Below are 53,726 nucleotides of genomic sequence, written 5' to 3'. Positions count from 1 at the left end.
GAGGTTCAACACCGCAGCGCAGTCGGCGCGGCAGGCGGAGCAGCTCGCCTGGCCATAGGGGCAGGAGGACTCCGTGACGGTGTTGCCGTCGTCGCACGCCTCACCGCCCTGCGTGACGCCATCGCCGCAGATGGACGGCGGCGGGCACACTGCCGCTCCTGAGAGTGAGAAAGAGGTGGAGGCAGAACCGCCGACAGCATTGGCAACGGTGGCGGTAATGGAAGGCGACGTGCCGGCAGGCACGCACGCGGGAGGCGTCCACACCACCTCGCTCGTGGTGGAGTCACCGGCGGGAACGCCCAGGGTGCCGACGTTGGTCGTCCAGGAATAGGAGAGGAGGCTGCTCTGCGGGTCGCCCGCCACGACGCCGAAGGTAACGCCCCCGCTGGCTGGCACCGTGTTGGAGGACTGGTTGGTGCTGACGACGACGGGTGCCCAGTGGGCCGAGGCGAAGCAGGCCTCGTCGATGGTGGGACAGAAGTAGACCGTGACGACCACCTCGGTGGTGTTGCCAGTCGCGTCGACGGCGCGCACCAGCAGCAGGTTGTGGCCGCGGTTGACCAGGTCGACGGTGTGGGTGCAGGTGCCGGTGCCGCTGTCCACGGTAGAGGACTGGCCCCACTGCGTCTGCACGCGAACGGGCGTGATGTCCGACACCGAGGACGTCACGTTCACCACGGTACTCGTCATCACGTCGGCGCTGGTAGGCGCGAGGACTGTGAGCATGGGAGGCGTGACGTCCACCGTGACGGGCATCTCCTCGAAGGTGAGGTTGCCCGCGGCACTCCTGGCGTAGAGGCGAATGCTGTGCGCGCCTTCCGTCAGAGTCGTGGAAGTGCCGACGAAGCCACCGTTGCCTGGCACCACGGCCAGCGGTTCCCCTCCGTCCACGGAGAACCACGCCGAGTCAATGGCGGAGCCGTCCGAGCCCGGCGTGGTGAAGCCACACAACTGCACGGTGGTTTGCGCCGTGTAGCGCGGCAGGTTGCAAAGCGTCACCGCCGAGGTCGCGGTGCTGCTGACGACGGCGGCGCCTCGGGTGGCGAGGTTACCGCCAGTCGCAGCATCTGGTGGCTCTTCGCCTACGCAGCCCGCCGCGACCAGCCCCGCGACGAGGGACAAAAGGAACAGCGACGCCTGACGGTGCATGAACCACCCGGGACTGAAAGAACTTCGCTCCAAAGTGCGAAACCTCTGCGGGTGACCACTGGGTCAGCCGCACCTTCACTGTCTTTTCCACGGAGAGCAGTCCGATAGCTCCCCGCCCAGCAGGAGCAGGTGTTCAGCTCGTCCCGAGTTTCCTTTCGTCGGGCCGAGTAGATTCCCCGCAAACTGAATGAGCCGACGAGGTGAAAATTGATGCAGAAAAATCCGCGCCTCCTCCTCCGTCCCGGAGATTCACTGGAACGCGGCCCCGCGAACGAAAATTCGAGACACGAGGCGGAGGAAGAGCCGTGGGAGAAGCGGCCCTACGGAGCGGTTGCGTTCATTGACACGACAGCCGGGCCACGCCACCAAAGCCAGCTTCGGGCTCCACCCGGTACGTTCTCACGGTTCCTGAACCGTCGTTGCACGTCCATCGGGCGACGTAGTCCTTGGCGCAATAAGGAGCGGGATCACCGAGCACGTTGTGGTCCACCACGTAGTCGCAAAGCGTCTTTCCATTGCACGCGGTTCTGAGCGCACTTGTCACGTTCCCAGAGGGAACGCCACAATTGCCGCCGTATGTGGCCGACGTCACCGTGATGATGAAGACGGGTTTCGGCTGGAAGCTCGCGGTGACGCTCGCTGCTGCCGTCATCGCCACCGTGCAACTCCCCGTCCCGCTACACCCGCCACCAGACCAACCGGTGAAGATGGAGTTTGTGGCGGGTGTCGCCGTCAACGTGACGGCGACGCCCTTCGTAAACAAGGCGGTGCATTGACTTGCCGGGCAGTTGATGCCGGCGGGAGCAGAGGAAATGGAGCCTACGCCGGTGCCGGCCAGGAGCGCTCTGAGCGAATGGATTTCCGCGGTGCAGGTGGCGTTGCAGGTGGTGCAACTCGTCTGGCCGCTGGGGCAGGCGCTCTCCGTGATGGTGTTACCGTCATCGCACACCTCGGAGCCATTCTTCACCCCATCGCCACAGAAGGCGCCCGTGAGGTTCAACACCGCAGCGCAGTCGGCGCGGCAGGCGGAGCAGCTCGCCTGGCCATAGGGGCAGGAGGACTCCGTGACGGTGTTGCCGTCGTCGCACGCCTCACCGCCCTGCGTGACGCCATCGCCGCAGATGGACGGCGGCGGGCACACTGCCGCTCCTGAGAGTGAGAAAGAGGTGGAGGCAGAACCGCCGACAGCATTGGCAACGGTGGCGGTAATGGAAGGCGACGTGCCGGCAGGCACGCACGCGGGAGGCGTCCACACCACCTCGCTCGTGGTGGAGTCACCGGCGGGAACGCCCAGGGTGCCGACGTTGGTCGTCCAGGAATAGGAGAGGAGGCTGCTCTGCGGGTCGCCCGCCACGACGCCGAAGGTAACGCCCCCGCTGGCTGGCACCGTGTTGGAGGACTGGTTGGTGCTGACGACGACGGGTGCCCAGTGGGCCGAGGCGAAGCAGGCCTCGTCGATGGTGGGACAGAAGTAGACCGTGACGACCACCTCGGTGGTGTTGCCAGTCGCGTCGACGGCGCGCACCAGCAGCAGGTTGTGGCCGCGGTTGACCAGGTCGACGGTGTGGGTGCAGGTGCCGGTGCCGCTGTCCACGGTAGAGGACTGGCCCCACTGCGTCTGCACGCGAACGGGCGTGATGTCCGACACCGAGGACGTCACGTTCACCACGGTACTCGTCATCACGTCGGCGCTGGTAGGCGCGAGGACTGTGAGCATGGGAGGCGTGACGTCCACCGTGACGGGCATCTCCTCGAAGGTGAGGTTGCCCGCGGCACTCCTGGCGTAGAGGCGAATGCTGTGCGCGCCTTCCGTCAGAGTCGTGGAAGTGCCGACGAAGCCACCGTTGCCTGGCACCACGGCCAGCGGTTCCCCTCCGTCCACGGAGAACCACGCCGAGTCAATGGCGGAGCCGTCCGAGCCCGGCGTGGTGAAGCCACACAACTGCACGGTGGTTTGCGCCGTGTAGCGCGGCAGGTTGCAGAGCGTCACATTGGATGTGCCGCTGACAATGGCTGTGCCTTGGGTGACAAGCGCTGTTTCAGCCTCAGGGGTGGGTGACTCTTCGCCGACGCAGCTTGCTGTGACCAGCCCTACAAGAAAGGACAAAAGGAACAGCGGCGCTTTGCGGTGCATGCATCCCCCTGAACGAAAAGAGCCTCGCTCCTTAGCGCAAATGATTTGCGGGCGAACACTGGGTCAGCCGCAAGTCGGTGGGTCCTCCTCTACCTGCCGAAAGCCAGGACTACGGGGGTTTGGTGATGGTCAGGGTGCATCTGCCTGCGGCAAAGCCGTATCCGCTGCACGAGCCCCGTCTTCCGTGAGCCGGACGGTGGCCTCATGCTGCCGGCGTGAAAGGGGCGCTCTCAGCGCGGCGGCGACTGTTGTTCGGCCGGAGCGGGGAGCGGCTCCGGGATGGTGAGTGCGCCCACCTCGGCGTCGAGCTCGGCGGCCACCAGGCGGGCGCGCGTAGCGGCCCAGTACTTGGGAGCCAGTTCCAGGTAGCGCTCGCGGGCCAATGGGCCAGCACGCGCAAGAGGTCGCGAAGGTAGGCCTCGGGGTCGAGACAGTGCAGCCGCGCGGTGGCGATGAGGGTGAAGAGGTGGCCGGCACTCTCGGCATGGTCATCGCCGCCGACGAAGAGCCAGGCTTTCCTTCCGACGGCAATCCTTCTCAATTCTCTCTCGGAGCGGTTGTTCTCCAGCAGCAGCCGGCCGTCCTCGAGGAAGCGCCGCAGGGCCTCATGGTGCCGCACGGCGTAGCCGAGCGACTTGCGCAACAGCCCGCGCTCCTCGCGCACCTTCTCGTGCTCCACCTCGGCCCAGGTGAAGAAAGCCTCCACGTGCGGACGCAGGTGGGCCCGCCGCAGCCGGTGAATCTCTTCCGGAGGCATGTCCCTCCATGTGGCTTCCAGTTCGAAAATGCGGCCGATGCGCGCCAGGCCCTCGCGGGCGACGGCACTCTTGGCCGCCGTCGCCTCCCAGAAGCCTCTGCGACAGTGCACCCAGCACGCCACCTCGTGCCGCAGCTCCGCTTCGCCGTCCGGCGGCTGCTCCTCGGCGGGGCGGAAGAGGGCGTCGTAGACGCGCTTGGCGTCGGCCTGCACGTAGCCACTGAAGCCCTTGAAAAGCTCCAGTACCGCGGCGCTCGTCTCGCGCGGCGTGTACTCGAAGAAGACGGCGTCCTTGTCGGCCACCTGCACGAAGTGGTGGCCTCGACGGCACACCTGACGCACGCCCTTGTCCGGCGCTGGCTGCACCGCCACACCCGTGGCGTCCGTGGCAATACAGAAGGCGGTGGCGAGCGCCTCGTCCCGCATGGCGGCCACCACGGTGGTGCCCACGTCCGCCACCCACCGCGCCATCGTCCCCCGGTCCACCGCCACCCCGTCGCGCGCGAAGCGCTGCTCCAGGCGGAACAGCGACAGCCCATCGCAGTACTTCTCGGTAATCAGGTGGGCCAGAAGCGACGGCGCGGACAGGCCGTCGACTTCAAGGGCGTCGTGCACCTTGGAGTGCTCACGCGAATGGGGCTGAACGAGGCGGTGCGCGCCCGCCAGACGCACATGGGCGAGCAGCGCCTCGTGGACGAGACCGGCCGATCCGTTCCGTCGATCCCGGCGGCGTTCATGAGCGGAGACCTTGAGATCTTGCGCGGCGACTTGAGCCGCATCCTCTACGACGCCACGTGCGATCACACCGAGTACCTGGTCGGCGACTCGGTCCAGGCGCTGGCCGAGACGCCCGACGGAGTCGAGGTGCGCATCGAACGAGCGGCGCCGCGTCGGTTCGATCGCGTCGTGGGCGCCGATGGAATGCACTCGCAGGTGCGCACCTTGCACGTTCCCTCAAACGGGGGCAGTCAGACGGAATCTGGAGTGCCTTGCACCCAAGAACACAGCCATCAAACAACCAGAACGCGGACGAAGTCACGGCTGCCTGAACAACTGCCAGCCACCCTCAGACGCGTAAAACGCCAGAATGCAATAGCTCTTTGGCGCAAAAATAATGACAACCTGAAACTCCAGCTCAAACCACAGAGGGAGCAATACATCGGGGTCATCCAGTTCGACCTCTATCCAGGGGAACCCCACATGACCCGGTCGAGAGGAGACAACCCAAAAGAAACACCCCTCAGAAAAATCGACACCACTCAATCCAGATCGAATCCATGCATCAAACTCATCAGCACGAAACGAAGCTGAGGCTTCGGTAGAACTGGTCGGAACTTCAAGAAGCCCTGGCCCCCACTGATATGCAAGCATCGGAGTAACATTCAAGCCAATGGTTTCCTCCACCCCCCGAAACCGGGCACCAGGAATGGCTTGGAGCACCTCTTGAAGCGCAGGGTACTGGGCAAACAAATCATCATTACTCATATTCATTCCCTTTCTTCATGGGGAACCACTCTTGTAGAAGCAGTGAGAATCGTCAGGGTTGGTTCAGGAGGGTGGCTACTCGGTGAGGCAGGGCGAGCGCTTCGCCGCTGCGAACTCGCTCGACCTGGCGACAGATCTCCCACCCCTTGAGCGTCACAGCGAACAGTGAGCTCCCCACAGGACGAAGCCGGCCGGCATGGTCGGGCTTGAAGGTCGTTGAATATTCTCTTCATCCATACATCGCTCCTCGGCAGCCGTCAGCGGCCCTCACCTCTCGTTCTGCTGCCGCCCGCTCCCCCCAACAGGGCTCCTGTCCTTCCCATACTTTCCGGCTCGGCCAGCGCTGCAACGGCATCCACGAAGAGCCGGACCTTTGCCGGAAGCTTCAGCCGGCTCGGGTAGACGACGTGGATGGCCCGCAGCCCCGCGGGTTTGGGGCCGAAGAGGATCTTCAGCCGGCCGTCCCGGACCGCGTCTTGGCAGAGGATGGCCGGGACACGCGCAATGCCGACCCCGGCGATCGCCGCCTGGCACGCGAACTCGTGGTCATTCACGGTCAGCACCGGATCGATTCGAGACTTCACCCCCTCGGCCTCCCACGTCTCGAACGCACTGAAGCCAATGCAGCGCGCGGAGCGGAGCTGCTGGGCGCTCGGCGTGCCGTACTTCGACAGGAAGCGAGGGCTCGCCACGAAATGGACCGGACCCTCCCCGAGCTTTCTCACCACGAGCGACGAGTCGTCGAGCGGTCCGATGTGAATCGCGACATCCAGCCCTTCTTCGATGAGGTTGACACGGCGGTCCGCCAGCACCAGCTCCACCAGCGCCTGGGGGTAGCGCGCGAGGTACTCCGCAATCACGGGCGTCAGGAAGCGCCGGCCATAGAGCATTGGTGAGGAGACCCGCAACAGGCCGACTGGCTCTGCCTGCCGCTGTTGCACCTCGCTGTTCGCCTCGTCGATCTGTGCGGCGATGGCGGCGCAGCGCTCGTAGTACGTCGCTCCAGCTCCGGTGACCCGCAGGCGCCGCGTGGTCCGCTCGAGAAGCCGCACCCCGAGCTGCTCCTCCAGCTTGCTGATGCGCTCGCTGACGGTCTGCTTGGTGATGCCGAGCTGGCGCGCAGCCCGGGTGAAGCTCTCCTCACGAACGACCGCGGCGAAGAGCATCATGTCGGCGGGTGAGATCATGACCGTCAAGCCTAGCCTGACAATGAGTTCGCCGGTAGCCGCATTGTCAGGGAGCCCTGGCCGCCGCATGGTGCCGCCTCCCGCCACCCGCAGGAGTGCACACATGAAGCTCTACTTTGCCCCCAGAACCCGAGCAGTCCGTCCCCGATGGCTGATGGAGGAGCTCGGGGTGCCCTACGAGCTGGTCAGGCTCGATCTCACCCGACAGGAGAACAACACCCCCGAATACCTGGCGTTGCATCCTCTGGGCGAAGTCCCCGCCTTGGTGGATGGGGAAGTCACGCTGCTCGAGTCCCTGGCCATCTGCCTCCACCTGGCCGACCGGTTCCCGGAGAAGCAACTGGCGCCGCCGATGGGTTCCGCGGAGCGCGGTTCCTATTACCAATGGATGGCCTTCGCCGAGGTGAGCCTCGACCCCGTGGTGATGGCCTTCTACTGGCACGCGCAGCTGCCCGAGGAGAAGAAGGCCAGCGCGCACGCGAATGAAGAACTCGCGAAGCACAAGGTCCGCCTCCAGGCCCTGCTCGACCTCATCGACATGGGCCTCGGCGGCCGTGAATGCCTGGTGGGTGGGGCGTTCACCGCCGCCGATGTAGTGATGGCCTCCATCCTCCACCTGGCAAACACGCTGAAGCTGCTCGACGGGCATCCGCGGGTGGTGGAGTACGTCAAGCGACACTCTCAACGTCCGGCGGTACGGAGGGCCGTCTTGGGATGAGGCGAGGTGGGATTGGACCACGCTCCAACAAAGAGCAGGCTCCCTCAAGCGAGGCGGAGCCGAGGCGGGAGGAAGCGGCGAGAATCGAACCCTGGGCTCCCCTGCTTGAACCGCACTGCTCGCCAAGACGTTAATGTTCCCAACGAGCAGTTTTGTAGGGAACGGCGGTGGCGGATCGTCCTTTGAGCAAACAAGGAGAGTGACCCATGCGGAAGATTATCGTCGGCGCCATGGTTTCGATGGATGGCGTGATGCAGGCGCCGGGCGGACCGACCGAGGATCCGACCCAGGGGTTCAAGTTCGGCGGCTGGGTGATGCCCTATTTCAATCAAGAGTTCGGCGAGGAAGTGGACCGACTCTTCAGTGAAAAATTCGATCTCCTGCTCGGCCGCAAGACCTACGAGATTTTCGCCGCGTATTGGCCGTACTACGACGAAGACGCTCGCGATGGCGGCATCGCGAAGCGCTTCAAGGAGATCAAGAAGTACGCGGTTTCGCGCTCGGGCGAGGTTGATACGAGCTGGCAGGGCTCGGTGCTCCTGCGCGACATCGCCGACGTGAAGCGTCTGAGGCAGGAAGACGGGCCCAACCTCGTCACGCAGGGCAGCACCGAGCTCGTCCATGCGCTCCTGGCTAACGACCTCGTCGACGCGATGACCCTCTTCACCGTCCCGGTCGTTCTCGGCAGCGGCAAGAAGCTGTTCGCCGACGGCTCCGCGCCGCACAGCTACAAGCTGACCAGATCGCGCATCTCGAGCAACGGCCTCATGATCGCCCACTACGAGCGCGGCGGAGAGATCAAGACCAGCGACACCGCGCTGGATAGCCCCAGCGAACGTGAGATTTCCCGCCAACAGCGGATGAAGCGCGAGGGCTAAAAAGAACTCCTCTCAGTGTCCCGGCCTCCAATGCATCGCAGTGTCGATTTTCCTAGTTCGACGTCGCCCAAGGCTGGGGCGGAAATCACGCTTGGGGAAGAGAAGTCAGACATCGAGCGTCGCCCTCCAAGGAATGCGCCTTTCGTGCTCGCATCATGATGACTCCGTGAAGATGCCCCCGCGCCTCGCTGGATAGCTTGGCGCCATGCTCCTCCTCGGACTCGCGAGCCTTCTCCACGCCACCACCGAAGCGCCCATCAGCGCCGTCACCGTGTACAGCGACCGGGCCCGCGTGGTGCGGACCGCCAGCATCACCGTCTCCGGCACCCAGCGGGTGGAGCTGCCCCGGCTGCCGGACTTCGTGGACCCGGACTCCATCCGCGTCGAGGCCCAGGGCGCCGAGGTCTCCTCGGTGGACGTGCGCCCCGCCAGCGCCCCACCCTTCCCCCAGCAGGAGGCGCGCAAGCTGCTCGCCACGCTGGACGGACTGGATGACGACCTCGCCCGCGCCGAGGCCGAGCGCGCCGCCGTGGGGCTCCAGCTCGAAGCGCTCCGCCAGGTGCAGCCAGAGGTCAACCCGTACGCCATGAACCCCTCCACCGGCGAGCGGCCGCCCTCCGCGGCCTCGACGTGGAGTGCCTCCGCCGGCTTCCTCGTCGACACCGCCGCGAAGCTGGAGGCGCGCATGCGCGAGTTGGAGGACCGGGCCCTCGCGCTGAAGGACCAGCGCACGAAGCGCCTCGAGGAGGCGGGCCAGCTGGGCACGTGGCCAAGGAAGCCGGGCATCGAGGTGGCCGTCACCCTCTCCGGCACGGGGCTCACGAAGGTGCAGCTCTCGTATCTCGTCCCCCAGCGTGTCCGCTGGTACCCGCGCTACGAGCTTCAACTCCAGCCGGAGAAGCAGCGCGTGCAGGTGGCCTTCTCCGGCCGCGTCAGCCAGGACACGGGGGAGAACTGGGAGGGCGCGAAGCTCACTCTCAGCACCGCCCTGCCCTCCACCGCCACGTCGCTGCCCCGGTTCGCCACGTGGAAGCTCGGCACCCTGGAGCGCTTCATCCCCGAGCCGCGAAGGCTGGGAGTGTACGCCAGTGCGCCCCCGCCCCTGCCCCCGAGCACGCCGGAGCCGGACCTGGTGTACTCGCTGCGCCAGCAGCTGCTGACGCGCGCGAGCAGGCCCGTCCCCTCCGAGGCCGCGCAGACGGTGTCCTCCCCGGCACAGGCCTCCCGCTCATCCCAAAGCGGAGACGCCAGCAGCACCTTGCTGGGTACCGTCGTCGACACCCAGAGCCGGAAGCCCGTGCCCGATACCGTCGTCACCGCGACCTCGCCCAATCTCCAGGGCGAGCAGACCGTGGTGACGGACGCGCAGGGCAACTACCGCATTCCGTCCCTGCCTCCCGGCGTCTACACCCTGAGACTCGAGAAGGAGGAGTTCCGTCCCTACGCCCGGGCCGACATCCAGCTGCGCCCCAACCGCACCATCCGCGTCAACGTGGACCTGCTCCCCGAGTCGCTCGGTGAGACCGTGGAAGTCACGGGCGCCCCCCCGAGCCTCGACGTGGGCTCCACGACCACGGGCGTCAATGTGGATCAAGAGTTCGTCAAGCGCATCGCGGTGGCGCGTCCGGGCGGCAGGGGCGGCGCGTCCCGCTCCTTCGAGTCACTGGCCGAGTCGACGGATGGCCTCGCGAGCGGCGGTGCGGTCTCGCCCGAGCCCGTCGTGGACGCCTACGTGGGCCTCGCGCCGCCGCCCGGCTGGCAGCCTCCGCGGCTGTCGGACGACCTGCCCGCGTCGCTGGCGGGCGGCTACGACCTGGCCTTCACCGCGCCGCGTCCGGAGACGGTGCGCAGCGGCCAGGGCGAGCGCATCGTTCCCCTGCTCATCGAGTCCTGGCCCGTGCAGGTGGAGCGCCACGTCTTCCCCGCCCTCGCGGCGGACGCCTTCCTCGTCGCCCAGCTCAAGAGCCCGTCGCGCACCGTGCTGCCGGGCGGTGATGCCTCCCTCTTCGTCGGAGCCGACCCGGCCGGCACCGCGGCGCTGAAGCTCGTCGTCCCCGGCGAGGCCTTCACCCTGCCGCTCGGCGTGGACCCCGCCGTGCGCACCGCGCGCAACGTGCGCCTGGTGCAGGCCAAGGAGGGCTTCATCTCCAAGGACGACCTCAACACCTACGAAGTCACGCTGGAGGTGCCCAATCCCTATCCGTTCCCCATGCAGGTGCGCGTGGTGGACCAGTGGCCCCTCAGCCAGGACGGCAAGGTGGAGGTGAAGCTGGTGCGCACCTCGCCCGCCGCCCGCCAGGACGAGCAGAAGGGCGAGCTGCAGTGGGACCTGGTGGTGCCGCCCTCCAGCAAGAGCACCGTTTCCTTCGAATACACCCTGCGCCGCCCGCAGCACTGGCGCCTCAACCAGAGCCCGTGAGGAACCTTCCATGACCCTGCTGCCCCTGGAGCCGGAGTCCACGGCCTGCTGCACGCTCGCGGCGGCGGGCTCCTCGGCATGCGTTCCTCCAGGACCTGGGGAACGGCTCCGATTCCCGCGCGTCGTCATGCCCGAACAAGATAGAACCCTTCCGCCATTCGCCTCGCGACCTCCCTCGCGGCGCAGACTGGACGGAGCCTTTTCAGAATGATCCTCCGCAACGTCACGGATGAGGACCTTCCCATCTTCTTCGAACACCAGCGCGACCCAGAAGCGCTGCGCATGGCCGCATTTTCATCGCGGGAGCGCGATGCGTTCATGACCCACTGGCGCACAAACGTTCTCCGCCCTGAAAACATCACCCGCACCATCGTCATGGGCGGCGTGGTCGTTGGGAACATCAGCAGTTGGGAACAGGATGCCAAACGCCTCATCGGCTATTGGATTGGTCGCGAGCACTGGGGCAAAGGCATCGCCACTCGGGCCCTCTCTGAGTTTCTCGTGCTCGAGCCCACCCGGCCGCTTCATGCGTGGGTCGCTCTCCACAACCTCGCGTCGATCCGCGTCCTCGAGAAGTGTGGCTTCCACACCATGATCGACGAGAACCCGCATCACCCGGATGAAGTTGCCGAAGTCCTCATGAGGCTGGGTTCGACGTAGTGAGTGTGGCTCGCGCTACGACGACCTCCGGTCCAGATTCCGGCGCTTCGTCATGCCCGCCAACAATCACGCCTGGGCACGTGCCACACGGCTGACAGCTCGTGTACAGGGTGCTCGCTGCCGCCACGTTCGCTGTTCTCCTCCTCTCCCCCGCCGACCTGGGCACGCTGCGGTTCGCAGTCGGAATCAGGGATTCACAGGCATCGGTCGGTCAAACGGTAGAAGCATCTCGTCGGGCCTACTTCCGGCGCAGCACTTCCTGGGTCGTCTCGATGAACAACCGCAGCGCCGGCGAGCGCTGGGCGCGGCTCGGATAGCAGAGGAAGAGGCCCGGCTCGGACGGCGAATACGCTTGGAGCACCGCCACCAGCCGCCCGTCCGAGAGTCGGTCCTTCATCGACAGGTCCGCGATGTACGCGAGGCCGAGGCCCGCCTCGGCCATGGAGATGCAGAACTGAAGGTTATTGGTAACCAGGCCACCACGCACCGGGATGCGCCACTTGCGCCGGCCCCGCTCGAGCTCCCAGGCGTAGAGCGCGTCGCCCGTGGGCCAGCGAAAGGTGATGCATTCGTGCTGGAGCAGATCCTCCGGCTTCCGCGGCGTACCGTGCTTCGCGAGGTATGAGGGAGAGCCGACCACGAAATACTTGAACGGGTCGGTCAGCCGCACCTGCACCATGTCGCGCGCGATGACCTCGGTCACCTGAAAGGCGGCATCGTAACCTTCGGCCACGAAATCGACGACGAAGCGCTCTTCGACCACGACCTCCAGCGAGACCCGCGGGTAGCGCTGGCGAAACACCGGCACCACCGGCTCCAGCACATGCGGCACGGCCCCTTGCGAGATGCTCAGCTTCACGCGGCCGGTAACGTCCCCCGCCTGCGCGTTCGCGGAGGCGAGCGCCTCGAGCGCGAGCTTCACCGGGGCGCCGGCGCTCTCGATGAGCCGCGCGCCGGCATCGGTCGGCGTCACCGCGCGCGTCGTCCGGTGCAGCAACACCACGCGCAGCAGTTCCTCGAGCTGTCGCACCGCGTGGCTCACCGCCGATGTCGAGACGCCGAGCTCGCGCGCGGCCGCGCTGAAGCTGCGGTGGCGGGCAACGGCGAGGAACATCGAGAGCTGCGGCAGCGCGGCCTGATGCCGGTGTGAGCTTTCCATTGTGAAGCATTGTTTCACAGCCCTTGCGCAACCGCGCCGTAGCGGCCGGGCGGCGCGCGCCATACTTCTCCGCGTATCCCCTCAACCGGAGCGCACCCATGCCCTTGAACCACTATGTCACCCTCGGCCGCTCAGGCCTCCGCGTGAGCCCATTCTGCCTGGGCGCAATGACCTTCGGCGAAGACCTCGGCCCCGGTCTTGGGTCGAGCGTGAAGGACTCGGAGCGAATCATCGACCGGTACCTCGAGCTCGGTGGCAACTTCATCGACACCGCCAACTTCTACACGCGCGGGCACTCCGAGAAGATCATCGGGGACCACCTGGCGCACGACCGGGAGAAGCGCGACCGGGTGGTCATCGCCACCAAGTTCAGCGGAAACCTCTACCCGGGCGACCCCAATGGCGGCGGCTCGAACCGGAAGGCCATCGTCGCAGCCTGCGAGCAGTCCCTGCGCCGGCTGCGCACCGACTACATCGATCTCTACTACCTGCACATCTGGGACAAGCACACGCCCATCGAAGAGACGGTCGCCGCGATGCACGACCTCGTGCAGTCGGGGAAGGTCCGCTACCTCGGCATCTCGGATGCTCCGGCATGGAAGGTCACGCAGGCACAGTTGCTCGCGCAGTTCCGCGGGTGGGCGCCGTTCATCGCGCTGCAGATCGAGTACTCGCTCGCCGAGCGTACCGTCGAGGGTGAGCTCATTCCCATGGCGCGGGAGCTGGGGCTGGGCGTGGTGCCGTGGTCGCCGCTCGCCTCCGGCCGGCTCAGCGGGAAGTACACGCGCGAGAACGCGGGCAAGGTGACGGGCGGCCGGGCGGCGATGGTCGTGGGACGGGTGAGTGAGAAGGACTACGAAATCGTCGAGGTGCTCGCCCGCATCGCCAAGGAGCTGGGCACCACCGTGCCGCGCGTGGCCCTGGCCTGGGTGCGTTCGCAGCCTGGCGTGGCGTCCACCATCATCGGCGGACGGACCATCGAGCACTTCGAGGACAACGTGCATGCGCTCGAGGTGACCCTGACGGCCGAGCAGGTCGGAGCGCTCGATGCGGTCTCCGCGCCGCAGTTGCCGTTCCCCATCCCGTTTCTGCGGCACGCGCCGGGGGTCTACGGCGGTGGGACCACGATCAATGGGGAGGCGTCACAGCCTACGCCGGTGATGCCGCAACGGCGCGGCGACCACTATTGACTTGCTCCCGGCGGGGCTCGAACCCGCACCGCACAGCGCAAAGTCGAACCCCGACAGGTGCATCCTCAACCGTCGTCTCCAGAGCCACACCCGCTCGTCATGACGCGGTAGCAGCCCGCTGCACGCCCTTTCGGGGCCGGTTTCACCGTTTTCCGGTGTGCTGCCATTTGCACCACGGGAGCAAGGTGCCGACGCCGCTGCCCAGGCGGCCTGCCGCAGAGGGGACCACCGCTCTGACCGAGAGCCGCAACTTTCGCTCCGGGTGATTCACCCTCTACGTTCGTCTGCTTCGCGTCACGGGGTTGAATCCGCCGCTTGCCCTGGGCCCTGTGGGCGCACAGCATGCGCGGCCGTGTCCGCCACCCCCGAGAGCCCCTCCCCGCACCGCACGTACACCGAGCGCCGCGCCGCCGCGCAGGCGGAACTGACCGCGCTGGACCGCGTGAGCGCGCGCTATGCCAACCTGCGAACCCTCGCCTTCCTCGCCGCCGTCGGCATCGCGGGCTTCATCCTCGCGGGGCGACTTCCGAAGGTCTGGTGGTGGGGAGCGGCGGGCGCCGTCATCGTCTACGGCCTGCTCGCAGTGCTGCACCACCAGGTCTTCCGCCGCGAGGCGCGGGCGAAGCTGTACGTGCTGCTCAACGAGCGCGGCCTCGCGCGGCTCAGCCGGGGCTGGCACGAGTTCACCGAGCGCGGTGAGCGCTTCCTCGCCGCCAGTCACCTCTACACGCCGGACCTGGACGTGTTCGGCCAGGGCAGCCTCTTCCAGCTGATGAACGAGACGGCGACACGCGCGGGCGAGGAGCGGCTGGCGGCGTGGCTGTCCGGCCCCGCCTCCGCGGCCGAGGTGGAGGCACGGCAGGGCGCGGCGCGGGAGCTGGCCCCACGCGTGGACTTCCGACAGGACCTCTGCGTGGACTCGCGGGTGGCGGCGAGAGAGAAGGCGGAGCCGAATCTGTTCATCCGCTGGGCCGAAGCGGGGCCGTCGCTGGACGCCATCCGCTGGGCACGGCCGGTGGCGGTGGTGCTGCCGCTGGTGACGCTGACGCTCTACGTGCTGGGCAAGTTCGGCGTGCTGCCGGAGGCCACGGTGTGGCTGGGACTGGCCGCGCAGCTCGCGGTGGCGCTCATCACCCGCCGCACGTTGCAGGCCATGGACCAGAGCGTGGAGGCGGGAGAGCGCGGCTTCGTGCGCTACGCCCCCCTCTTCGAGCGCGTGGAGAGCCAGCCCTTCGAGCACCCGAAGCTGCGTCAGCTCCAGTCCGGCCTGCAGCGGCCGGGCGAGAAGCCCGTGTCCGTGCACTTCGCGCGCTTCAGCCGGCTGTTCTCCTTCATCGAATTCAAGCGGCACCAGTTCCACCCGCTGGTGCACTGGCTCACGCTGTGGGACATCCACGCGCTGTTCGCCCTGGAGCGCTGGCGCGCGAAGCACGGGGCGCAGGTGCGGCACTGGTTCGAGGCGCTCGCGGAGCTGGAGGCCCTGTCGTGCGTGGCGGGGCTCGCGTTTGACAGGCCGGAGTTCACCTGGCCGGTGATGGAGGCACAGGGCCCGCGCGTGGAGGCGACGCTGCTGGGGCATCCCCTGCTGGACGCGCCGGTGCCCAACGACGTGTCCCTGCCGGGCCCCCGGCACGCGCTGCTCATCACCGGCTCCAACATGAGCGGCAAGACGACGCTGATGCGCGCGCTGGGCGCCAACGTGGTGCTCGCGCTCGCGGGCGCGCCGGTGTGTGCGAAGACGTTCCGCCTGTCACCGCTCCAGGTGCTCACCAGCATGCGGGTGAAGGACTCGCTGGAGCGCGGCGTGTCGTACTTCCACGCGGAGGTGCTGCGCATCAAGGCGGTGCTGGACGCGGCCCAGGAGGCACGGGGGCAGGCGCTGTTCCTGCTCGACGAAATCCTGCTGGGGACGAACACGCGCGAGCGGCAGATTGCCTCGCGCGAGGTGCTGCGGCTGTTGCTTGCCACGGGGGCCTGCGGCGCGGTGACGACGCATGACCTGTCCCTGGCCGTGCTCGCGGACGAGCCCGGTGCCCACGTCGTCAACGTCCACTTCCGGGACCACCTCGAGAACGGGAAGATGGTGTTCGACTACAAGCTGCGTCAGGGCGTGGTGGACACGACCAATGCGCTGCGGGTGCTGCGACTGGCCGGCGTGCCCGTGGATGACCCCGAGGCTCCGTCGCACTGAGTCGTGGAGTCTCGCAGGGTCTGCCGCCGCTCCGGCTGCTTCTCGCCCAGCAGGGCGGGCAGCAGTGGATGGAGGAAGGGCCGCAACCACGGAGACCGGAGCCGCGCGACCATGTTCAGACCTTCCAGCGTAGCCCCCAGGGTTTGCTTGACGAAGTAGCTCGTGACGCCGAGGTCCACCTGCGCGCACCCGCGCTCGGCCGCGTACGCGAGCTCCGCGCCCAGCAGGTTGTAATAGATGGGCAGCTCGCGGGAGCGTGCGTATTCCATCCCCAGGACGAAGGGGTTGTGGATGCCACCAGACGTGCCCGAGAGCACGAAGCCGACAAGGCGCCCCTCCGAGGTCCTCAGCGTCAGCAGGCTGCTCTCCTCCGGCAGTCGCTCCGCCACCCGCTCGAAGAATGCCAGCGGGATGGGGAGCCGCTTGAACTCGGAGGCGTGGTGGTGGACCTGCAGGTAGAGCGGGTAGCACTCGGGAAGCAGGTGCCGGAAGTCCTGGACGCGCTCCAGCTTCAGCCCGAGTCGGGTGGCGGCCGCGAGCTGCTTGCTCACGCTGACCCTGGGCTTCCGCTTGAGCCGCTGGAGGTGCGCTTCGAGGCTACTGTCTTCGAGCTCGACGACGGCGAGCGGAAGGTTGCGCGCCGGCCGGAAGCCCCTCGCCAGGAACCGCGCTTCCAGCCTCGCGTCCCCCTCCATGAAGTCGCGGATGACGAGCAGGTCCGCGTGGGGGTACGCCTCCTGGCAGGCCACGAGGAGCGCATCCGCGAACTCCTCCTCGGACAGCAGCTCTGCGTCCCACCACCAGTGGCGCTGCGCCGTCTCGAAGGTCCCCACCATGGCCAGGCGCACCGTGAGGAAGCCCGGCAGGAGCCGGCGTACGCGCGCGGCCATCCGTCCCACCCTCTCCGGAAGACGCATGCCCAGGTCGAACCGCTCCTCCGTCACCAGGGCCAGTCCCGCCACGTCCCCTCCCCGAGACAGGAGCACATACGCGAAGCGCCGGTCCGGGAAGGCGTCCTCCAGGCAGGACAGGAACGTGCTGCTCTTGAAGGGATGGCCTCGCGCCACGGTGTCGTCCCAGAGCGTTCCCGGCACGTCCCGGATGGAGGTGACCCCCCGGATGTCCAGCGGCTCCTTGCACCGGCTCATGACAGGACCTCCTCGAAGTGGACGCCGTGCCGAAGGAGCGCCTCATCGTTGGCGCGCATGTCCCTGAACACCCGCTGCCGCCTGGGCACTGGCGTCGGAGGGAACAGCACCCGGCGAAGGACTCGCAGCACGAGTTGGACGCAGGGGTTCAGGTGGCGGACGGCCAGGTAGAGCCGGTCGACCACGGCGCCGACGCTTGCCTTGGCGGAGTAGCTCGTCTGGCCCAACTCCACGACGGCCTTTCCTCGCGCCTCCGACATCTCGACAATCTTGTAGATGCAATTGAAGTACAGCGCGCCCTCGTCCCGGTGCTGGTAGTCCAGGCCCAGGTAGAGGGGATGCACCTCGCCCGCGTCCTCCAGGAACAGCTCGAAGGCGACCAGCGCCTCTCCCTGGAAGCACAACAGCGCGAAGGCGCGCTCTCCGAGCCGACGCGACAGCTCCACGAAGAAGTCGCGGTTGAGCGTCTCGAAGCGGACCTTCGAGCGGCCGAGCACCTGGAGGTACAGGGCCTCCATCCGCTCCGCGAACGGAGCGAAGTCGTGGCGCAGCTCCCAGCGCATTCCGCCCTCCACGAGCTGGCGCTGGCGGTGTGTCATCAGGGAGCGGTACTTCTTGCGCAGCCGCTCCCGGTAGTCGCCGGCTCCCGGCTCTCCCAGGTAGAGCCAGGTGGTGGCGGGGCTCTCCACGAGGGTGAAGGACTCCGAGAGCACGTCGCGCACCTGGGGCAGGAGCCGGCTCGTCAGCTCCTTGATGACGACCAATCCCATGCGCAGCCGCCGGGCCCGGGCGAGGACTTCGCGGGTGACGGCCCTCAGCACGTCGGCGGGCAGCTGGCCCTCCGACCCCGGCCTGACTCCGAGGAGGTCCCGGCAGATGGCCACGGGCGTCCCCACGATGAACGCGCGGGTGCGGAGGAAGCGGGGGAAGAGCCTGCGCACCGCGGCCACCGCCTTCTTGATGGGCTCGGGCGCAACGGTGGTGAGCGAGAGAGGGATGTGGAAGCAGGGAATGACGGCCAGCGCCCTGCCCTCGCGCCGGGCCAGCAGGTGGTGGAACTCGATGCCCGGCAGCCGCGCCGCTTCGACGGCCCGATGTAGCGCGAAGGACTTCAGCACGTCCTCCCGGGGGAAGCAGGCGTCCCACGTCTCCTGTCCCAGCGCGTCCAGCGACGGGAGCCATTGGAGCTCGAGGGGCTCTTCTCCGGGAGGACCCGACAGGAAGTCGTTCCGGAACCCGGCCAGCCACGCCGCACTCAGCGCCGCATAGGAAACGAGCGTCAGGGCCTCCGTCCTCGCTGAAGTCCCGGCCACGAGGAACGCCGCCAGCACGACACCCGCGAGCCGGAGCAGCTCCACACGCCAGAAGCCACGCCGGCCCTCCAGCAGGCCACCCAGGGTGAAGGCATTCGCGGCGACGAGGACGCCTGCCGCCGCGAGCACGACGCCGCTCAGCGCCCCCAGGTTCCACAGCACCCATGCGGACAAGGTGACGAGCGCGGCGCACTGGACGGCGCAGTACACCGCCACGCGCGGGGAGAGCGGCGGGTCGTACTTGCGGAAGGTGGCCGAGGGCCCGTCATCCGCCTCCGTGAACCGCTCCTGGCGGAGCGAGGCGGGCTGCCAGGCAGGGCCCTTCACCAGGCAGAGGAGCCCGTCCACGGGACTGCGGCAGGCGCGCGCCTTGCGGAACAGCTCCGCGAACGGGAGGAAGTTGACGGTGAGCGGGCTCCAGCTCCGGATGCCGTGCCGCACGCCGTAGACGGGCGGGTGCTCGGCCAGCTCGGGCTGATAGCTCCCGAAGAGTCGGTCCCAGAGCACCAGGATGTTGCCGTAGTTCTTGTCGATGTATGGCCGGTTGCGGCTGTGGTGCACCCGGTGCTGCGAGGGCGTCACCAGCAGTCGCTCCACCCTTCCGAGCGCGGGCACGTAGGTGTTGTGCAGGGTGTACTGGTACGCGAGCTGGAGGCCCGCCACGCCCAGGTACACCTCCGGAGCGATTCCCAGCAGCGCCATGGGGATGAAGAAGGGCCACGACGTGGCCTCGCCGAGGATGCTCTGCCGCAGCGCGAGCCCGAAGTTCATGTCCTCTCCGGAGTGGTGCACGGAGTGGAAGGCCCACAGCAGGGCCACCTCGTGGTGCGCGCGGTGGCCCCAGTAGTAGAGGCAGTCGTAGACGACGAAGGCGACCAGCCACGTCGTCACGTCTCCCGGCGCGAGCTGGAGCGGGGCGTACCGCTGGACCGCGGTGTAGACCCACAGCGTGGCGCCGGTGAGGACCAGCCCGACGAGGATGCCGAGGATGGCCAGCATCAGGTTGGTGAGCAGGTCGTTCAGCCGGTAGCGCGACACGCCCTTGAGCCGGGCGGAGGCCAGGTCGATGGCCACCGGCGCGAAGAAGATGGGCAGGGCATAGAGGACATACGTTTTCGTATCCACGACAGACTCCAGGCTCGAGGTGTCTCCCAGTTGCGCCAGGGCTCACGCGTCCCGCGCGAGGACTCCCAGCCGGCGGCCGCAACGCTCCAGGGCCTCGAGGCAGCGCTCCAGGTCCTCCTGTTCCAGGTTGGCGCTGACGTTGAGCCGCAGCCGTGGCTTGTTCCTGCTCACGGCCGGGTAGCCGATGGGGTTGATGTAGATGCCCTCCTCCTGGAGCAGCCGGGCCATCTCCACCGTCGTCTGGAGCGACGACATGCGGATGGGGATGACGGGCGACACGCTGTCCATGCAGTCCAGGCCGAGCCCCCGGAGGCCGTCGCGCAGGAAGCGCTCATTGCGGTGCAGCCACACCTGCCGCTCCGGCTCCTCCCGCAGGATGCGGAGGGCCTCGATGAGGCCGGCGACCACGGGTGGAGGCAGGGAGGCGGAGAAGATGTAGCCGCAGGAGCCGAAGCGCAGCAGGTCGATGGTGGCCTTCGGGCCCGCGGCGAAGCCGCCGATGCCGGGCAGTCCCTTGCTGAGGCTGCCCGTCAGGATGTCCACCTCGTCCTCCATCGCGAAGTACGCCGGGGTGCCGCGCCCCAGCGGCCCCAGCGCGGCCGTCGCGTGCGCGTCGTCCACGATGATGAAGGCGTTGTACGCGCGGGCCAGCCGCACGAGCTCCGGCAGGTCCGCGATGTCTCCGTCCATGCTGAAGATGCCGTCGGTGACGATGAACTTGCGCTGGCTCGCGGGCAGCTCCGCGAGGACGGCCTCCAGGCTCCGCGAGTCCCGGTGCTGGAAGGCATGCAGCCGCGCACCTGACAGCTTCAGTCCGTCCGCGAGCGAGCGGTGGTTGAGCACGTCGGACAGGACGGCGTCTCCCTCGCAGCAGACCGCGGAGAGCACCGACACGTTGGCCATGTACCCGCTGCTGTAGGTGATGCAGTCCTCGACGCCGAGGAAGTCAGCGAGGCTCCGCTCCAGCTCCACGTGCAGCTCGCACGTGCCATTGAGCAGCCGGACACCGCTGGTGGTGGTGCCGTAGCGCTTCAGCGCGGCCTCCGCGGCGGCCACCACGCGGGGGTGACCATTCAGGCCCGAGTAGTTGTACGAGCCGAAGTGGAGGACCTCGCGCAGGCGGGCTGGCGAGGGGCCGCCCGAGGCGCCCGTCAGCCCTGAGCTGACCTGCGCCCTCCTCCCTGGCGTGCCGTGGAAGACGCGGCTGACCATGTCGAGGCACTGGCCGTGGGCGAGCGCCTGGAACTGCCGCCGGACCTCCAGCAGCCTGGGTGAGTCGGCGCAGATGTCCCGGTTCCTCTCCGGGATGAGAGGAATGCCTGCGAGCTGCGAGTCCATGTCGTGTACCCCCTGGGTTTCAAAGGAGGTACGCGGTGATTTTCGAAACGGATTGCGGCGCGCCCGAGGGGCCGGACGAGCGGGGGCGGGCGTGGCTCCACGGAGAGGGCGGCCGCGCATGCACCGCAAACGACACAGGCCCCGGGGTTGCCCCCGAGGCCCGCGGTCACTTCACGGTGCGGCGCGGACTACTTCGCCGACTCGAGGAGCATGGCGAAGCCCATGCCGCCGCCGATGCACATGCTGACGACGCCGTAGCGGCCGTTGCGGCGCTTCAGCTCGCGAAGAATCGTGGCCACCATGCGCGCGCCGGACACGCCCAGCGGGTGGCCCAGGGCGGTGGCGCCGCCGTTCGGGTTCACCTTGTCCAGGGGAATCCCCAGCTCGCGGATGCAGTGCAGCGCCTGCGCCGCGAAGGCCTCGTTCAGCTCGAAGACGTCGATGTCCTTCACCTCGAGCTTGTTGCGCGCCAGCAGCTTGCGCACCGCCGGCACCGGGCCCACGCCCATGATTTCCGGGGGCACGCCCGCCACCACCGAGTCCACGTAGTAGCCCAGCGGCTTCACGCCGAGCTCCTTCGCCTTCGCCTCGCTCATCACCACCGCCGCCGCCGCGCCGTCCGTCAGCGGCGACGCGTTGCCCGCCGTCACCACGCCCTTGGCGTTGAAGGCAGGACGCAGCTTCGCCAGGCCCTCCAGCGTGGTGTCCGGACGGAGGATGGTGTCCACCGACACCGTCACCGTCTTCGCCGTGCCGTCCTCGTCGAAGTACGTCGTCGTCACAGGGACGATTTCGTCCTTGAACTTGCCCTGCTCGCGCGCGGTGGCGGCACGGCGCTGGCTCTCGTAGGCGAACTTGTCCGCGTCCTCGCGCGTGACGTTGTAGCGCGTGGCGATGTTCTCCGCCGTGGCGCCCATGGAGGTGTAGACCTCCGGCAGCTTCGCCATGACGTCCGGGTTGGCGCTCGTCTTGTTGCCACCCATCGGAACCATCGTCATCGACTCGGTGCCGCCGCCGATGCCGACCTCAATCGACCCCGCCAGGATGGCCTGCGCCACCTGGGCAATGGCCTGCGAGCCCGACGAACAGAAGCGGTTGATGGTCATCCCCGGCACCGTGTCCGGCAGGCCGGCGAGCAGGGTGGCGATGCGCGCCACGTTCATCCCCTGCTCCGCCTCCGGCATGGCACAGCCCAGGATGACGTCCTCCACGTCCGCCGGCTTCAGGCCGGGGACCTGGGCAACGGCCTCCTTGATGGCGATGGCGGCCAGGGTGTCCGGCCGCGTGTCCTTGAACTCTCCCTTGTGCGCGCGGGTGAAGGGCGTGCGCACCGCGCTGGCAATCACGACTCGACCAGGCATCTTGAGTGTCTCCTTGCCCGGGGGGCACCCGGGCAGTCAGAAAAATTGGATTCAGTGGTCAATGGATACCGGCCGGCCGTCAGTTCCGCAGCGGCTTGCCCTTCTCAATCATGTGCTGCAGGCGGTCCTGGGTCTTCTCCTCGCCGCACAGGCTCAGGAAGGCCTCCGCCTCCAGCTCCAGCAGCCGCTCCTCGGTGACGAGGACGGACGGGCTGGTGTCGCCGCCCGTCAGCACGCGCGCCAGCTTCTGGGCAATCTTGCGGTCATGGGCGCTCACCTGGCCGTTGAGCTCCATGTCGTAGAGCATCATGTCGATGGTGGCCGCGCCGCTGGCGCCCGGCAGGCGGAAGCGGGTGGGCCGCGGCGCCTTGAAGCCCCCGTTGGCCAGGCCCAGCACGCGCGCCTTCGCATCCGACAGGAGGAAGTCGCGGTTGGACGTGATGCCATCCTGCTGCGACAGGAAGCCAATCTCCCGGGCCTCCTCAGCGCTGGTGGCGACCTTGGCCATGCCGATGGCCAGGAACACCTTCTTCAGGAAGGGCAGCGCGTCGAAGTCCTTCTCCGCCGCGTACGGGCCGAACACGTTGCGCAGCAGCTGCATGTTGCCGCCGCCGCCGGGGATGAGGCCCACGCCCACTTCCACCAGGCCCATGTACAGCTCGGCGCTGGCCTGGATGGCGTTGCCGCCCATCGTCACCTCGGAGCCGCCGCCCAGGGTGAGGTTGAAGGGCGCCGTCACAACCGGCACCGGGCTGTAGCGCATGCGCTGGTTGGCGCTCTGGAAGTCCTTCACCATCTTCCGGATGGAGTCGAACTCGCCGCTCTTCGCCGCCCACAGCAGCGCGACGATGTTGGCGCCCGCGGAGAAGTTCGCCCCGTCATTGCCGATGACCAGGCCCTTGAAGTTCTTCTCCGTCTCGTCCAGCGCCGTGTTCATCATCTCGATGATCTGGTCATCGATGGAGTTCATCTTGCTGTGGAACTCCAGCAGCGTGGCGCCGTCGCCCATGTCCCACAGGGTGGCGGAGTCGTTGCCGGCGACCTTCTTGTTGCCGCGCTTGAGGTACTCCACGCGCTGCGTGCGCGCGTTCTCCGGCACCACCTTCACGGACTTCGTGGGGATGTCCCAGTACGTGTCCTTGCCGCCCTCCACGCCGTAGAAGGACGTGCGGCCCGCGGCGAGCATGTCCTCCACCCACTTCGCCGGCTTGAGGCCCAGCTCCTTCATCCGCTCCACGCCCTTCTTCACGCCGTAGGCGTCCCACGCCTCGAAGGGCCCCAGGTCCCACGCGTAGCCCCAGCGCATGGCGCGGTCCACGTTGACCACGTCATCGGCAATCTCGGGGATGCGGCGGCTGGTGTAGGCCATCACGTCCAGCGTGATGCGCTCGGCGAACTTCGCGGCCTTGTCCTGGCCGTTGAGCACCACGGCGACGCGCTCGCGCACGTCCTCCACGTCCTTCGCGGCGCCCAGGGACTCGAAGCGCACCTTGTTCTGGGCGCGGTACTCCATCGTCTTCAGGTCGAGGACGAGGATGTCCTTGCCCTGCTTCTTGTAGAAGCCGCCGCCGCTCTTGTCGCCCAGGATGCCCTTCTTCACCATGTCGAGGATGAAGTCGGGCATGCGGAACGCCTCGCGCTCCTCGTCCTGGGTGAGGGTGTCGTAGCAGTTCTTCGCCACGTGGACGAAGGTGTCCAGGCCGACGATGTCCGTGGTGCGGAAGACGGCGGACTTGGGACGGCCCATGGGCGGACCGAAGAGCTTGTCCACCTCTTCAATCGTCATCTCCGCGGGGCCCATGCCGGCGATGGTCTTCATCATCCCGTACGTGCCGATGCGGTTGGCGATGAAGTTGGTGGTGTCCTTGCCGTAGACGATGCCCTTGCCGAGCACCTCTTCACCGAAGCGGTGCAGCGTCTTGAGCACCTCCGGGTCCGTGTCCTTGCCAGCCACGAGCTCCAGCAGCTTCATGTAGCGCACGGGGTTGAAGAAGTGCGTGACGAGGAAGTTCTTCTTGAAGTCCGCGCCGCGGCCCTCGGTCATCCCGACAATCGACATGCCGGAGGTGTTGGAGGAGATGATGGTGCCCTTGCGCGCGTGCTTCTCCACGCGCTCGAAGAGGGACTGCTTGACGGCGAGGTCCTCCTTCACCACCTCCACCACCCAGTCGCACTCGGAGATGCGGGCCAGGTCGTCATCGAAGTTGCCCACCTCGATGTTGGAGAAGACCTGCTCGGAGACGATGGGGCTGGGCTTCTGCTTGCGCATGTTGGCCAGCGCGCCCGCCGCGAACTTGTTGCGGAAGGCCTTGGACGAGGTGTCCTCGCCCGGGTTGGCCTTGGGGGGGACGATGTCCAGGAGGAGCGCGCGAACGCCCGAGTTCGCCAGGTGCGCGGCAATGCCGCTGCCCATGACTCCGGCGCCCAGCACAGCCACTTTGCGGATCCGCGTCGTCATCTTGAAAGGCTCCCTATGTGGGAAGGATGGGAAGGAGAGGACTGCACAAATGTAGGCGATTGACTCGAAAGTCAACCGATTCAGATGGCCGGATGGCTCGCCATGGGGTCGTGACACCGACTACAAACCGGACCTCCATGGCGCGCCTCGACCCACACTCCTACAACGACAGCACGCAGCCTGAGACGGAAACCCTGGACTGGAAGGCGCGCGTCGATTTCCGAACGCGCCGCCTGCACGCGGAGGCCACGCTGACGCTGAAGGAGGCCTCCGCCGGTCCCCTGGATCTCGATACCCGAGACCTTGAGATTCGCGGGGTGGTGGACCCGAGCGGTCGCCCCTTGCCCTACATGCTGTCTCCACCGGAGCCGATTCTGGGGAGCCGGCTGCGGGTGGAGCTTCCGCCCGGACTGCGGCAGCTCACCGTGCGGTACCGGACGGCTCCGGGCGCCAGCGCGCTCCAGTGGCTGACGCCCTCGCAGACGGCCGGGGGCCAGCACCCCTTCCTGTACAGCCAGTGTCAGGCCATCCACGCGCGCAGCGTGGTGCCGCTGCAGGACACACCGCGCATCCGCATCCGCTACCGCGCGTCGCTGCGCGTGCCCAAGGCGCTCAAGGCCGTCATGGCCGCCAGCTTCGTGCGCCGCGAGGAGCACGGCGTGGAGGCCGAGGAGCACTACGAGATGCCGCAGCCGGTGCCTCCGTACCTGCTGGCCTTCGCGGTGGGCAGCCTCGCGCCGAAGGAATTGGGCCCGCGCTCGCGGGTGTGGGCGGAGCCGGAGCTGCTGGAGGAGGCCGCGGACGAGTTCGCCGGCGTGGACGACATGCTCCGCGCCGCGGAGTCCCTCTTCGGGCCGTATGACTGGGAGCGGTTCGACTTGCTCACCATGCCCCCGTCCTTCCCGTACGGCGGCATGGAGAACCCGCGCCTCACCTTCCTGACGCCCACGCTCATCGCGGGGGACAAGAGCCTCGTCAACGTCGTGGCGCACGAGCTGGCGCACTCGTGGACGGGAAATCTCGTGACGAACGCGTCCGCGGAGCACTTCTGGCTCAACGAGGGCTTCACCGTCTTCGCCGAGCGCCGAATCCTGGAGGCGCTGGCCGGGCCGGAAGTGGCGACGCTGCACGCGGCGCTGGGGCGGCGGGCGCTGGAGGAGGCGCTGCACCACTTCCGCGCGCACCCCGGCCTCACCGCGCTGCGCACGCACCTGGCGGGCGTGGACCCGGACGAGGCCTTCTCCCAGATTCCGTACGAGAAGGGCTACCTGCTCCTGCGCGCCATGGAGGACGCGGCGGGGCGGCCGGCGTTCGACGAGTTCCTGCGGCGCTACCTCGCCACGTACCGCTTCCGCGCGCTCACCACCGAGGAGTTCGTCGCCTTCGCGGACCGCGAGCTGCCCGGGGTGCTGGTGAAGGTGGACGCGGACGCGTACCTCAACAAGCCTGGAGTCCCGCCGGGAGCGCCCTCCCCGCGCTCGGGCCGGCTGGAGGCGCTGGTGCGCACGCGCGGCACGGTGCCCTCCGCGGACGCGGTGAAGGACTGGACGCCCACCGAGTGGCAGCTCTACCTGGAGTGGCTGCCGTCGGACACGCCGCGCGACACCTTCCGCCAGCTCGACGAGCGCTTCAGCCTCACGAAGAGCCGCAACTCGGAGGTGCTGGTGTCCTGGCTGGTGGCGGCGCTGCGCGCGGGCTGGGAGCCGGCCGTCGCGCGCACGGAGGCCTTCCTCGGCGAGGTGGGCCGCATGAAGTACCTCAAGCCGCTGTATGGCGTGCTCGCGTCGTCGCGCGAGCACCGCGGGCTGGCGCGCTCACTCTTCAAGAAGCACGGGGAGCGCTACCACCCGATTGCAAGACAGGGCGTGGAGCTCATCCTGTCCCGCGCCTGAGGCGGCGACCGGAGCGCCACCGCCCTCGGCGGTGGACTACTTCGACGACACGGCCTGCAGGCGCTTCTGCGACAGGGAGAGGTACTGCTCGTCCATGTCGATGCCCACGTAGCGGTGGCCCAGCTTGAGGGCCGCCACGCCGGAGGTGCCGCTGCCGTTGAAGGGGTCCAGCACGAGCGCGTCCGGGGGGCAGCTGGCCTCGAGGATGCGCTCCAGCAGCGCCACCGGCTTCTGCGTGGGGTGGCTGCCGTGGGCCTTCTCCTCGCCGCCGCGCGGGACGGTGAGCGTCCACAGCCGGCCCTCGCCGTCCGCGGTCAGCTCCGCGTCGCCGGAGGGCGGCAGCGCCCACGCGTCGCGCATCTGCTTGCCGCCGTTCTCCGCCTTCATGCGCGAGTAGTTGAACGTGTGCTGCAGCTTGCCGCCCGACTTCGGGGAGGCCCAGATGAGCAGCTCCGTGGAGTGCGTGAAGTAGCGGCACGCCAGGTTGGGGCTGGCGTTGGGCTTGAACCAGGTGACGGTGTTGAGGAGCTTGTAGCCGAGCTTCTGCATCGCGAAGCCGACGTTGAAGATGACGTGCTGGGTGCCGCTCACCCAGAGGGTGCCGGTGGGCTTGAGCAGCCGCTGGCAGGCCGCCAGCCACGCGGTGGTGAACTGGTGGTCCTCCTCCACGCCGCGCGACTCGTCCCACTTGCCCTTCGCCACGGACACGCGCTTGCCACCCTTGCAGGTGGTGCCGCCGTTGGAGAGGAAGTACGGCGGGTCCGCGAAAATCATGTCGAAGGTCTGGGGCTCGAACTGCTCCATCAGCTCCAGGCTGTCGCCGTGCAGCAGCGTGTAGTCCTCCCCTTTCGCGTAGACGCTCTCGCTCAGGGAGCGGCGGACAACCTTCAGGGAAGGGGCTGCAGCGTGCGCGGACATCTCGCCTCCGTCGGACTCTTCGTCGTGGACGCGGCGGAATGTGCGGTGACTTCAGTGCTACGTCTAATTTCTGGTCTGTAGCACCCTGAAACTTGACGGGTGTAGCAGGCCGTAGAAGCACCGCGAGCAGGGCGGGAGGGCCTCTCGTGGAGGCGCTCCGACACCCTGCTCGACGGGTTCAACTCAGGCTGTGAAGAAAGCCGTGTGGCCGTGAATCAGGCCTCGGCCTTCTTGCCCTTCTTGGCGGCGGCGGGCTTCTCGGCGGCGGGGGCAGCCTCGGCGCCCTCGGCGGCGGCAGCGCCCTCGACCTTGACCGGGTTGTTCGCGTACTTCTTGCGGAAGCGGTCGATACGGCCGGCCGTGTCCACGAGCTTGTACTTGCCCGTGAAGAAGGGGTGGCAGTTCGAGCAGATTTCCACCGAGAACGACCCACGGGTGGACTTCGTCTCCACCGAGTTGCCGCAGGCACAGGTCACTCGGGCAGCGGGATAAACCGGATGAATCTCGGGCTTCATGACGCGCTCTCCAGTGTGCCTTTCCCCCACCCGCCAACGGGTAGGAGGTTCGGCACTGAGGGTGGCCGGCGCTTATAACGGCGCGCCGGCCGGTTCACAAGCCGGCTCGGGTCAGTGGGCCGCCGAGCCAGGGGGCTCGACGCGTTCCACCAACTTCTGGACGGCCGGATCCCCCGGCACGTCGCTCCCGAGCTGGATGTACGACAGTAGATGCGTCCGGGCGGAGTGCGTTGCGCCCCCGTCGACGCCTTTCTTCAAGGCCGTCCGCCGGGCCTCCAGGCTGGAGACCGCCTGCTCGAGCGACTGCTTCGTGGTGGGGTCCGTCGCGGCCGCGAGCCGCTCCTTCGCCTTGGCGAGGTTGCTCTCGACGATGCCCAGGCTCTGGCGCATCCGCTCCTGCTCGGAGACGTCCACGAAGCGGCCGGGCCCGTCCAGGCGCAGCTCCAGCTTCGCCAGCTGCCGGCCCCGGTCTCCGGGCGGAATCACGGTGGCCATGGCCCCGCGCTGGGCCATGCCCTGGCCGCGCCCCTCGTGGGATTGCACCACGAAGTCCACGCCCTCCACCCGCTCGGCGACGCGCAGGGCGTCGTCGTAGGGCACCGCCGCCAGCACGACGACGACGTCCACCTTCTCCTGGGCGCGCAGGCGCTTCACCTCGGCCGCCACCGCCGGCTCCACCGGCAGGCCCTTGAGCATGGGCGTGGGCTTGCCCTTCACGGAGGGCGCCGCGGGCTCCGGCCCGGTGGTGGCGGGAGACACCCCCACCACGCCGACCTTCACCCCGCCCACGTCCGCCACCATGGAGCCGGGGAAGTACGGCTTGCCCTGGGCGTCCACGAGGTTGACGGACAGGAGCTTCAGCTTCGCCTTCTTCGTCCCCTTCTTGAGAAGGTCCACGCCGAGCACGAGGTCGCGGGTGCCCACGGCCATGGCCGCGGTGCCCTGCGCGTCCATCTGCGACAGCAGCAGCTCCGCGCGCGCCTTGGCATCCGGCGCCTCGCCACTGTCGCGGCTCTTGAAGAGCGCATTGCCCGCATCCAGCACGAGCACCGGCACGCCCTTCGCGCGCTCCTTCTCAATCGTCACTTTTCGTCTGGCCAGACCGCCAGAAGGGTTGTGCCTTCAACCACAGGGGGCGATTTCGCCCCCGTTGTCTCCGGTGAAGAGCAGCGTGAGCTGCTTCGGCGCCGCCCCCGCCACCAGGGGCAGCAGGAGCAGCAGCGCGAGCGCGGCCAGCCGCGGCGGACGCAGGTTCATTTCTTCCCCTTCTTCGCGGGCGTCTTCGCCGCCTTGTCCAGCTCGGCGATGCGCTCCTTCGCCGTCTTGGCCGCGGCGGACTTCGGGTAGCCCTTCACCAGCTCCTCGAGCGCCAGCCGCGACTCGTCCTTCATCTTCAGCTTGGAGAAGCACTCCGACGAGCGCAGGTACGCGTCCGGCGCGGCCGCCGACTTCGGATACTCCTGCACCACCTTGCCGTACTCGAAGAGGGCCTCGCGGCAGCGCTGCTCGGAGTAGTACGTCTCGCCGAGGCCGTAGTGCGCGTCCGCCACCAGCGGGTCCTTGGTCCACTTCTTCAGGAACTCGCTGTAGAGCTGGCGCGCCACGAGCACGTCGCCGGCCTTGGCCTTCTCCTGGGCGAGGGTGAGGAACTCCTTCTTGTCCGTGGGGCGCTGGAGCTCCTCGGCCTTCTTCTTCGCCTCGGCCTCCTTCACCGCCTCGGTGCCCTGGAGGGCGAGCAGCTTCTTGTCCTGCTCGCCCAGGGCCGTCTCCAGCTCGGTGATTTTGTGGAGGTACGTCTCCACCTGGCCGCGCAGCTGGGCGAGGTCCTCCACCGTCTTCTGGAACTGGATGCCGATGTCCGCGTCCTTGCGGCGCGAGGCGGTGTCCAGTCCCTCGAGGGCCTTCGTTACCTCGGCGACCTTCTCGTCGATTTTCGGCAGCGTGGAGGCGAGCTGCGCGCGCGCCTCCTTCAGTTCCGCCTGCATCTGGGCGGACTCGGCGCCGAGCCGGTCCACCTTCGCCTCGAGGGCGCGGCCACGGTCAGCAGGGTAGAAACAGCCAGGGAGTGCCAGCAGGGCGAGCAGGACGAGCCTTCGCATGGGGCCGGCATCTTACGGCCAAATCCCCCGCCCGTCCGGACTTCTCGCACGCCCCCGGACGGGGAGCCCGCCCGGCCGCTTCCTTCAGCGCGCGCGGGTGGCCGCCTCCAGGCGCTCCACGGCGTGCGCGCAGGCCACCTGGAGCCGCGCGGGGTTGAGGAAGAAGGGCACGGGGCGCGCGCGGCCGGCCTCCAGCGACTGGAGCGCACGGAGATACTCGATGCCGGCATCGAGGGGCCGCCCCCCCTGCTCCAGGAGCAGCGCCAGCAGGTAGCGCGCGGCGGCGTGGTCCGGATCCAACGCGAGGCAGCGGCGCAAGTCCCGCTCCGCCATGTCCTCCGTGCCGCCCGAGGAGGTGCCGTCGAGGACGCCCGCGAAGAGGTGGTCCGCCTCGGTGATGCCGGGCGCCACCTGGCTGGAGGCGGCGTCCCCCGCTTCACGAGGACGCTCGGCGGAGGGCGGTGAGAAGCCGGGGCCTTTTCTCGGGGTGACATCCAGCGCGGCGGTGGTCGCGGTCCGCCTTCGCGACTCGTCTCCGGAGGCGGGAGTCCCCACCACGGCGACGCTTCCGGACGGCCGCTTCGGCGGCACCGGGAAGCCGGTGAGCCCCTCCCCTCCGGCGGACTCCTCCGCGCGCACGTAGAAGAACGCCTGCTCACCACGCAGCACCCGCAGCGACGGGGGAAGCTGGAGCAGCGGCTCCGAGGAGGACAGCACCAGCGTGCCCCCCGGCAGGAGGCTCGAGGCGAGCACCTCCACCGTCCGCTGGAAGGCCTCTCCTGTGAAGTAGATGAGCACGTTGCGGCAGAAGATGACATCGAAGCCGCCGCCGCCCGCCGGAGCCGGGTACGGCGTGTCCATCAGGTTGTGGAGCTGGAAGCTCGCGCGCTCGCGCAGGGCCGGCACCAGCCCCATCCGCGGCCCCGCCGGGACGAAGTAGCGCTCGCGGGAGCCGGGCGGCACCCGGCGCAGCTGCTCCTCGGTGAAGCCCAGCCCCTGGGCCCGCCGCAGCGCGTGCGCGGAGATGTCCGTGCCCAGCACCGTGCTGCCCGGGTCCGCGCCCGCCTCCGCGAGCAGCACCAGCAGCGTGGCCACCTCCTCGCCCGTGGCGCAGCCCGCGCTCCAGACGCGCAGCGGCCGCCGCGCCCGCTCCACCAGCGGCATCAGCACCTGGTGGCGGAACGCCGCCAGCTGCACCTCGTCCCGGAAGAGGTCCGTCTTGTGGACCACCACCGCGTTGATGAGCTCCTCCAGCTCCAGGGCGCCGGAGGGGGACTTGATGAAGTTGAGGTACTGCTGCGGGGTGAGGTCCCGGCTGCGCGACGCCAGCCGCTCATCCAGCCGGCGCACCTGCGGGCCGCTCAGCGACATGCCGGTGCGCGCCGTGAGGAAGGCGCGTACGCCCGCCCATTGCGCCCCGGCGGCCTCCACCCTGACTCAGCGTCCCACGGCGAGGGACTCGCCCCGAGCCAGCCGCGCCAGCGTGCTCGCGACGTCGTCCCCGTGGATGAGGTGGTCCACCGCCTTGCGCTCCACCGCCGCGCCCGGCATGCCGAACACCACACAGGACTCCTCGTTCTGCGCCAGCGTCAGCCCTCCGGCCTGCTTGATGGACAGGAGCCCGTCCGCGCCGTCCGCGCCCATGCCCGTCAGCACCAGCCCCACCGCGCGCCGGCCGTACGTGCGCGCCGCGCTCTCCAGCAGCACCGTGCCGGACGGCATGTGCCCGTCGCGCTCCACGCCCGGCTTGAGGCCCACCCGTCCCCGGAAGGGGATGACGAGGTGCTGCCCCGGCGGAGCGATGAGCACGTGCCCCGGCATCAGCGGCTCGCCATCCTGGGCGAGGCGCACCTTCAGCCGGCTGGTGTTGGCGAGCCACCCGGCCAGCGACTCCGCGAAGGCCGCGTTGATGTGCTGGACGATGACGATGGGCGCCGGGAAGTCCGCCGGCAGCTCCGACAGCATCCGGAAGAGCACCTGCGGCCCACCCGTGCTGGCGGCCACGGCCACCACGCCCATGGACACCGCCGGCAGCACCGACGTGGCCACCCGGGGCGGGGTGATGTTGCCGCGCTGGGGCCGGCGCAGGTGGCGGATGACGCGCACCGAGGACAGCAGCTTGATTTCGCGGACGAGGTTCCACGCGTCCGGCCCCGCGTCGATGGCGGGCTTGATTTGGAGGGCGAGCGCGCCCAGCTCCAGCGCGCGGTAGGTCAGCTCCGGGGCCTGCGAGCGAGGGTCCGCGGTGAGCACCAGGATGGGCGTGGGGCACTCGGCCATGATGTGCTCGGTGGCCGTCAGCCCGTCCATGACGGGCATGTCCACGTCCATCGTGATGACGTGGGGACGCAGCTCCTTCGTCATCTCGACGGCCTGCTTGCCGTCCGCGCAGGACCCGACGACCTCGATGTCCGGGTCCTTCGTCAGCGCGTCGCAGATGAGCTGTCGGCAGATGAGTGAGTCATCGACCACCAGCACCGACACTTTCTTGCCCATGCCCTGTCCATACCCCGTGCGCGAAGCGGGGAGTATAGCCAATGCGCGGGACTGTCCTCAGGACGTTGAGGGTGGAGGCTGTCAGCCCAACAGGCGCCCCACCACATCCACCAGGTCCTGTCGCACCAGGTCGCCCTTGGTGATGTAGCCGTCCGCCCCGGCCGCCAGCCCACGCCGCCGGTCCTCCTCGCCACCACGCGTGGTGAGGATGACGACGGGCAGGCGGGAGTGGGCGGGGTGTCCCTTGAGGCGGCGGGTGAGCTCCAGGCCGTCCACGCCCGGCATCTCCAGGTCGGTGACGACCAGGTCCAGGGCATGGACGTCCACCTGCTCCAGGGCCTCGGCGCCGTCGCCGGCCATGACGGTGTCGTACCCCACCGCCTCCAGGAGGTTGGAGATGAGCTCCCGGGTGAGGGGCGAGTCGTCCACCACGAGGATGCGCCGCTTGCGCGACTGGACGCCCGGAGGCGCCGAGCGGGGCAGCCGCAGGGGGGCCGTGCCGTGGGCGCTGGAGGTGAGGTAGGCGGCCGACAGCACCATGGCCAGCCGCCCGTCCGCCAGGGACGTGGCGCCGGTGAGGTGGGCGAAGCGCGCGAGCACGCCCCGCACGGGGAGGATGGCCTGGACGCGCTCCTCCAGCACCCGGTCCACCACCAGCGCGGCGGCCCCACCCTGGCTGCGCACCACCAGTGCCAGTTCGCCCTCACGGACGGGGCGCTCGGGAGCCAGGCCCAGCAGCGAGGCCAGCGAAGCGAGCGGCAGCACCCGGCCCTCCACCAGCAGGGAGGCGCGTCCGGCCACCTCGCACAGGTTGGACGACTCCACCTTGAGGGCGCGCGAGACGTGGGTGGCGCTGAGGGCCAGCGTCTCCTCCCCCACCTGGATGAAGAGCAGCGGCGCCACGGTGAGGGAGACGGGCACCCGCACCTCGAAGATGGTGCCCCAGCCGGGCGCGGACTCCACGCCCACGTCGCCGCCCAGGCCCTGGATGGAGGTGCGCACGGCGTCCAGCCCCACGCCCCGACCCGACAGGTCGGTCACCACCTCGCGCGACGTGAAGCCGGGGAGGAAGATGAGCTCGCGGGCCGCGGCGTCCGACAGGGCGTTGGCGGCGCTCTCGTCCAGGAAGCCCTTGCGCACGGCCACCCGGCGGAGCTGGACCGGGTCCACCCCCATGCCGTCATCCTCCACGCGCAGGACGATGCGGCTGCCCTCCCGCGCGGCGCGCAGCGTGAGGCAGCCCCGGGGCTTCTTGTCCGAGGCCACCCGCTCCACCCGCGTCTCCAGCCCGTGGTCCAGCGCGTTGCGCACCAGGTGCATGAGGGGCTCGCGCAGGGCCTCCACCACCGCCCGGTCCGCGCGGGTGTCCTCGCCGTCGACGACGAGCTCCACCTCCTTGCCCAGCGCGCGAGAGAGGTCTCTCACCATGCGTGGGTAGGGCTCGAAGAGGACGGACAGCGGGAGCATCCGCAGCGTCTGCACCTCCTCCACCACCATGCCCAGGTCGCGCAGCTCCGCGTTGGACAGCAGCTTGGACTCGCGGTGGAGCGCGGCGGCCAGCTCCTTGGCCGTGCTCAGCCGCGCGGCCAGCGCCGCGCCCGCGGGCCCCAGGTCCTCCGCCTCGCGGGCCAGCTGGCTCAGCTCGCGCGCCAGGGCCAGGCGGCGGGCGTTGGCCAGCTCGCGCCGCCGCGCCACCTGCGCCAGGTTGGTGACGGCGCTGGTGAGCACGTCCAGGCTCGCCACGCCGATGCGCACCGCCGTGTCCGAGCGCGCCTCGGGCTGGCGGGCCGCCGTCGAGCCACCGCCGGGCGCGCGCGCCGGTCCGGAGGCCGGTGCCGGCAGCTGGGACAGCGTCGAGGCGGCGGTGGACGTGGCGGTGGGTGGAGCGGCCACGGCGGCGAGCGGGCCAGCCACGCTCTTGTGCGGGGGCACCACCCCCGGCGTGACGCCGATGCGAGCGGGAGTCCTGGCCGTGGGGCTCCGGGCCTCGGGCTCGCCCCGGGGCTGGGGTGCGGCTGTCGCGGCGCCCGGCCCGGACGAGGACTCCAGCGGGGGGACGACGAGGAGGGCCACGCGGTCCGCCTCGGAGCGGATGCAGGCCTGGAGCGACACCACGAGCGAGTCCACGCGCGGCGGCGGGTCCGCGGAGGGCAGCGCGCCGGACAGCACGAGCACGGCGTCGGCGGCCAGGAGGAGCGCGTCGGCGGACGGAGGCGAGAGGCTGTAGCGCTGCGCCTCGGTGCAGCGGACCAGCTCCTCCATCTCGTGGACGAGCGCGTTGATGTCGTCGAAGCCCATCATCCGGGCCTCGCCCTTGAGCCCGTGCAGCTCGCGCAGCACGCCCCGCCCGGCCTCGGCATTCGCCCCGGCCTCCAGCTCCATCAGGGCCCGGTTGATGCGCTCCAGCCGCACCGTCACCAGGTCCCGGAACTGCTTGAGCAGGCGGTCGCTCGGGTTCACCCGCCATCCTCCCGGAGCGTGTCCCGGCCAATCTGGAAGCGCTCCACCACGCCGCGCAAGTCACGCGCCAGCACCAGCAGGTCCGTGTTGGCGGTGCTCACCTGCTTGGTGGCGTTGAGGCTCTGCTGGGTGATGCGGAGGATGTCCGCCATCGTGTCCGCGAGCTGGTCGGTGCCCGTCTGCTGCTGCTGCGTGGCCAGGGAGATGCTGCGCACCGCGTCCGACGTCTGGCCCGCCAGGTCCACAATCTGGCGCAGCGACTCGGACACCTGCTGCGCCAGATTGGTGCCCGTCTCCACCGCGCGCACGCCGCCCTGCGTCGCGGACACGGCCGCGGCGGACGCCTCGCGCACCTCCTCGATGAGGCCTTCAATCTCCTTGGTGGACTCCAGCACGTTCTCTGCCAGGCGCCGCATCTCCGCGGCCACCAGCGAGAAGCCCCGCCCTACTTCACCCGCCTTGGTGCCCTCCAGCTCCGCGTTGAGCGCGAGCAGGTCCGACTTGTCGGCCACGCCGTTGATGAACTCGACAATCTTGCCAATCTGCTGCACGCGCTTGTTGAGCCGCACCACCGCGGAGGCAATCGCGCCGTTGTCCTGGCGCATGCGCGCCATGGAGCCGAGGAAGGCCTCCGCGCTGCCCTGCCCCTGCTCCGCCGCACCCAGCGTGCGGTGGGCGATTTCCGCCACCGAGCCCGCGTTCTCCGCAATCTGCCGCGCCGAGCGCGCCAGTTCCTCCGTGGTGGCGCTCGTCTCGTCCAGCGAGCTGGCCTGCTCCGCGGCGCCCGCCTCGTAGCGCCCGGAGGTGGAGAGGATTTCCTCCGTCGTCGCGGAAATCTGCGCACCGGCGCGCTGGAGCTGGGACATGACGTCCGCCAGGTGCGCGCGCATGGTGGTGAAGGCGGCGGACACGTCCCAGACCTCGTCCTCCGCGGGCACCACGCGCGGGCTGGCCAGGTCGCCCTCGGCGATGCGCCTCGCCTCGCCGGACAGCTCGCGCAGGGGGCGGCCCAGCAGCGTGCCACCCAGCCAGGCGGTGGTCAGCGCCAGCCCGAAGACGAGCGTCACCAGCAGGCCGCCCGAGGTGAGCGCCTCCATGCGCAGCGTCTCCGCCAGCGCGAGGGACGCGTCGGCGCCGGACTCGTGCGTCAGCTGCGTCAGGAGCCGCTCCCCCAGCGCCGTGGCGAGCCGGGCGGAGAGCACCGCGGGCGTCACCACGCAGATGAACGTGAAGGCCACCAGCCGCGCGCGAATCTCGCCCCGGCGGGGCATGGCGGCGATGAGCTGCGGGTGCGTCATCCCCAGGTCCGCCAGCCACAGCACCACCCTGCGCGAGCGGAGGATGACGAGGCAGTGGACCAGCAGCGCGGTGAGCGGCCCGAAGAGCAGCCCCAGCCCGGCGATGCGCCCCGCCACCCAGGGCGCCACCCCACCCACGCCCCACATCACTCCGCCCAGCGAGACGGTGGTGAGCAGCCACAGGCCCAGCGAGCCGAGGAAGGCGTCGTCCGGGGCTCGCGTCACCTCGGCCACCGCCGCCGCCAGCTTCTCTGGCGTGGCGGGCTCGTCCCCGCGCTCCAGCCCGCGCAGGGTGCGCAGCCGGCCCAGGGAAATCGCCGCGCCCGTCAGCAGCGTCACGGCCGTCAGCCCCGCCCCCATCCACCCGAAGAGGTCCATCCGCGGCGCCAGCTCGTCGGCCAGGGTGAGGGAGGCGAAGTGCAGGCTGAGCACCGCCCCCACCAGGTTGGCCAGGGGGATGGGAATCATCAGGTGCCGGCTGAACGAGGCCCGCCGGGGGCCGGTGCGTGTCGTCATGGCCCCCTCACACCCTCTCCCCGGCGCCCACGTGGAAGCGCTCCACCACCCGCTTCAAGTCGCGGGCGAGTGAGGCCAGGTCCGCGTTGGCCGCCGCCATCTGCTTGGTGGCCGCCGAGTTCTGCTCCGTGACGCGCAGGATGTCGCCCATGGCCGCGGCGAGCTGGTCCGTGCCCGTCTGCTGCTGCTGCGTGGCCAGGTGGATGCTGCGCACCGCGTGTGAGGTCTGCCGCGCCAGTTCGAGGATGAGGCTCAGGCTCTCGTCCACCTGGGCCGCCAGCACGGTGCCCGCGTCCGTCGTCTTCAGCCCCGCCTCGGTGGCCATCACCGCCGCGTGCGTCGCGTCGCGAATCTCCTCGATGAGCTGCTCAATCGCCTTGGTGGAGCGGATGACGTTCTCCGCGAGCCTGCGCATCTCCGCGGCCACCAGCGAGAAGCCCCGCCCCACCTCGCCCGCCTTGGTGCCCTCCAGCTCCGCGTTGAGCGCCAGCAGGTCCGACTTGTCGGCAATCTCGTTGATGAACTCCACCACCTTGCCAATCTGCTGCACGCGCTTGTTGAGGCGCACCACCGCGTCGGCGATGGCCTGGTTGTCCTCCTTCATGCGCTGCATGGAGCCGAGGAAGGCGGCCGCGCCGCGCTGGCCCGTCTGCGCGGCGGCGAAGGTCGTCTCGGCGATGGTGGACACGGACTCGGCGTTGCCCGCTATCTGCGTCGCCGAGCGCGCCAGCTCCTCCGTGGTGGCGCTCGTCACGTTGAGCGAGCTGGCCTGCTCGTCCGCGCCGGACTCCTGCTCTCCGGAGGTGGCCACCAGCTGCTCGGTGGTGGTCGAAATCTGCAGGCCCGCGCGCCGCAGCTGGGTGAGCGCCTGCCCCAGTTGCGCCTGCATCTGCGCGAAGGCGGCCGACGTGGCCCACACCTCGTCCTCCGCGGCGATGACGCGCGGCGGGCGCAAGTCGCCCTGGGCGATGCGCGTGGCGTCCTCGGTGATGGAGCGCAGCGGCTCGGCGATGACGGTGCCGCCCAGGTACGCGGTGAGCATCACCAGCAGGGCCACGAGTCCCGCCACCGCCATCCCGGTGCCGTCGCGGTCCCGCTCCTGCTTCACGGCCGCCTTCGCGTCAGGCGAGTCCACCGCCACCATCTGGTCCATCGTGCGCAGGGTGTGGGAGACGGAGGCGTCGAGGATGAAGAGGGACGGGCTGAGCACGGCGATGGCGGTGAAGAGCACCATGCGCCGGCGGATGTGCATGCGCCGGGGCGGCACCGCGGCCACCACCTCCAGCGGCGACAGCCCCTGCGCGGCGACCCACTCCACGGCCTTGCGCCCGCGGCGCGCCACCAGCAGGTAGATGAAGAGCGCGCTCAGCGGGCCCAGGGACACGCCGCCCAGGACGATGCGCAGCCCCAGCGTCCACTCCGCGCCCGACAGCGGGACGAAGAGCACCGCCAAGAGCAGCGAGCCGACCACCCAGTTCTGGAGGACGAAGGCAAAGCACCGCTCGGGGAAGACGCGGGCCTCCAGCAGCGCGTCACGCAGGTGCTCCGGCGTCGGCGGCAGCCGCGCCTCGCCCAGCGCGTACAACACGCGCAGCGAGCGCCGGCTGTACACGCCGATGAGCCAGAGCGACAGCGCCAGCATCAGCCCCATCTGCCCGAGCAGGACGCCCCACCCGCCTGCCGGAACCGAGTCCGTGAAGAGCGCGTGCAACAGCCCCAACCCCGTACCCACGGAGGTGCCCAGCAGCGCCGGACGCGCCGTCCACCGGGCCAGCCCCCTCAAGCCTTCCGGCGCCTTCATTCCCCCTCCACGAGTCCGCGCAGGAAGCGCTCGAAGTCCACCAGCCCCACCAGCGGCCACAGCCGCCCCTGCACCAGGACGAAGCCTCGCAGACTCCCACCCGACGCGGCCACCGCCACCGGCGGCGCGGGCAGCAGCGGGTGCGGCTCGGCTTCAATCTCCAGCGTGTCCACGCCCACCGCCCCGCCCGACGCGGACACCAGCACGCGGGCGGCGCCGTCCGGGGCGTGGAAGGCCCTGCGGGCGGAGGCCGCGTCCCGGCCTTCCGGCATGGCGATGGCGGCCACCTCGTGCGCGTGGAAGGCGAGCCGGTGCGGCCCCGCGTGACACAGGAGCATGCCGCGCACGTCAGGGGGGCCCATGACTCAGGCGCCCTGGCTGAGGTGGTCGAAGAGGCCTTCGGGGTCGATGACGGCCACGTCCCGGGGGCCGCTCTTGGCGGGGCCGCGCAGGTGGACGTGGACGCCCGTGGGGCCGAGCGGGTCCAGCGTACCCGTCACCGGGGAGACGCCGGCCACCGTGCTGGCCGTGAGGGCGAGGGTGCCGCGGGGCAGGCGCACCAGCACCGCCCGCCGCGACGACTGACTGGCGCCGCCCACCAGCAGGCCCATGTCCACCACCGGGATGACTTCTCCCCGGTGGGCGAACACGCCGAGCAGGTGGGCCGGAGCGCCCGGTACCCGCGTGAGCTCGGGGAAGGTGACAACCTCCGCCGCTGTCTCCGCGGGGACCGCGTACCAGCTGCTACCGCAGGCAAAGACGAGATACGACTGACGCGCTTCCGGCTCGTGGACGGCCATGACGCGCGCCAGCCTACCCCAGAACTAGCGCTGGAACTCGACGCGCCGGTTCTCCGACCACGACTCCTCGCTGGAGGCGTTGCTGACGGGGCGGGTCTCACCATAACCCACCGTCTTCAGCTGGTTGCCCTTCACGCCCAGGTCCGTCAGGTACCGCTTCACGGACGCCGCGCGGCGGTTGGACAGCTGGAGGTTGTACTCCTCGGTGCCGCGCTCGTCCGCATGCCCGGCGAGCGTGAGGGCGCCCTGCTGACCCGTCTTCATGCAGGTGGCCAGGCCCGACAGGCGCTGCTGGGCCTCGGAGGACAGCGAGGACTCGTTGAAGCCGAAGCGGATGGGGCTCCAGTCGCACTTGTCCGCGGAGGCCGTCACGCACTTGCCGGCCTGGCACTCCTGGCCCTCACCGCAGTCGGTGTTCGCGGAGCAGGTGTCCGTCGGCGCCTGGCAACGGCCGGCCTGGCACTTGCCACCACCGCACGCCGAGTCATCCTTGCACTGCGCCTCGGCGCACTTGCCGGCCTCGCAGATCTTGCCGCTGCCGCAGGCCGCGTCCGTGGTGCACTCCGGCGGCTTGGGGGCGCACTTGTTGGCCTGGCAGGCGAAGCCCTCCTTGCAGTTCGCGTCGGTGGCGCACTCCTGGCACGTCCCCTGGACACAGACCTCGCCCTTCTCGGTGCAGGTCGAGTCATCCTTGCAGTTGGGGTACGAAGGGGGGCAGCCGGTGAGCACGGCCATGGCGAGGGAGAGCCCCGCCCAAAGGGTAATCCGACGCATCATTCCTCCCGAATTCGTGAAAAACGAATACACGCCCGCTCGCGCGGGCAGGATGCGACGCGTCTAGTCGCAGTAGGGCAGGCGAGTCAAAGCATTTGTCCCATCCGTGACACCCGGTGCGGTCTCGGAAACCCTTGAATCTCCAAATATTTTCCGTGAAATTGTGTCATCCGCCCGCGAGGGGCCGCGCCCCGTGGCCCGTCGCCGGGAATGCCCGCCATGCCCGCCTCCGTCCTCATCGTCGATGACGAAAAGAACATCCTTCTCACCCTGAGCCAGTCGCTGCAGCTGGCGGGGTACCAGACGCACCTGGCCAGCAGCGGGCAGGTGGCGCTGGACGTGGTGAGCGCGCGCCCGGTGGACGCGGTGCTGATGGACGTGAAGATGCCGGACATGGACGGCCTGACGGCGCTGGCGCGGCTGACCGAGCTGCGGCCGGAGCTGCCCGTCATCATGATGTCCGGGCACGGCACGATTGATACGGCGGTGAAGGCCACGCAGCTGGGGGCGCGGGACTTCCTGGAGAAGCCCATCGCCCGCGAGCGGATGCTGGTGGCGCTGCGCAACGTGCTCAAGCACCAGGCGGCGATGGAGGAGTTGCAGGAGCTGCGCGCGCAGCTCGGGCGCTACGACATGGTGGGCAGCGGCCCGGCCATGCAGCGCATCTTCTCCCTCATCCAGCGCACGGCGCCCTCCGAGGGGCGGGTGCTGATTACGGGGGAGAACGGCACGGGCAAGGAGCTCATCGCCCGGGCGCTGCACCAGCACTCGCGGCGCAAGGGCCAGCCCTTCGTGAAGCTCAACTGCGCGGCGGTGCCGCACGAGCTCATCGAGAGCGAGCTGTTCGGCCACGAGAAGGGCGCCTTCACCGGCGCGGTGAGCGTGCGCCGGGGCAAGTTCGAGCTGGCGCACGAGGGCACCCTCTTCCTGGACGAGATTGGCGACATGCCGCCGGCGATGCAGGCCAAGCTGCTGCGCGTGCTGCAAGAGGGCGAGCTGGAGCGCGTGGGCGGCGCGGAGACGCTCAAGGTGGACGTGCGCGTCATCGCGGCGACGAACAAGAACCTCGAGAAGGAGATTGCCGCCGGGCGCTTCCGCGAGGACCTCTACTACCGCATCAACGTCGTCCAGATTCACTCGCCGCCCCTGCGCGAGCGGCGTGAGGATTTGCCGGACCTCATCAACACCTTCCTGAGCGAGGCCTGCGCGAAGAACGGGCGCCGGCCACTGACGCTGTCGCCCGACGCGCTCGCGGTGATGAGCGCACACGACTACCCCGGCAACGTGCGCGAGCTGCGCAACCTGGTGGAGCGGCTGGCGATTCTGTGTGAAGGCCCGCTCGTCACGCGGACGGAAGCGCTGGAGTTGCTGCCCCGGGGCCGGGCCCTGATGCCGCCCGCCACTTCGGCTTCGTCCGAGAGCGCACCCGCGCCCGTGAGCGCCCTGCCCTCCCCTGGCTCGGAGGCCGCGCTCGCGGCGGCGTCCATCCAGCCGGCTCCGGCGCTCGGAATGCCCACGCCTCCGCCCGCGGCCATGCCTCCGGTGCAGGCGGGCTTCCGTCCCCGCGTGGACCGCACCTTCCGCGAGCAGGTGGAGGATGCGGAGCGGGACATCATCCAGCACGTGCTCGCGCACACGCACGACAACGTCACCGAGGCCGCGCGCATCCTCGACCTCGAGCGCGGGCACTTCTACAAGAAGATGAAGGCGCTGGGACTGCGGCGCGAGCGCTCCGAGTAGGTAACCCCCTGCATTTGCTCCTCCTTTTCGTTGTTTCCTAAAGCATCGGCGGTGCCAGTTGCCGCCCGTGTGTCCGTGGTGTGCTCAGCCGCCGCCACGCCCACCAGGCGCAGCGCGGCGACACGGCTGGCCATGTGCTCGACGTCTCGCCCGACATAGTACGTGGCGGTGACGGCCGGCGTGGAGTGCCCGGCCAGCTGCTGCGCGGTGGCGATGTCCCCGCCTGTGTCCCGAATCAGGTGCGTCAGGAACGTCTTGCGGAGGGTGTGGAAGGTCGTGCCCCTGGGCAACTCCACGCCCGCGCGCCGGGCGATGCTGCGCACCAGCTTCGCGGTGTGCCACGCCTCGTGCCGCATGCCGCCCTTGCGCGGCGCCGGGAAAACGAACTCCGACGTAGCCGCCCGCCGTGCGCGCTCAATCTCCGGGAGTAGCACCGGGTGCAGCGGCACCACCCGCGCCTTGCTGCCCTTGGTGGTGCTTCGCGCCCAGCTGCGCCGGTAGTGGACGGTGCCCGTCGGGCCCTCGTCCAGGTGGAAGTCATCCCAGCGCAGCCCCCCGAATTCGCCACGCCGCCCGCCGGTTAGTACCGCCAGGAGGAGGAGGAAGCGAAACGGGCCCGCCGCGTCAAGGATGCCGTTCACCTGCTCTCGTGAGAGGAAGACGACGGGCACCTTCGGCACCGTGGGGCGCACTACGCTGTTCCACGGATTCTCCTTCGCCGCGCGGAGCCGGTTGACGGCGTACTTCCAAATGAGGCGCCCGCGGATGTGGAGCTGCCGCACCGTGGCGGGCTTCTGCCCCGCCTTCCGCGCCTTGGTGAGCAGCGCCTCGCAGTCGGCCGGGGTGACGTCCGCCGTGGGGGTGCTGCCGAAGTGCGGGTCGAACCAGTTCTTCACTTGGCTGCGCATCGGCGCCTGGCTGCTCAGGTGCGCGTGCGCCTCCAAGTAGAGCTCGTGCATCCTCCGGCAGGGGATGATGTTGAGGGCGTCTACCTCGAGCCCCTTCCGACGGCGTTCGGCGAGGAGGTGCAGTTCCATGGCGCGCTTATGCGCTGCCTCCTGCATCACCTCGCTGCACCGCTCACGGCGCACCACCCCGGCCGAGTCGGTGTAGCGCACCCACCAGGTGCCGTACTCCGGCGCGCGCCGCTGCAGGCGCTTGCTCGCGGCAAGCACCGCCTTGCCCTCCTTGTTGGGCCTGAAGTACGCCCCGGGCTTCACTGCTTGCCTCCCTGCGGCTGAGCTGCCAGCCATGCCTTCACCTTGTCCGGGTCGAAGCGCACGTTGCGGCCGAGGCGGATGAAGGGCAGGCCCGAATTGCACCGCACCTGCTTCCACACCCAGTCGACGGAGAGGCTGAGGTAGGCGGCCACGTCAGCCGCTGTCCACAGTCCTCCCTCGGGCACGACGACGAGCGAAGGGCGCGCGTTGCCAGAGGCACCGGAGTTGTTGGAACCACCATCGCAGTTGCCCATATCCTCACCCCCGCTCCTCATTGCCACCCCACTGAACAACCTATCAGGTTCAACGTCGTAAGACAACCCTACGGGGCGGGCGCGGTTCCGCCATGCGCGTGCGCGCCTACATCAGCAACCACCGCGCCAATTCACGGCGGGCATGGGCGTTGAGCATGCCCAACGACGTCGAGTGCGGAAGTGAGGTGACAGGCGCCCGCAGGCACGCGCACGAGCGCGTGCTGCGAGGGCGCGGACAGTGCAGACGCTGGACGCACCGTCCAGCTTCGGAGAGCGGGAGGCACCGGGGTGGCGCTCAATGCCGCATGCGCGGGCGGGCTGCATAGTCGGACGGCGACGCGCGACGTAGCCATAGCCCCTCCAGAGGCGGACTGCGGGCTGGGGGCGCCATGCTCGGCGACTCGGCTCTGTGCTGGTTCTAGCTGGGCGAGCACTGCGTAACCCCGGAAAGACGGCTCCGCGCTGACAGAGGTAAGACTGGCAGCGGGAGCCGGAACGCGAGTGGTCCACCGCAGTGGTGCCACCGGCGCTCAGAAGTCTGGGTTGGTGTCTCGCTGCTTACCTGAGCCGAAGCCCCAGCGAGGTACTACGTGCTTCACCATGCAAGGTGCACCCGCTGTGCGGGCGCTGTCAAGCCCGACTGCTACACGTAAGCAGCCCGAGCGAATGGAGCACCTTGGTGCCCGCGTCCTCATGCTGACCGTGATGCTCGCCGTGGTCGTCGCAGCCCCATGCGCTGCCGCAACTGCACGCCAGGCGCACAGCGGCGGAACAGCACGTGCCTGCGTCACGGCGGGCGCGGACAGGCCGGGCTTGGCGCGCATGGACACGCAGGTGGCGCGGCGGACTGGGGCATCATGGCTTCGAGTTCCTCTCCGCAGCTGCAGCGCACTCACGATGGCGTACATCCTGAACAGCACCGTCAGGGAGCGCTGGTCTTGGTCGGAGAACTCGCTCGGAGTCTTGCCGCGTAAGCACCGCTCCAGGGGAGTGCCTTTCTCGGCGAATACCCGCTAGCCGACGATGTACATGACGCCTGCGATGGGGATCCAGACGATGAGTCCCAGCAGTTTGCCGAGGACCATCCGCCTACGGCTCACGGCGTGGGTTCCTTGGCGGCGCTGGCAATGCAGTCCGCAATCCGCTTCCGGAGCGTGGGCTTGTTCTGGGGGACGTAGGTGACAGCCGTACTCAGCAGGGCAATCGCCTCTATCTGCCACGCGCGCAGGCGCTGCACCTCTGTCTCCAGCGCCTCCGCTGTCGGCTCCCGTTCAAGGATGGCCCGCCTCGTCACGACCACGACCGGGAACCGTGAGGCAATGGTAGCGGCCGATTGGCGCTTTACGGCACCGCTCGGGTAGATGACCCGGAACCGTCCGTCAGCCTCCCTCTTTCCGATGGTGACGGTAACGGTGTAGCGCCCGATTGCATTCGGGTCCTGCCGCGTTTGCCCCTCCTGGACTCCCCTGGCATTGACGCCCATCACTTGCCTCCTGTTTTCCCGGTGCGCTGCTGCTTCGTCTTGGCCGATGGGTCGAGTTCGTATCGCACAGCGGGCGCCTTCGCCGTGGCGCCACCTTTGACGACGACGGGCCAGCGGCGGGCGATGGTTCCGGGCTTGAGCCACGCGGGGGCATGACCAGGGCGCAGCACTCGGAAGGTACCGTTACCTTCGCCGGCGATGCTGACGCGCTCGACTCGAGGCGGGAACGGCTTCGCGGTCTTCCCTTCGCGCACCTGTCCGAGAGTCACAGCCGGAACGGTCACGGCCGGCTCCGGTCGATGCTCACGGATCCCGGCTTCTCCCCCTTCACAGGCAGGTAGCAGCCTCCCTTGTATTCGGCACTCCCCTCAGGACAGTTCGGCGCGTCATCCTTCAGGCGCACCCAGCACCCGCCGTTGATGGCTACGTGCCCGCGCAGGCACGGCGGCGTGTCCTGCCCCTTGAGCGGTTTGTCCGGAATGACATACCGCTTCCGGATGGTGAGTGGCTCGCGATCGCTACTGCTACCGAGAACGTTGGCCCAGCTCGCAACCTCCGTCGGCAGAGGCACGTCCTCTACGGCCTCCTTGGGCACCGAGGCCTGGGCTATCGGCTCGTGGGATTCGCCGGGCGGCTGCGCGTCACGAGACAGCAGACACAGCGCCAAGCCCGCTGCGAGGGAGAGGCTCACACCGGCGCTGGCCCACCCAAGCCAGGCCGTCCGGTGCGTGCGTCCACGCGCGCGCCGCCTGCGCTGCAGGTGCGTCATCGTCTCAGGACGCGACAGGGCCGCGTCCAGGAGGTTGCTGGCGTCCTCGAGTGCGTCCACCAGCGGGCCGCCAGTGCCGCGGACCTCCACAGTCAGGTTGCGCGGCTCATCACCCGTGCTCACGAGCAGCTCCAGCCCGGCGGGGAGAGGCTGCTGGCGGCCGGTGTACGCCTGCACGATGGCCGGTGCTTCAGTGTCGCGAGCAAACGCGAGGTACACCCGGCCGAAGCCCGGTAGATCGCGCAGCTTCGAGACGTAGTGGTGCTGCTCGGTCCCGTCCGATCGTTGCCCTACCCCTGACGTTCTGCGGGTGCCCTTATTCATGAGGCCCTCTCGCGCTCGGCCGCTCGGCTGCCCATCTACTTGCCGCCCTTCTTCGCCGACTTCTCCGGCACGGGCGACTCAGCGGACTCCAGCAGGCGACGGAGCGCTTCCGCCAGAAGGGCGCGCTCGTCACCTGCGTAGGCGCGAGCGGCCAAGGCTCGGACCCGCTCCGGGCCGGCGACCTGTCGCGCAGCGTACAGGTCGAGCCCGTCCGTCCAGATGAGCTGGCCCAGCTCAGTCCGCGTCATCTCCTTGTTGGCCGAGTCCTTCTTCTCCTCGGCCAGGGCGTTCAACAACTCCTCGTTCTCCGTCTTCGTCAGACGAAGGCCCAGCGGCTCCTCACGCTTCTCCGGCCTCTTGTACTGCGCCACGGCGGCACCTCGCGTCACGGGAATCCCTCCATGTAGGCGTCCGGCAGCGTGCCGGTCAACGCTCGCATACGGTAAACCAATCGCTTGCAAACTGCTATCATTGCGCTTATAAGTTGTTTCCGAAGTGACGGCGGACGGACGGGGCTCCCGGGAGGGAGAGGGACGACGGGCGGGCGCGAGCGGCACGGGCCGCGAGGACGTCGAGGCGCAGCACCAGCAACCAGGGGGCAGCACATGGCTGGAGAGATGACGGAACAGGAGAAGCAGGACGCGGTGAACTCCCTCTTCGAGGGTCCGCAGCGGAAGCAGCGTCCGGCGAAGTGGCCCCGGGCCCTGGCGAAGGATCTGTTGGCGTCGGTGGAGTGCTACGGCGAGCCGAAGGACTGGCCTGAGGGGCTCTACGAGCTGCTCCAGCTCGCGGTGAAGAACGACCCGACGGACGCGTAGGCTGCCCTGCCTCTTGCGCGAGGCCGCCCGCCGGGAGCGCATCCCGGCCCCTTCCCTCTCACCGGTTGCAGGAGGCGTCCATGACGCTGCTGGCGGAGCTTTGCCAAGTAGTCGAAGAGCGCGCGGAGCCGAGCCCCTGGCTGCGCCGGGCGTTGCTGGCCCTGGGGGCCCGCGTCGACGCTGCCGGGCTGCGCACGTGGCACGTGGAGCGCGCCGTCTACGGGGCGCTGCTGTTGGGTGCCGTGGTGGCCCAGTACGGCGCGACGCTGGGTGCCACACCCGCGTGGGAGTCGCTGCGCAGCGCGGTGGCCCTGGCCGCCTCCCTCGCGCTGCTGCTGTACGGCGCCGAGCTGGACTCGGTGTCCGCGCGGGAGCGTGAGCAGGCGCAGGCGGAAGGGCGCGAGCCGGTGCGCGTGGAGTGCTCCCCGCGCGCTGCGCAGCTCCGCGCGCTACTGCCCTGGCTGGGGCTCGTGGCACTGGCAGCGGCATTCGGGTGGGTGGGGGCCGTCGCGCTCGGCTGGCGCACCGCCTACCCCCACTGGCGCCGCTGGTACCGGGCCCGCCGTCCGCTGGGCCGGCTCCGGTGGCATCCACAGAAGCCAGCGCAGTGCGGCCAAACCTGCGTCGCCATGCTCACGGGGCAGTCGGTGGAGACGGTGTGCGAGCTGATGGGGAGGACGGGCGAGTGCGGAGCGTACGGGCTTCGGATTGCAGTCCAGGCCGCGGGGCTCGACCTCGACCCATCATGCGAGCCGGACGTTCCGCGCATCGGTCGCGCCTTCATCCTGCTCCGTCACGAGGCCGGGAGCGGCCACTGGGTGCTGTGGGACGGCCAGCAGGTGCTGTGCCCGGTCGACGGAGTCCTTTCGCGCGAGGCCGCTCTTGCGGCGTGGGACGCCGACGGCTGGCGAGTCGAGGGGCACCACCAGGTCTGGGACGCGGTGCGCTTCCCGCTTCGGCCGGCCGACGTTGAGTACTACCGCGAGCAGGGACGGGCGGTGTCGCCGTGAACGGTCAGCCCCTGAAGCGGAGCTCGGAGGACGCGTCGTGACATGCGCGACTCCTGAGCCCGTGGGCGAGTTGGGCGACGTGTGCCGCCGTCTTCGCGGCCTGACGGCGTGGTGGAGGCCGGAGCAGGTGGAGGCCATCCGAAAGGCCATGGCCGAGGCAGCGGCCCTGCCGGCGCGCCAGGCGCAGGCCATGGAGGCACTCCGCGCCGCCCAGGACGCGCGCGCCCGCCTGACGCCCGACGGCACTCGGGCGACACAGCACCTGTGGCACGAGGAGCAGAGCGCGGTGACGCGCTACCGCAGTGAGGCGGTGGCGCTCCGCGCGAGCGAGGTGGCCCTGCTGTCCTTCCTCGACGTGGAGTCGTGGTGGGCCCTCAAGGCGAAGTGGGCGGCGGGCGTCGCGGCGCTCAACGCGCAAGAGCGCGAGACACAATGAATGTCAGACGTAGGGTGTACCCAATGGAACTTGCGAGGTTCCATTGCCTTCGACCTTCTTCTACCTCTGTCACGCATTCACGGAGCACCCGGAGAAGTCATGGGTGCTGTGCGAGCGCGAGGACCGGCACGAGGGACGGCACAGGGCCGGGGACCTGGAGTGGGACGACGCGGCGGACGAGTGGACCGCCGAGCTACGCGAACTGCTGCGCCGCGCTGAGCAGGAAGCCGGCGAGCGCTACGAGGACTGAGGGGAGTATGACCATGGCTGACGGGAACGTGCCGGGCAACAACAGCAGTGGCTGGACGTCGGAGCGCCGGGAGTTGATTCGGCGCACCATCTGCCCCAAGGGCATCAGCGAGGACGAGTTCGCCCTCTTCCTGGAGCAGTGCAAGCGCAGCGGCCTGGACCCGCTGCTCAAGGAAGCCTTCTGCGTCGCGCGTCGGCTCAACATCGGCAACCGCGAGCGCCCCAACTGGGTGACGAAGCACGAGTTCCAGCCCTCCGAGGCCGGCATGCTCGCCCGCGCGGAGCGCTTCCCGGACTTCCGCGGCCTCCAGGCGAGCGCGGTGTTCGCCGAGGACGAAATCATCGTGGACCAGGGCAAGGGCGAGGTGGTGCACCGCTTCAATCCGGCGAAGCGGAAGGGCTCCCTGGTGGGGGCCTGGTCCCGCGTGGTGCGCGACGGGAAGCTGCCCGTCGTCGTGTGGCTGGACTTCAGCGGCTACGTCCAGCAGACGCCGCTGTGGGCCAAGATTCCCACGACGATGATTGAGAAGTGCGCGCGCGTGGCGGCCCTGCGCAAGGCGTACCCGGAGGCCTTCGGCGGCCTGTACGTCCGCGAGGAACTGCCCGCCGACGAGGCTGGGGAGGTGCCCGAGCAGGAGGCGCAGTCCACCACCCCGCCCGCGCAGGCGGCGCCGGCACAGGCCACGCGGGCCGCCCCTGCCACTGCGCTCCCCGCGAAGACGTCCACCCGCGAGGCGCTGGAGCTGGCGCAGCCGGTGAGTGCGAAGGCGCCCGAGGCGGCGCCCATGCTGAAGCGCGTGGAGGAGAAGGCTCCGGCCGCCCAGGCATCCGCCGCGCCCCGTCCCTCCACCGTGGTGGCCTTCGGTCCCTACAAGGGGAAGGCGGCCTCGGAGCTGTCCGACGCGGAGCTGAGCGAGACCATCGACATGGCGAACGAGAAGCTCCAGGAGCAGCCGAGGGCACGCTGGGCCAAGGCCATGCGGGAGAACCTCGCCCTCCTGGAGGCCGAATCGGAGTTGCGCTGCCGCGTGCCCCTGCAGCAGGACGCCGCGCCGGAGCCGGGCTCGGACGGCTGAGCCTCACGCGCGGAGTAGGTGGAGCTGCGGCCCCAGCTCCACGCTCGCGCACTCGCCGCCTTCTGGCGGCACCCCGCGCCCGGCTGGGCGGGGCCTTCTCGTGGTGGTGGGCGGGCCAGCAGCAGTTGCTCCGGCTGGGCCGATCAACCCTGCTCACCTCCACACCCGCCGGGCATTGGGCCCGGCGGGGCAGTCCTTCACGGCGCGCTCGTCGTGCGCCACCGCGGGCCCGGCTCGGTTTCCCCCCTGACTGGGCCGGGCCCGCTCTTTCTCTCGCAACATGCCCGGAGGATGCATGGACACGAAGTGGCCGCACCTGGTGAAGCACACGCAGCGCATGGCGGAGAGGTTGGACGCGAAGGTACCGGAGCGCGGGCCCGGGGAAGCGTTCCTCGATGCGCAGCCGGCCGACCTCTGGCTGGAGCTGAAGCGGCACCTCGCCCAGGCGGAGCACGCGCAGGCCCGCGGTGACTCCGTCGCCGCGCTGATTGCGCTGACCGACGGTGGCAACTACGTGGCCATGCTGGCCCGCGTCGCCGAGCACGACGGCGAGCCGTTCCGCCCGGCGTAGCCCGCCCCCTCGCCGGAACGCATCCGGCACCACCGCGGAGCAGCAGCGCACGTCACCCCGTGCGCGCCGGTGCAACTCCGGCACGCGGTCTCGGCCCAGCCCGCAGTCCCCAGTAGGAGTCACCGTATGTTGATGCCGTTGTTGTTGTCGTTGTTGAGCGCCGTGCCCAGCAGTTCCCCTGCGGACACGCTGACGTCCTGCGGCACTCGCGACACCGTCGTGTACGGCCGCATCTGGACGGGCGAGGTGGACGCCCCGGTGTTCGCGGAAGCGCTGCTCCTGCGCTCTGGCCGTGTCGTCGCTGTCGGGCCCGCTCGCGGCGTGGAGCGCCTAGCGAGCCACGGGTATTGCCGCGTCAGTCTCGGTGAGCGCGTGGTGCTTCCCGGCCTCATCGACGGGCACAGCCACGTGGCGCAGCTCGTCCGGCCCGAATGGGTGGTGGGCGCGGACCCCAACACCTGGGCGCCCGGCCCCGGGCCCTCGGCCACCGAGGTGCAGCAGCTCGTGGCGGAGCGGGCCGCGCATGTGCCGCCCGGCACGCCCATCGTCGTCTTCTATGGCGCCGGCCTCTATGCGAGCCTCAACGCGCAGGGCGTCACGGCGCGTGCGCTGCTCGACGCGGCCACCACCGCGCATCCGGTGTATGGACTGGAGTGGAGCGGGCACGCCCAGGCGATCAATTCGGCGGCGCTCGACGAGGCGGGGCTCCGCGACTACCAGCCCAACCCCTACGGCGGATGGCTGGGGCGTGACGAGCTCGGACGGCTGACGGGCGTCCTCCAGGAGTTCGCCGTGCTGCCCGCAGTGGAGCAGCTCTCCCGGCGCATCTCCGACGCTGAGTACGTCGCGCAGTACGACTACTACGACCAGGGCGGCTTGGCCTACGGCACCACGCTCACGTCGGACGTGCGCTTCGTCTTCGGCGAGGAGCGAGCCGAGCGCATCCGCCGCGCGCTCCCCAGGCCCAACGCGTTCCAGCCGGTATGCATCATCACCTCGGCGGGCCAGCAGTGCGCGCCGGGGCCGGACGGGGAGGTGCGCCGCAAGGTGTTCTCGGACGGCACCCACGTAGCGTGCAGCGCGCACGTGTCCGTGCCGTACCTCGCCCCGGAGACGTGCCCGGCAGGCTTCGGCGGGGATGTCGGGCTGCGCAACCTGACGGACGTGCAGCTCGACTGGGCGCTCGAGGACACGCTGGCGCGGGGCGGGCAGCTGCTGGTGCACGCCATCGGCGACGCCGGCATTGAGCAGACGCTCTCCCGGTTGGAGGCTCGCCCGGATGTGGACTGGAGGGGGAAGGTGTCCATCGAGCACTTCGACATGGCTCAGCCGGGCCAGGTGAAGCGGACGAAGGCGCTCGGGGTGACGGTGGTGCAGAACCCGACGCACCTGGTGCTCATCGGGGCGATGATGCGGGAGCGGAATGCGTCCGAGCTGTACGAGCACGCGCAGCCCCTGCGTATCCTCGTGGAGCAGGGCATCCCCCTGGCCCTCGCCTCGGACGCCTTCGGCCCGGCCGCCCCCAACCCATGGCTCGGGCTCTACCTCGCGACGCTGAGCCCGTACCGGCCCAGCGAGGCGCTCACCCGCGCGCAGGTGCTGGGCGCCTACACGCGTGAGGCCGCCAAGGCGCGCCTGCTGCCGTACCTGGGCACCCTGACGCGAGGGAAGAGCGCGACGTTCTTCGTCGCCAACGCGGACCCCTTCGCGGTGCCCGCCGAGGCACTCCCCTCGCTCAAGTCCTGTCTCACCGTGGTGGAGGGCCGGCCGCTCTGGTCCGACTCCACCTGCTTCGAGTGACGGCGGCCGTAGCCCCCTGACGTGCGCGCGGGCGGTACGGCATGGGCCGCCCGCGCTTCTTTCCGCAATCCGTGAGGTGCCCATGAGCCATCGCGTCCGTCGGGTCCTGTTCCTCATCACTGCCGCACTGCTGGGCGCGGGCGTCGCCATCGTCGGACGGGCCCGCGCCGACTCCGAGCGCCCGGTCTGTCCGGAGGACTTCCGGCCATGACCTGCGCGCGCCTCGGAGGCCCCTACCGCTACACACGCGAGGGACGCGGCGTCTTCCACCTTCCCCTCGCCCGGCCGTGGACGTGGGCCCTTACCCATCACGGCATGTGGAGCGTCTTCGTCCAGGACGTGGAGCCGGCACGCGCTGGCGTCCCGGAGCGGAGGCACTCCGTCCTCCCGCCAGACGCGGTGCTGGGGTGCTGGCTCGCCATCTACGCGACGCGCGAGTACGACGCGGCTGCCGTGGAGTGGCTGCGCAAGGCGCACGGCCTGGAGGCGCCCGCGGGCGACGTCCTCCCGGCTGGCTGCTACGTGGCCGTGGCCCGGCTCGCCGAGGTGTCCACCGTCGGCAACGACTCCCGGGCCTTCGGCCGGGACGCGTGGTGGTGGCCCTGCGGCGTCGAAAGCCGAGGCACCGTGGCGTGGTGGCTGGAGGAGGTGCAGGTGTTCGAGCCGCTGCCGGCCGCACCCGCGCAGCGCCTAGCGCCCGTGGACGTGGGGCTGCTGCCGGAGCTACGCGAGCGGGCGCGGCTGGCCCGCAACGGCATCTGGCGGCCCGAGGTGTACCCGGTGCCCGCTGAGCTCCCCGTGGTCGCGCCGGGCCGCGAGGAGCCGCCAGCCCCGCCCGTGCCCCCTGCCCGTTCGCCGCCCGTGGTGGATGACCGGCCGGTACCGCCCATGCTCCACGTTGAGCAACTCGGCCTCTTCGGCATGGCGGCCACTGTGGATCGGCCAGCACCTGCAGCGCCGCCGGGGCCAGCCCCCGAGGCGCTCCCTCCCGTGCTCCAGGACGAGCCCGTCGAGGACCTGCGCGCGGTGGCCGAGCACCTCCGGGCGCTCCTCGCGGACGGGGACTGGCACCCGTTGGCGGAGGTGCACGCCGCCGTGGGACTCGAGCGCGTGTACCGCGTCACCTGCTGGGGTGGCAGTCCGCGCCCGCCGGACGCCCACCAGGTGCCCGTCGCGCTCCGCGGTGATGGCCAGGGCAGCTGCTGGTACGCCGCGTGGCCGGGGGGATGAGCCCGAGAAATGCCTCTTCTCAGACCGGCGGCCCCTGAGCGGACTTCCGCCCCCTGGGCGCTGTGTGACCCGCCCCTCCAAGCCTCACTGGGCCTGCGTCCGTCGAACAGTGGACTTGGTACGCTTCTCACTCTTCGGCGCTGGCGTCTCCTGCTCGAACTTTATCTGGTCAACCTCGAATGCCGTGGCGAACACGCCAGAGCAAACCTTTGCAACGACGCCACTGCCCCCCAGAAGTACCCGAGTAAGAAGGGTCGCAGTGTGCTGCACAGTATCGACAGCTACAAAATCTCCCGCATGCTCGCCCTGAACTAGCGTCAAGAGCGGCGGAATGTCAGCATCTACAGTGAATATGATTTCCTTTTGCTCCTCGCCGCTCGTCATGATGCAGGGGACTTTTTCAGAGCGTCGCCAGCATGCAAGGGAGCTCTCTGGAGCATCCATGGTCTTCACGCTGCCGCCGCTTGGCCCCACACCAATAGACTGGCAGTCGCGGAACACGATGTA

47 protein-coding genes and 1 pseudogene (1 of these 48 only partly in view) are annotated in these 53,726 nt (G+C 69.4%); 17 read left to right on the top strand and 31 right to left on the bottom strand.

What is annotated here, in order from left to right; translation table 11 throughout:
* From G4D86_RS36550 to G4D86_RS36530, 5 genes and pseudogenes are all read right to left on the bottom strand, one after another.
* A pseudogene (locus G4D86_RS36550) lies at positions 1–1,149 on the bottom strand (hypothetical protein); the annotation flags it as partial.
* Between the two features lie 337 nt (positions 1,150–1,486).
* Positions 1,487–3,283 carry an InlB B-repeat-containing protein gene (locus G4D86_RS36545; protein WP_205520016.1) on the bottom strand — a complete coding sequence of 599 codons (1,797 nt, stop codon included), beginning with the start codon at positions 3,281–3,283 and terminating at the stop codon, positions 1,487–1,489.
* 202 nt (positions 3,284–3,485) lie between these two features.
* The gene (tnpC, locus tag G4D86_RS36540) at positions 3,486–4,967 is read right to left on the bottom strand and encodes an IS66 family transposase (protein WP_240360660.1); all 1,482 of its coding nucleotides are present in this window, start codon (positions 4,965–4,967) and stop codon (positions 3,486–3,488) included.
* Between the two features lie 108 nt (positions 4,968–5,075).
* Positions 5,076–5,531: a hypothetical protein gene (locus G4D86_RS53245; protein ID WP_240360659.1), complete on the bottom strand. Its 456-nt coding sequence runs from the start codon at positions 5,529–5,531 to the stop codon at positions 5,076–5,078.
* 251 nt (positions 5,532–5,782) lie between these two features.
* Positions 5,783–6,712: a LysR family transcriptional regulator gene (locus G4D86_RS36530; RefSeq protein ID WP_163998752.1), complete on the bottom strand. Its 930-nt coding sequence runs from the start codon at positions 6,710–6,712 to the stop codon at positions 5,783–5,785.
* 103 nt (positions 6,713–6,815) lie between these two features.
* On the opposite strand from G4D86_RS36530, the gene G4D86_RS36525 reads away from it, so the two are divergent.
* The 4 genes from G4D86_RS36525 (at position 6,816) to G4D86_RS36510 (ending at position 11,387) form a co-directional block, all read left to right on the top strand.
* On the top strand, positions 6,816–7,430 hold the full coding sequence (locus G4D86_RS36525) for a glutathione S-transferase family protein (protein WP_163998751.1): 615 nt from the start codon (positions 6,816–6,818) through the stop codon (positions 7,428–7,430).
* 206 nt (positions 7,431–7,636) lie between these two features.
* Entirely contained in the window at positions 7,637–8,308 is a 672-nt protein-coding gene (locus tag G4D86_RS36520) for a dihydrofolate reductase family protein (protein ID WP_163998750.1), read from the top strand.
* 205 nt (positions 8,309–8,513) lie between these two features.
* Positions 8,514–10,727 (top strand): mucoidy inhibitor MuiA family protein, encoded by a 2,214-nt coding sequence (locus tag G4D86_RS36515; protein ID WP_163998749.1) that lies wholly within the window; start codon positions 8,514–8,516, stop codon positions 10,725–10,727.
* 207 nt (positions 10,728–10,934) lie between these two features.
* Entirely contained in the window at positions 10,935–11,387 is a 453-nt protein-coding gene (locus G4D86_RS36510) for a GNAT family N-acetyltransferase (protein WP_163998748.1), read from the top strand.
* Between the two features lie 238 nt (positions 11,388–11,625).
* Here G4D86_RS36510 and G4D86_RS36505 read toward each other — a convergent pair whose 3' ends face one another.
* Positions 11,626–12,546 carry a LysR family transcriptional regulator gene (locus tag G4D86_RS36505; RefSeq protein ID WP_240360658.1) on the bottom strand — a complete coding sequence of 307 codons (921 nt, stop codon included), beginning with the start codon at positions 12,544–12,546 and terminating at the stop codon, positions 11,626–11,628.
* A 98-nt stretch (positions 12,547–12,644) separates the two neighbouring features.
* Between G4D86_RS36505 and G4D86_RS36500 the strand changes: the two genes are divergently transcribed.
* Together G4D86_RS36500 and G4D86_RS36495 are read left to right on the top strand one after the other, a co-directional pair.
* Positions 12,645–13,736 (top strand): aldo/keto reductase, encoded by a 1,092-nt coding sequence (locus G4D86_RS36500; RefSeq protein ID WP_163998747.1) that lies wholly within the window; start codon positions 12,645–12,647, stop codon positions 13,734–13,736.
* A 352-nt stretch (positions 13,737–14,088) separates the two neighbouring features.
* A complete protein-coding gene (locus G4D86_RS36495) occupies positions 14,089–15,927 on the top strand; it encodes a MutS-related protein (RefSeq protein ID WP_205520013.1) in 1,839 nt (612 codons plus the stop codon).
* Here G4D86_RS36495 and G4D86_RS36490 read toward each other — a convergent pair.
* The 5 genes from G4D86_RS36490 to G4D86_RS36470 all read right to left on the bottom strand — a co-directional run bounded on the left by G4D86_RS36490 (position 15,840) and on the right by G4D86_RS36470 (position 24,670).
* Positions 15,840–17,075, bottom strand: a complete 1,236-nt coding sequence (locus tag G4D86_RS36490) for a GNAT family N-acetyltransferase (RefSeq protein WP_163998745.1) — start codon at positions 17,073–17,075, stop codon at positions 15,840–15,842. The genes G4D86_RS36495 and G4D86_RS36490 overlap by 88 nt on opposite strands.
* On the bottom strand, positions 17,072–19,513 hold the full coding sequence (locus G4D86_RS53240; RefSeq protein ID WP_240360657.1) for a sterol desaturase family protein: 2,442 nt from the start codon (positions 19,511–19,513) through the stop codon (positions 17,072–17,074). The genes G4D86_RS36490 and G4D86_RS53240 overlap by 4 nt, the downstream gene beginning before the upstream one ends.
* A gap of 42 nt (positions 19,514–19,555) precedes the next feature.
* Entirely contained in the window at positions 19,556–20,851 is a 1,296-nt protein-coding gene (locus G4D86_RS36480) for an aminotransferase class I/II-fold pyridoxal phosphate-dependent enzyme (RefSeq protein ID WP_163998744.1), read from the bottom strand.
* Positions 20,852–21,039: 188 nt separating this feature from the next.
* Positions 21,040–22,212 carry a thiolase family protein gene (locus tag G4D86_RS36475; RefSeq protein WP_163998743.1) on the bottom strand — a complete coding sequence of 391 codons (1,173 nt, stop codon included), beginning with the start codon at positions 22,210–22,212 and terminating at the stop codon, positions 21,040–21,042.
* 79 nt (positions 22,213–22,291) lie between these two features.
* Complete coding sequence (locus G4D86_RS36470; protein ID WP_163998742.1) at positions 22,292–24,670, bottom strand: 3-hydroxyacyl-CoA dehydrogenase/enoyl-CoA hydratase family protein; 2,379 nt, start codon at positions 24,668–24,670, stop codon at positions 22,292–22,294.
* A gap of 137 nt (positions 24,671–24,807) precedes the next feature.
* On the opposite strand from G4D86_RS36470, the gene G4D86_RS36465 reads away from it, so the two are divergent.
* Complete coding sequence (locus G4D86_RS36465) at positions 24,808–26,562, top strand: M1 family metallopeptidase (protein WP_163998741.1); 1,755 nt, start codon at positions 24,808–24,810, stop codon at positions 26,560–26,562.
* Positions 26,563–26,598: 36 nt separating this feature from the next.
* Here the strand turns inward: G4D86_RS36465 and G4D86_RS36460 are convergent, their stop codons facing one another.
* From G4D86_RS36460 to G4D86_RS36405, 13 genes are all read right to left on the bottom strand, one after another.
* Entirely contained in the window at positions 26,599–27,480 is an 882-nt protein-coding gene (locus tag G4D86_RS36460; RefSeq protein ID WP_163998740.1) for a DNA-methyltransferase, read from the bottom strand.
* A 215-nt stretch (positions 27,481–27,695) separates the two neighbouring features.
* On the bottom strand, positions 27,696–27,995 hold the full coding sequence (rpmE, locus tag G4D86_RS36455) for a 50S ribosomal protein L31 (protein ID WP_163998739.1): 300 nt from the start codon (positions 27,993–27,995) through the stop codon (positions 27,696–27,698).
* Between the two features lie 111 nt (positions 27,996–28,106).
* Positions 28,107–29,045 carry a 5'-nucleotidase gene (locus tag G4D86_RS36450; RefSeq protein ID WP_163998764.1) on the bottom strand — a complete coding sequence of 313 codons (939 nt, stop codon included), beginning with the start codon at positions 29,043–29,045 and terminating at the stop codon, positions 28,107–28,109.
* A 72-nt stretch (positions 29,046–29,117) separates the two neighbouring features.
* Positions 29,118–29,252, bottom strand: a complete 135-nt coding sequence (locus G4D86_RS53965; protein WP_275899187.1) for a hypothetical protein — start codon at positions 29,250–29,252, stop codon at positions 29,118–29,120.
* The gene (locus tag G4D86_RS36445; protein WP_163998738.1) at positions 29,249–30,094 is read right to left on the bottom strand and encodes a tetratricopeptide repeat protein; all 846 of its coding nucleotides are present in this window, start codon (positions 30,092–30,094) and stop codon (positions 29,249–29,251) included. Before G4D86_RS36445 ends, G4D86_RS53965 begins: the two co-directional genes overlap by 4 nt.
* 84 nt (positions 30,095–30,178) lie before the next feature.
* Positions 30,179–31,465: a CheR family methyltransferase gene (locus G4D86_RS36440; protein ID WP_163998763.1), complete on the bottom strand. Its 1,287-nt coding sequence runs from the start codon at positions 31,463–31,465 to the stop codon at positions 30,179–30,181.
* 66 nt (positions 31,466–31,531) lie between these two features.
* Entirely contained in the window at positions 31,532–32,590 is a 1,059-nt protein-coding gene (gene cheB / locus G4D86_RS36435; protein WP_163998737.1) for a chemotaxis-specific protein-glutamate methyltransferase CheB, read from the bottom strand.
* A gap of 81 nt (positions 32,591–32,671) precedes the next feature.
* Complete coding sequence (locus G4D86_RS36430) at positions 32,672–35,050, bottom strand: hybrid sensor histidine kinase/response regulator (RefSeq protein ID WP_163998736.1); 2,379 nt, start codon at positions 35,048–35,050, stop codon at positions 32,672–32,674.
* Positions 35,047–36,864 carry a methyl-accepting chemotaxis protein gene (locus tag G4D86_RS36425; protein ID WP_163998735.1) on the bottom strand — a complete coding sequence of 606 codons (1,818 nt, stop codon included), beginning with the start codon at positions 36,862–36,864 and terminating at the stop codon, positions 35,047–35,049. The genes G4D86_RS36430 and G4D86_RS36425 overlap by 4 nt, the downstream gene beginning before the upstream one ends.
* 7 nt (positions 36,865–36,871) lie before the next feature.
* The gene (locus G4D86_RS36420) at positions 36,872–38,665 is read right to left on the bottom strand and encodes a methyl-accepting chemotaxis protein (RefSeq protein ID WP_163998734.1); all 1,794 of its coding nucleotides are present in this window, start codon (positions 38,663–38,665) and stop codon (positions 36,872–36,874) included.
* A complete protein-coding gene (locus G4D86_RS36415; RefSeq protein ID WP_163998733.1) occupies positions 38,662–39,027 on the bottom strand; it encodes a protein CrdC in 366 nt (121 codons plus the stop codon). The genes G4D86_RS36420 and G4D86_RS36415 overlap by 4 nt, the downstream gene beginning before the upstream one ends.
* Positions 39,028–39,030: 3 nt before the next feature.
* A complete protein-coding gene (locus tag G4D86_RS36410; RefSeq protein WP_163998732.1) occupies positions 39,031–39,465 on the bottom strand; it encodes a chemotaxis protein CheW in 435 nt (144 codons plus the stop codon).
* A 24-nt stretch (positions 39,466–39,489) separates the two neighbouring features.
* Positions 39,490–40,239: an OmpA family protein gene (locus tag G4D86_RS36405; protein WP_163998762.1), complete on the bottom strand. Its 750-nt coding sequence runs from the start codon at positions 40,237–40,239 to the stop codon at positions 39,490–39,492.
* Between the two features lie 219 nt (positions 40,240–40,458).
* Here G4D86_RS36405 and G4D86_RS36400 point away from each other — a divergent pair, with 219 nt between their 5' ends.
* Positions 40,459–41,979, top strand: a complete 1,521-nt coding sequence (locus G4D86_RS36400; RefSeq protein ID WP_163998731.1) for a sigma-54-dependent transcriptional regulator — start codon at positions 40,459–40,461, stop codon at positions 41,977–41,979.
* On the opposite strand, the gene G4D86_RS36395 is transcribed toward G4D86_RS36400, so the two are convergent.
* From G4D86_RS36395 to G4D86_RS36370, 6 genes are all read right to left on the bottom strand, one after another.
* The gene (locus tag G4D86_RS36395; protein ID WP_240360654.1) at positions 41,931–43,199 is read right to left on the bottom strand and encodes a tyrosine-type recombinase/integrase; all 1,269 of its coding nucleotides are present in this window, start codon (positions 43,197–43,199) and stop codon (positions 41,931–41,933) included. The genes G4D86_RS36400 and G4D86_RS36395 overlap by 49 nt on opposite strands.
* Complete coding sequence (locus G4D86_RS36390; RefSeq protein ID WP_163998729.1) at positions 43,196–43,453, bottom strand: helix-turn-helix transcriptional regulator; 258 nt, start codon at positions 43,451–43,453, stop codon at positions 43,196–43,198. Before G4D86_RS36390 ends, G4D86_RS36395 begins: the two co-directional genes overlap by 4 nt.
* Positions 43,454–44,549: 1,096 nt before the next feature.
* Positions 44,550–44,936, bottom strand: coding sequence for a hypothetical protein (locus G4D86_RS36385; RefSeq protein ID WP_163998728.1), 387 nt, complete (start codon positions 44,934–44,936; stop codon positions 44,550–44,552).
* Positions 44,936–45,220 carry a hypothetical protein gene (locus G4D86_RS36380; RefSeq protein WP_163998727.1) on the bottom strand — a complete coding sequence of 95 codons (285 nt, stop codon included), beginning with the start codon at positions 45,218–45,220 and terminating at the stop codon, positions 44,936–44,938. Before G4D86_RS36380 ends, G4D86_RS36385 begins: the two co-directional genes overlap by 1 nt.
* Entirely contained in the window at positions 45,217–46,029 is an 813-nt protein-coding gene (locus G4D86_RS36375; protein WP_163998726.1) for a hypothetical protein, read from the bottom strand. The genes G4D86_RS36380 and G4D86_RS36375 overlap by 4 nt, the downstream gene beginning before the upstream one ends.
* Before the next feature lie 35 nt (positions 46,030–46,064).
* The gene (locus G4D86_RS36370) at positions 46,065–46,418 is read right to left on the bottom strand and encodes a hypothetical protein (RefSeq protein WP_163998725.1); all 354 of its coding nucleotides are present in this window, start codon (positions 46,416–46,418) and stop codon (positions 46,065–46,067) included.
* 216 nt (positions 46,419–46,634) lie between these two features.
* On the opposite strand from G4D86_RS36370, the gene G4D86_RS36365 reads away from it, so the two are divergent.
* From G4D86_RS36365 to G4D86_RS36330, 9 genes are all read left to right on the top strand, one after another.
* Positions 46,635–46,847: a hypothetical protein gene (locus G4D86_RS36365; RefSeq protein ID WP_163998724.1), complete on the top strand. Its 213-nt coding sequence runs from the start codon at positions 46,635–46,637 to the stop codon at positions 46,845–46,847.
* A gap of 80 nt (positions 46,848–46,927) precedes the next feature.
* A complete protein-coding gene (locus G4D86_RS36360) occupies positions 46,928–47,857 on the top strand; it encodes a hypothetical protein (protein ID WP_163998723.1) in 930 nt (309 codons plus the stop codon).
* Between the two features lie 37 nt (positions 47,858–47,894).
* On the top strand, positions 47,895–48,293 hold the full coding sequence (locus G4D86_RS36355; RefSeq protein WP_163998722.1) for a hypothetical protein: 399 nt from the start codon (positions 47,895–47,897) through the stop codon (positions 48,291–48,293).
* A 43-nt stretch (positions 48,294–48,336) separates the two neighbouring features.
* Positions 48,337–48,543, top strand: coding sequence for a hypothetical protein (locus G4D86_RS36350; RefSeq protein WP_163998721.1), 207 nt, complete (start codon positions 48,337–48,339; stop codon positions 48,541–48,543).
* A 13-nt stretch (positions 48,544–48,556) separates the two neighbouring features.
* Entirely contained in the window at positions 48,557–49,618 is a 1,062-nt protein-coding gene (gene bet, locus G4D86_RS36345) for a phage recombination protein Bet (protein ID WP_205520009.1), read from the top strand.
* A gap of 295 nt (positions 49,619–49,913) precedes the next feature.
* Positions 49,914–50,189 carry a hypothetical protein gene (locus tag G4D86_RS36340; RefSeq protein ID WP_163998719.1) on the top strand — a complete coding sequence of 92 codons (276 nt, stop codon included), beginning with the start codon at positions 49,914–49,916 and terminating at the stop codon, positions 50,187–50,189.
* Between the two features lie 126 nt (positions 50,190–50,315).
* Entirely contained in the window at positions 50,316–51,989 is a 1,674-nt protein-coding gene (locus G4D86_RS36335; protein WP_163998718.1) for an amidohydrolase, read from the top strand.
* A gap of 82 nt (positions 51,990–52,071) precedes the next feature.
* Positions 52,072–52,200, top strand: a complete 129-nt coding sequence (locus G4D86_RS53960) for a hypothetical protein (protein ID WP_275899185.1) — start codon at positions 52,072–52,074, stop codon at positions 52,198–52,200.
* Positions 52,197–53,219: a hypothetical protein gene (locus tag G4D86_RS36330; protein WP_240360653.1), complete on the top strand. Its 1,023-nt coding sequence runs from the start codon at positions 52,197–52,199 to the stop codon at positions 53,217–53,219. Before G4D86_RS53960 ends, G4D86_RS36330 begins: the two co-directional genes overlap by 4 nt.
* Positions 53,220–53,303: 84 nt before the next feature.
* Here G4D86_RS36330 and G4D86_RS36325 read toward each other — a convergent pair whose 3' ends face one another.
* Positions 53,304–53,726, bottom strand: partial view of a hypothetical protein gene (locus G4D86_RS36325; protein WP_163998717.1) — the 3' portion only. It continues 108 nt past the right edge of the window; 423 of the gene's 531 nt are visible here — the last part of the coding sequence; its start codon lies off the right edge, out of view; its stop codon occupies positions 53,304–53,306.

The sequence above is a fragment of the Pyxidicoccus caerfyrddinensis genome, from assembly GCF_010894405.1.
In the GTDB taxonomy this organism is placed as follows: domain Bacteria; phylum Myxococcota; class Myxococcia; order Myxococcales; family Myxococcaceae; genus Myxococcus; species Myxococcus caerfyrddinensis.
The sequence above is the reverse complement of the archived record's forward strand: the minus strand, read 5'-3'. Positions and strand labels throughout refer to the sequence as shown.

Excerpts from the sequence above, each read along its gene's own strand:
- G4D86_RS36545 (WP_205520016.1), bottom strand. The coding sequence starts at position 3,283 with ATGCACCGCAAAGCGCCGCTGTTCCTTTTGTCCTTTCTTGTAGGGCTG.
- G4D86_RS53245 (WP_240360659.1), bottom strand. The coding sequence starts at position 5,531 with ATGAATATGAGTAATGATGATTTGTTTGCCCAGTACCCTGCGCTTCAA.
- G4D86_RS36530 (WP_163998752.1), bottom strand. The coding sequence starts at position 6,712 with ATGATCTCACCCGCCGACATGATGCTCTTCGCCGCGGTCGTTCGTGAG.
- G4D86_RS36525 (WP_163998751.1), top strand. The coding sequence starts at position 6,816 with ATGAAGCTCTACTTTGCCCCCAGAACCCGAGCAGTCCGTCCCCGATGG.
- G4D86_RS36520 (WP_163998750.1), top strand. The coding sequence starts at position 7,637 with ATGCGGAAGATTATCGTCGGCGCCATGGTTTCGATGGATGGCGTGATG.
- G4D86_RS36515 (WP_163998749.1), top strand. The coding sequence starts at position 8,514 with ATGCTCCTCCTCGGACTCGCGAGCCTTCTCCACGCCACCACCGAAGCG.
- G4D86_RS36510 (WP_163998748.1), top strand. The coding sequence starts at position 10,935 with ATGATCCTCCGCAACGTCACGGATGAGGACCTTCCCATCTTCTTCGAA.
- G4D86_RS36505 (WP_240360658.1), bottom strand. The coding sequence starts at position 12,546 with ATGGAAAGCTCACACCGGCATCAGGCCGCGCTGCCGCAGCTCTCGATG.
- G4D86_RS36500 (WP_163998747.1), top strand. The coding sequence starts at position 12,645 with ATGCCCTTGAACCACTATGTCACCCTCGGCCGCTCAGGCCTCCGCGTG.
- G4D86_RS36490 (WP_163998745.1), bottom strand. The coding sequence starts at position 17,075 with ATGAGCCGGTGCAAGGAGCCGCTGGACATCCGGGGGGTCACCTCCATC.
- G4D86_RS36480 (WP_163998744.1), bottom strand. The coding sequence starts at position 20,851 with ATGGACTCGCAGCTCGCAGGCATTCCTCTCATCCCGGAGAGGAACCGG.
- G4D86_RS36475 (WP_163998743.1), bottom strand. The coding sequence starts at position 22,212 with ATGCCTGGTCGAGTCGTGATTGCCAGCGCGGTGCGCACGCCCTTCACC.
- G4D86_RS36470 (WP_163998742.1), bottom strand. The coding sequence starts at position 24,670 with ATGACGACGCGGATCCGCAAAGTGGCTGTGCTGGGCGCCGGAGTCATG.
- G4D86_RS36465 (WP_163998741.1), top strand. The coding sequence starts at position 24,808 with ATGGCGCGCCTCGACCCACACTCCTACAACGACAGCACGCAGCCTGAG.
- G4D86_RS36460 (WP_163998740.1), bottom strand. The coding sequence starts at position 27,480 with ATGTCCGCGCACGCTGCAGCCCCTTCCCTGAAGGTTGTCCGCCGCTCC.
- rpmE (WP_163998739.1), bottom strand. The coding sequence starts at position 27,995 with ATGAAGCCCGAGATTCATCCGGTTTATCCCGCTGCCCGAGTGACCTGT.
- G4D86_RS53965 (WP_275899187.1), bottom strand. The coding sequence starts at position 29,252 with ATGAACCTGCGTCCGCCGCGGCTGGCCGCGCTCGCGCTGCTGCTCCTG.
- G4D86_RS36445 (WP_163998738.1), bottom strand. The coding sequence starts at position 30,094 with ATGCGAAGGCTCGTCCTGCTCGCCCTGCTGGCACTCCCTGGCTGTTTC.
- G4D86_RS36440 (WP_163998763.1), bottom strand. The coding sequence starts at position 31,465 with ATGTCGCTGAGCGGCCCGCAGGTGCGCCGGCTGGATGAGCGGCTGGCG.
- cheB (WP_163998737.1), bottom strand. The coding sequence starts at position 32,590 with ATGGGCAAGAAAGTGTCGGTGCTGGTGGTCGATGACTCACTCATCTGC.
- G4D86_RS36425 (WP_163998735.1), bottom strand. The coding sequence starts at position 36,864 with ATGACGACACGCACCGGCCCCCGGCGGGCCTCGTTCAGCCGGCACCTG.
- G4D86_RS36420 (WP_163998734.1), bottom strand. The coding sequence starts at position 38,665 with ATGAAGGCGCCGGAAGGCTTGAGGGGGCTGGCCCGGTGGACGGCGCGT.
- G4D86_RS36415 (WP_163998733.1), bottom strand. The coding sequence starts at position 39,027 with ATGGGCCCCCCTGACGTGCGCGGCATGCTCCTGTGTCACGCGGGGCCG.
- G4D86_RS36410 (WP_163998732.1), bottom strand. The coding sequence starts at position 39,465 with ATGGCCGTCCACGAGCCGGAAGCGCGTCAGTCGTATCTCGTCTTTGCC.
- G4D86_RS36405 (WP_163998762.1), bottom strand. The coding sequence starts at position 40,239 with ATGCGTCGGATTACCCTTTGGGCGGGGCTCTCCCTCGCCATGGCCGTG.
- G4D86_RS36400 (WP_163998731.1), top strand. The coding sequence starts at position 40,459 with ATGCCCGCCTCCGTCCTCATCGTCGATGACGAAAAGAACATCCTTCTC.
- G4D86_RS36390 (WP_163998729.1), bottom strand. The coding sequence starts at position 43,453 with ATGGGCAACTGCGATGGTGGTTCCAACAACTCCGGTGCCTCTGGCAAC.
- G4D86_RS36385 (WP_163998728.1), bottom strand. The coding sequence starts at position 44,936 with ATGGGCGTCAATGCCAGGGGAGTCCAGGAGGGGCAAACGCGGCAGGAC.
- G4D86_RS36375 (WP_163998726.1), bottom strand. The coding sequence starts at position 46,029 with ATGAATAAGGGCACCCGCAGAACGTCAGGGGTAGGGCAACGATCGGAC.
- G4D86_RS36365 (WP_163998724.1), top strand. The coding sequence starts at position 46,635 with ATGGCTGGAGAGATGACGGAACAGGAGAAGCAGGACGCGGTGAACTCC.
- G4D86_RS36360 (WP_163998723.1), top strand. The coding sequence starts at position 46,928 with ATGACGCTGCTGGCGGAGCTTTGCCAAGTAGTCGAAGAGCGCGCGGAG.
- bet (WP_205520009.1), top strand. The coding sequence starts at position 48,557 with ATGGCTGACGGGAACGTGCCGGGCAACAACAGCAGTGGCTGGACGTCG.
- G4D86_RS36340 (WP_163998719.1), top strand. The coding sequence starts at position 49,914 with ATGGACACGAAGTGGCCGCACCTGGTGAAGCACACGCAGCGCATGGCG.
- G4D86_RS36335 (WP_163998718.1), top strand. The coding sequence starts at position 50,316 with ATGTTGATGCCGTTGTTGTTGTCGTTGTTGAGCGCCGTGCCCAGCAGT.
- G4D86_RS53960 (WP_275899185.1), top strand. The coding sequence starts at position 52,072 with ATGAGCCATCGCGTCCGTCGGGTCCTGTTCCTCATCACTGCCGCACTG.
- G4D86_RS36330 (WP_240360653.1), top strand. The coding sequence starts at position 52,197 with ATGACCTGCGCGCGCCTCGGAGGCCCCTACCGCTACACACGCGAGGGA.